The sequence below is a fragment of the Actinoplanes sp. NPDC049548 genome (assembly GCF_040676695.1).
Classification (GTDB): Bacteria; Actinomycetota; Actinomycetes; order Mycobacteriales; family Micromonosporaceae; genus Actinoplanes.
Genome location: NZ_JBFAPM010000022.1, coordinates 1 through 57671, shown reverse-complemented (window position 1 = coordinate 57671; position 57671 = coordinate 1). Strand labels below are relative to the sequence as shown.

Below are 57671 nucleotides of genomic sequence, written 5' to 3'. Positions count from 1 at the left end.
GGCCGGTGACGTCGGAGCGCCTGGACGTGCCGCCGGTCACCCACGCGACCTTCGAGGCCGACGGGGTCTGGATCGTCACGATGTGCCCGCGGCCGATGCAGAGCGGTGATGCGGCCCCGATCCAGCCGTACCACCGCAACGTCGACTACGACGAGATCATGCTGATGCTCGGCGGCGGCGACCCGATGCCCGGCGCGCCCGGGAGCGGCTTCACGTCGATCGTTCCCGGCGGTATGAGTCACGGGCCGAACGCGATGATGCTGAAGGTCTCCGCGACCGGCAAGCTCACCCATTTCCCGTTCTACATGCTGAACGTCGACACGCGCCGACCGGTCCGCTACACGGAAGCGTTCGGCAAGTACGAGATCCCGGACTACTACCAGAACGAGAAGTTCGACGCCGTCCCGCCGACAGGTCACTGAGACAGGACATCCTGCGCGACGATCCCCGAACGAGCCTCGAGATACGGCTGCAGAGGCACTGCGGACGGTGTGGTCACGGCGTACGGGAAGGCGTCGCCGAGACAGACGCCGAGCACCGTGCGGGCGTGGCCGACCACTCCCGCAAGGTCTGGGCGGTGGCCATGTTCTGTCGCCGGCATGCCGGTGGGCGGGCGTGACGGGCAGCAGCGTGGACTCCCGGGAAGGAACACCGAACGTGCGACGTCTCCGAGTATCGATCTCCGCAGGCGATGAGCTCAACCGTGCCGGGCTCATCGCGCTGCTGAGCAGATCCACGCACCTCGCGGTGAGACCCGATCAGGATGACGTCGCTCCGGACGTGATGGTGGTGGCCCCTGTTCGCCGTCCTCAGGAACCCCGCGGGTCACTTTCCGCCAGGACGCCCCGGTCTCCCGTGCCCATCATCCTCGTCGCTGACGAGGTGTCCACCTCCGATCTGATCGACGCCGTCTGTCACGGCGTGAGAGCGGTTCTGCCCCGGGCGATGGTCAACCCCGAGGTGCTCGATCGGTGTGTGACCGCGGTCGCCTCCGGCGCGGCGATCATGTCACCCGACCTCATCGGGGATCTCCTGCGGTACATCGTCCGGCTGCACGGCGCCGGGGGCCGGATCGCGGCCGTCGATGCCGCACGTCTGACGAAGCGCGACATCGAGGTTCTCCAGCTCCTCGCGGAGGGTCTGAACACCGCTGACATCGCCGCCGCACTGCGCTACTCCAGCCGGACGGTGAAGAACGTCATTCACCAGATCATGCAACGACTGGATGTGCGCAACCGGCCGCATGCGGTTGCCTACGCCGTCCGCACAGGTCTCATTTGATCCGGCATGGAGGGGTAGACGCTATGACCTTACGGACAGCCCCCGGGAAATGGCCCCTCATCGGCCACGCCGTTCCCTTCGCCCGCAGACCGCTGGAGTTCCTCGAAGCCCAACGCTCCTGCGGCAAGGTCGTCCGGGTCCACTTGGGCAGACGTCCCACCTACATCGTCAACGACCCGGAGTTTCTCCGCCGGCTGCTGACCACCGATGCGGGCAAGGTGTCGAAGGGACTTCTGTTCGACAAACTGCGTCCACTACTGGGCAATGGCCTCCTCAACTCGGAGGGCGAGTTCCATCGCCGGCAGCGAAAGCTCATCCAGCCGGCGTTCCATCGGGAGCAGATCGCCCGCTACGTCGCGGCGATCGCCGCCGAGAGCCGAGCTGTCTCAGCGCGGTGGACTGACCGCGAAGTCGTGAGACTGGAACGGGAGACGAGTTCGCTGGTGATCGGGTCGATCACCGCCTCCCTGTTCTCCGCGGCCATCAGCGCGCACGGCGTCAGAACGATTCAAGAGTGCCTCCCCCAGGTGCTGGACGGCACATTCCGCCGCTTGATCGCATCGTCGCTGTCGCTCGACCTGCTCCCGAACCGGAGGGCGCGGCAGTTCGACACCGCCGTGGCTCGTATCCAGGAAGTGATCCGGGAGATCCTGCGATCGCGCTCGGCCGACGGCCTGCCGGCCGTCCTGCTGGCCGCGCGAGGCGAGGACGGGGAGCAGGCAATGACCGAGGACCAGCTCGTCGACGAGGTGATGACGCTGCTCATGGCGGGAACCGACACCACCGCGGGAGCCCTGAACTTCGCGTTCGACGGACTGGGCCGGAACCCGGTCGTCGAAGGGCGACTGCACGCCGAGCTCGACCGGGTACTGGCCGGGCGTACCGATGTCACCGCCGAGGATCTGCCCAAGCTGGACTACACCCGCCGCGTCGCCATGGAGGCGGTCCGGCTCGCCGCCCCGTGGCTGCTCACCCGGCGTGCCGAGGTCCCTCTCGAGTTCGGGGACGTCTCTGTTCCCGCCGGGGCCGACATTCTTTTCAGTCCGCACTCGGTGAACCGGAATCCTGACTTCCATCCCCACCCGGACCGCTTCGATCCGGACCGGTGGTTGCCCGAGCGGGTCAGGCTGCTCCCCCGCGGAGCCATGATCAGCTTCGGCATGGGGCGGCGGCAATGCATCGGCGAGTCGTTCGCACTCACCGCGATGACGGTCCACCTGGCCGGCCTGTGCGCGCGCTGGCAGCTTCGCCCCGTCGCCGGTCGACCGACCCGGCGCACTGTCACCGCCGGCATGGAACGAACCGTCGAGCTCTCGTTGATGGCCGTCGCCCGGTCCGGCCCGGCGTCCCCTTCCAGCTCCGGAGGTAGCCGGTGACCACGTACGACGAGATGATCGAGGTTCCGCCCGCGTGGTGCCCGATCCCCGGCGGCATCCATCCGCGCTGGCAGGCCCTCCACACCGATGCGGTCGGCTGGATGACCCGCCAGAAGATCTATCGCGACGAGGATCACCGCTCAAGGAATGCCGCCAGCGGCGCGGGTGAGCTGGCAGCCAGGGTCGCCTCCGATGGCACAGAGGACGCCCTGCGCGTCTACACACGTTTCCTGATGTGGCTGTTCTCCTTCGATGACGCGTACTGCAGCGAGGGCGCGTTCGGCCGGCGGCCCGAGGACCTCGTGATGGTCACCGGGCAGATGCTGCGCGTGGCCGAGACGCCGTTTCCGGACCGGATGTTCGGGGGTGACCCCTGGATCGCCGCACTCCGCGACATCCGGCTCAGCCTGGAAAGGGTGGCGAGTCCGGCTCAGGTGTCCCGGTGGGTGATGGCGTTGCGCATGTACCTCTTCGCCCAGTCCTGGGAGGCGTCCCACCGCTCGCGCGGGACCATCCCGGACCTCAACGACTACCTGGCGATGCGCATCTTCAGCGGCAGCCTCGGGGTGTGCGCGTCGCTCCTCGATGTCCTCCACGGCTGCGAGCTCCAAGCCGCCGATCTGCACCGGCCGGAGGTGCTCGCCCTGACCGAGATGATGTCGATCCTCGTCTGCGTCGACAACGACATCATGTCCTACCACAAGGAGATGAGCCGCAGCGGCGATCCCCAGCGCATCCTCGACGTCCTGATGCGCCGCGAAGGCCTCACGTTGACCGGGGCACTCGAGGCGACGGTGAGCCTGCGGGACCGCATACTCCTTCGCTACCTGGCCCTCCGGGACGACGTGACGGCCACCGCCGGTCCGGCGCTCTCGCTGTATCTCAAGGGACTGGACGGATGGATCCGCGGAAATCTCGACTGGGGTCGCGCCTCGGCGCGCTACCTCCACCCTGAAGACCCCGTCGCGCTGCCTACCGACTTCGCCGACGAACCGCGGGAGAGCAGTCGGGACCCTCTGCCCATCGCGTCCGTCGCCTGGTGGTGGGCAGTGGGCACCCGGTGACGACACTCGCCGGAGCATCCCGGCAACGGGAGGCAGCAGGCGTGGCCGCGAAGGCCGACCGCCGTTTGGTGTCCGCGCACCTGCGGGCAGCCGTCGACGCGCTGCCGGCCCCGCAGCGCGCTATCGCGGGATACCACTACGGATGGCTCGACAGCGAGGGACGACCTGCCCGGAGCGACGGCGGCAAGATGCTGCGCCCGGCCTTGGCACTGATGTCCGGCAGGGCGGTGGGCGCCCGGGCCGAAGACGTGGTTCCCGCCGCGGTCGCGGTGGAGCTCGTGCACGGATTCTCCCTGCTGCACGATGACGTGATGGACGGCGACAGGGTGCGGCATCACCGGACAGCAGCCAACCGCTGTGGATCGGCGTGCGCCGCGGCATGACGGTGTACGACGACGGCCGGAAGGACCGCGTCGGCTACAGCTGGGTGCTCGACCCGGGCAGCACCGAGTCGGTCCCGCAGTGCGTGAGCGGGGCGCCGTACGAGTGGGTGGAGACCGGCGACTTCCGGACGGTGGAATGGTTCCCCTTCCCCGGCCCACCCAGCCACTGAGGCTAACGGTCGAACCGTTCGCGACGTACGGTCGGCCGCCGTCCACGGATGGTGCTCCGCTGCAGCGACCGGATCACCTGGTCCGCGGCTGCCTCGGGCACCTCCACGAGCGCGAAGCGGTCGGTGATCTGGATCGCGCCCACGTCGCGGGCGGGCAGGCCTGCCTCACCGGTGATGGCGCCCACCAGGTCCTGCGGTCGCAGCCCGGACCGGCGGCCGAGCCCGACGAAGACCCGGGTCGTGTCGTCGCCGGACGACCGGTTGCGCGGTGTGCGAGCACGCCGGTCACCGTCGTACCGGTTGCCGGCCGCCCCGTTCTGCGAGCCCCGGCGCCGGTCCTCGCGTTCCCTCGGTAAAGCCGCCGAGGGAATCTCAGGTTCGTCGACGTCACCGCCGTTGGCGTCGTGCAGCAACTTCAGCCCGGCCAACGCCACCAGTTCGACGTCGGCATCGTCGGTGAGCAGCTCCAGGATCGGCCGGAACCGCTCCAGGTTGTCATCGTCCAGGGCCTCGCGTACGGATGTCCGCAGGAACTCCAGGCGCCGCGTCCGCAGATCCGTGACCGTGGGCAGCTTCTCCGCCTGGATCCGCTGTCCGGTGAGTCGTTCGATGGCCTTGAGCAACCGCTGCTCGCGCGGCTCCGCCAGGGTGATCGCGGCACCCTCCCGCCCCGCCCGGCCGACCCGGCCGATGCGATGCACGTACGCCTCGGGCGCCGACGGCACGTTGTAGTTGATGACGTGGGTCAGCTGCTCCACATCCAGGCCGCGGGCCGCCACATCCGTGGCGACGAGTAGTTCGGTACTACCGCCGCGCAGCCGGCCCATCACCCGGTCGCGCTGATCCTGGCTCATGCCGCCGTGCAGTGCCTCCGCACGGTATCCACGGCCGTTCAGACTCTGAGTGACCTCGTCGACCTCCTCGCGGGTACGGCAGAACACGATCGCCGCCTGAGGCGCTTCGACGTCCAGCACTCGTCCGAGAGCGGCCGTCTTGTGGGCCCGCGCGATGATGTACGCGCTCTGGCGTACCCGGGGAAGGCTGTCCGCGGGCGCCGTCTCGCGACCCATCCGGATATACAGCGGTTCACGCAGGTGCCGGCGGGCGATGGCGTCGATCCGTGGCGGCATGGTGGCCGAGAACAACACCGTCTGCCGGGCGTCGGGCGTCTCGGCGAGGATGGCCTCGATGTCTTCGGCGAAGCCCATGTCGAGCATCTCGTCGGCCTCGTCCAGCACGACGGCGCGGACCTGGCCCAGCTGCAGACTCTCCCGCTCGATGTGGTCCAGGACCCGGCCCGGCGTGCCGACGACGATGTCCACACCGCGCCGGAGGACCTGCAGCTGGCGGTTGATCGGCTGACCGCCGTACAGGGGAAGGACCCGGACGCCCAGGTCACGACCATAGCGGTGGACCGCTTGCGACACCTGCTCGGCCAGTTCCCGGGTCGGCACCAGAACCAGCGACCCGGGGCCGCCCGGCGCACCGGCCGTGAGTCCTTGAAGCAGCGGCAACGCGAAGGCCGCGGTCTTGCCGGTACCGGTCGCGGCCTGCCCGACCAGGTCCTTGCCCTCGATCAACGGAGGAATCGCCTCCCGCTGGATCGGGGTGGGCTCCTCGTACCCGAGCCCGCTCAGCGCGCGAAGCAGTTCCGGGCGCAGCCCCAACGCGCCGAAGTCCAGCGACTCTTCATCCATGACGCCAAGGATACGAAGGTGGCCCCGAGCGACATCCCCCGGCGTGAGCGCTCAGGGCCGTCCAATTCTTCGATCTTGACGGCTCAAGCTAATCCGACTAGCTTAAAGCTATAGCGATTAGCTTTGGCGTCAGGAACGGAGAGACCATGACCGAGTACTTGAGCCTCGACGGCGGCACCATCGCGTACGAGGTGACGGGTGCGGGACCTCTGGTCGTCCTGGCCCCCGGGCTGGGCAACAGCCGCGACGCCTACCGCTTCGTCGCGCCGCAGCTCGTGGCCGCCGGCTACCGGGTCGCCACGGCCGACCTGCGCGGCGCCGGTGAGTCCAGTGCGCAGTGGCCGTCGTACTCCCGTACCGATATCGCGGGTGACCTGGTCGCCCTGATCCGCCACCTCGGCGGCCCGGCCGTGCTGATCGGCCACTCGATCGCCGGCGGCGCCGCCACCATCGCGGCCGCCAGGGCGCCCGAGCTGATCACCGCAATCGTGGAGCTGGCACCGTTCACCCGCAAGCAGGCGGCGAAGCTGGGCGACCTGCGGCACGCCGGCTACCGCAAGGGCGCCTTGCGGCTGGCCGGCGCGATGATGGGCAGCCTGTCGTCCTGGCTGAGGTACCTCGACCTTGCCTACCCGGGGACCAAGCCCGCCGACTGGGCCACCGACCAGGCCCGCACCGAGGAGATGCTGCGCCGGCCGGGGCGCAGGAAGGCACTGCAAGCCATGATCAGATCCTCGCCGGCCGACGCCGGTGCCGAACTCGGCAACGTGCGGTGCCCCGTCCTGGTCATCGTAGGCTCACTGGACTACGACTGGGCCGATCCGAAGGCCGAAGGGCAGGCGATCGTGGCGGAGATGCCGGCGGGACTGAGCCGACTCGAGATGATCGACGGGGCGGGTCACTACCCGCACGCGCAGTACCCCGACCAGGTCTGCTCCCTGGTGCTGAGCTTCCTGCAGGCGAACGCCCGTGCCTAGGGCCGGCCTCGCCCAGGCGACCGTCGTGGCGGCCGGCGCGGCACTCGCCGACGAGATCGGCTTCGCCGGCCTGACCATGGGACTGCTGGCCGAGCGGGTCGGTGTCAAAACGCCGTCGCTCTACAAACACGTCGCCTCCCTCGAAGCCCTGCAGCGCAGCATCGCCCTGCAAGCCAAGCGCGAGCTCGGCGACGTCCTCGCGCGTGCCGCCGCCGGCAAGTCCGGCCCCACCGCGGTCCGCGCGTACGCCGACGCATGGCGCCGCTGGGCCCTCGACCACCCGGGCCGCTACGCCGCCACCGTCCGGGCACCCACCACCGACGCCGACGACGAAGAGGACCGCCGCGTAGCGAACGAAAGCCTGCAAGTCATGTACGACGTCGTCGCCGGATTCGGCCTGCGCGGCACCCGCGCACTCGACGCCGCCCGGGTACTGCGGTCGGCGTTGCACGGCTTCGCCACTCTCGAGAGCGCCGGCGGCTTCGGACTCCCCCGAGACGTCGACCGCAGCTTCAGCTTCCTCGTCGACACCCTCATCGCCGGCCTGCAGACCGATCAGCCGGCGATCCCGGGCGACACCGATGACGACCACCCGATCGCCCACGAAGTCTGACCCCGCTGTTTCTTCGAGAAAGCGCATTCGTACGTCACACCCGCTTTTACCCGGCCGGCGAGCGTCGCGACGACATTTGTGAACACCACTAGCCCGCCATCGCCCCGATTCCCCAGCTCCGAGCGGTCGGACGGACCCGCGAAATTGTCATAAGCCGATCTCGACGTAGGATCCGGAACCGGCTCGCAAGTCATTGCGCGGACGGAGGAACCCATGTCTCTGCTTACCAAAGCGCGTTGCCGCGCCAGCATCACGGCGGCCGTCATCGCATCAGCCGGAACATTGACCATTGCGGCGCCGGCCAACGCTGATGCGACAACGGTCCGATTCCGCAACATCGCGTCGGGCAAATGCCTGGAAAGCTTCCTGCAGTCGGACCCGCAGCGCCCGGGGTACGTCTACACCGAGCCCTGCCCGCCCCAAGGCGTCACCTGGCGCCCCATCCCGGCCACGGTGCAGGACCCGACCGTGCAGGACGCCGTGCAACTGCTCGACATCGAGGCCCACTGGTGTCTGGAGAGCAACGGCGTGGACGTCTACACCCGCCCTTGCCAGGAGGGCAACGAGATGCAGGCATGGCGGTTCGGACCGACCGGCACCATCGAGCACATCGCGCCGACCGGCTGCGTGACCGGGGATGACGACACATCATTGTTCGTCCGGTCCACCGCCTGCGCAGACAGCCCATCCCAGCAGTGGACCCGCTTCTGAGGCCGCTATCCATGCCCACGCCGAGCGGGTGCCCCGGCGCGGTTGCTACTCGTAGCAGCCGGCCCGGTCGGCGCACCGCGGCCAGCGTGCTGCCGGGCTTGATGCCCTCGGGCGTCTTCTGGTCGCCGAACGAGTCGACGCCGCCCGAGGCGTCCGTGTGGCTTCCGCAGCACCACCGGCCGAGGACGAAGCGGCACCGCCCGGTACGGCGGCGGCGTCCTCATGCCAACGGTGCCAACCCGGGCAACAGCCCGTCGGCGGCCCCCGTGATGGTAACGCCGAGGGGGTCGCCAAGATGAGCTGGTCATTTGGCTCAACCGGGGCCGGCGCCAGCCGATACCCCATCCACAGAAGGTCAGCGTCGACACACCGTGGGGGCCGGCATGCGGGGCATCCGAAGCGGTCGTCCGGCGAACGGAGACGCCTTCGCGACGTGGATCGCCACCCTTCCCCGGGTCGGCACCGGCGCCGTCGTCGGCCGTGAAAGCATCGTGCAGTCCCCGTCGCATGTACGCCCCGGCGACCTGATCATCTCCGGCGCGGAACGTTACCGAGTCGCCAGCGTCGACGCGCCCGTCCGGGACGTCGTCCAGGTGCATCTGGCTCACAGCGAACGACGCCGGTGCCTCTACCTGGAATCCTCCACCCCGGTTCGGGTCGTACGCGCCAGGCGGCGCAAACAGAAGAAGGCACCGAACCCGCCACCATGACGGCGAGCAGGTGGCCTCCAGTGCCTCGGTGAACGTCCGCAGCCGCTTGCGGAACTCCGCGTTGTGCGCCCGCGCCTTCTGCATACCGTTGAAATAGCGTCCGTTCTCGAGGGCGCGACGACGAACGTCCTACTCCTGTCCTCCGACGCCGCTACCTGGAAGCCGGGCAACCGTCCGCCGTCTCGCACGTCTCGGTGGCCGGTCGGATTGCGGTCCGGACGCGGTCGCCCGGCGCGAGCAGCATGCCCTGCGCCGCCGCGTCGGCGGGGGCGGACGTACCGGCCGCTGTCTTCACGCCGGGGTGTCCTCCCAGTAGGCAGGCGTGTCCGGTGATGTTCTCGAAGATCAGCGAACCGGCATCGCCGGTGATGCGGAGTTCGCCGATGCGGCACCACGAGGGCGGCTCACCCGTTGCAGGATCTACGTAGTCCACGCCCGCGTCGGGCAGTACCAGCGTGTACGCCGTGGCCGGAGCCTCCCGGAAGTCCGGCACCGGGGCGGTGGCCGCCGCAAAGGTGCCGACTGTGGCTCCGGCGGGCGGCGCTGCGAGCGTGATCCCCAGCGCGCCGACCGCCAGCAGCGCTCCCCGACCGATGTTGCGCATCCGCCTGCTCCCCCGAAGTCGTGCTTCCGTATGCCGAAGACGCTATGCGGATCGACGATGACCTTGCTCACCCTTCCGTGCCACTTGGAGCTCCCTTGTCCTTCTCGACCAGGATCCACGCTTGTCGGGTGTAGCGAATGCCTATCGGCATCCCGCTCGTGTTCATGATCGCTCGCACAGAGAACGAGCGAGGTCCATCAGGCATGGAGTAGTGACGGGGACCCTGGCCAAGGACTGGCCGGCCACGAATACGTCAGGAGTGTTCCCTCCGTCGCCCTTTAGGGCGTACGTTTCCCGTTCTTCCAATTGAGGATTCTCCACGACTTTATCGTCGCCTCCATGGTATTAGCTTCGATCGCCCGTCATCTCCGGCCGCGCAGGCGCCGTCTCGGACTGCTGCTCGCCGGCGTGCTCATCGCGACGGGAACACCCACGGCCGCCGTCGCGGCCACTCCGCTGGTGGCTGCGAAACCGGCCCCCTCGGTCGGCTTCGACGGCCTGGTGTACGCCACCGTGTACGCCGGCTCCACGGTGTACGTGGGCGGCAGTTTCCGAAACGCCATCGTCGACGGGCGCTCGGTGCCCCGCAAGCGGCTGGCCGCCCTCAACGCCCGTACCGGTGAACTGCTGCCCTGGGCGCCGACGACCAACGGCACCGTGTGGGGGCTGACCGCATTCGGGCAGTCGCTGTACATCACCGGCAAGTTCACCACGGTCGGTGATCAGGCACGCGGCGGCCTGGCCAGCATCAATCTGCGGACCGGCGCCGTCGGCACGCTCAAGCACACGATCAAGGGTGAGGGGCACGCGCTCGCCGCGGGCGGCGGACGGTTGTTCCTGGGCGGAGCGATCAGTGCCGTCGACGGGCGCACGCAACGCAACTTCGCGGCGTTCGACCTCGCGTCCGGTGCCCTCGACACCACGTTCGGCAGCGGCGCCGACGGCGAGGTCAAGGCACTGACGGTGGCCGGTTCCCGGCTGTACGTCGGCGGCAAGTTCAAGCGCCTCAACAACGCCGACGGCACCGTCCGGCTCGCCGCCCTCCGGCTCGCCGACGGCCGGGTCGACACGGCGTTCCGTCCCGCCACGCCGTACTTCGTCGGGGCCCTCACCGTCGCCCCTGACAAGGTGTACGCAGCGCTGGCCGGCCCGGGCGGCAGGGTGGCCGCGTACCGGCCTGACGGACAGCTGATCTGGAGCACGGTCACGGACGGCGACGTGCAAGCGATCACGCAGCTGGGCGGAGCCGTGTACGCGGGCGGGCACTTCACCGTCGCCTGCCCCGGACCGTCGCGCACAGCGACCTCATGGTGCCCGTCCAAGCTGCGCAGCCAGCCGAAGCTGGCGGCGCTGAACGCCGAGAACGGCTCGCTGCTCGCCTGGAACCCGAAGAGCAACGGCAAGTGGGGCGTGCTCAGCATGGACGTCCACCCCACCCTCGGCAGGATCGCGGTGGGCGGCGAGTTCACGGCCTTCGGCGGCCTCAGCCGTCCGCACTTCGCCCAGTTCACTTCGCCGTGTGCGTACGGATGCAACGGCCGGTCCCGGTAGCACTCGATCGATGATCACGGGGCGGTGCCGGACCTCCGGCACCGCCCCGTTTCTCTGCCAGCGCGGAAGGCGGCGAGCGGCGGCAACCCCCACTCACTGAGGCCCGGCGGCGCCAACCGGCCTTGCGGCCGTCGTGCCCAGAGCACCGTCCAGGGTGTGCCTGGACCAGCCGACGGCCGACAAGTACGTAGTGACCATGTTCTCGATGCCGACCATCTTGAGGGCGGCCGCCGGCTCTCCCTGCTCGTACGCGCGCACGACCGACAGGACCTGCCCCAGGTCGCCGATGCCGTCGGTCAAGGCTTCGGCGACCGCGCCGGACAGCGGAAGTTGCGCGATGAGGTCGTTGGTCGGCTCGGCCAGCAGATCGGCGATACCGGAGAGCAGACCGACGGTGAAGGCCGCGCCACCGTCGATTCCTGCATCCTGGGCCACGAGCTGGCACAGCCGTGCCCTGATCATGGTCGCCATCAACTGTTCCTCGGTCGCTTCGGTGAGGTCGCTGAACAGCATCAGCGTCACCCATTGCCGCACGGTCGCCATACCGAGCAGGACGGCCGCCTCCCGCACGGAGGACACCCGAGCGCTGAGCCCGGATGCGGCCGCGTTCGTCGCCTGCAGCAACCTGAAGGTGATGGCGGGGTCACGGCTGATCATGTCCACGATCTCGTCGAGATCCTGCTCGGTGGCGTTCAGGGCGGCGATCAACTGGAGGCGACCGATCCGGGTCGGCGACAGCGAGGCCTTCGACAGGATGTGCGGGCGGCCGAGGACGTGACCCTGGAAGTATTCGAAGCCCAGGTCCATCGCGCACTGAAGCTGGTCTTCTGTCTCGAGTCGCTCCGCGATCAACTGTAGATGGGGAAACATGCGGCAGTGCCGCACCGTTTCGGCGATCTCGGCGGCTTGCGCGTCCAACATGTCGATCTTGACGAAGGTGACCATCTCGAGCAGTCGTTCGCTCTCCGTACCCCAGACGAAGTCGTCGAACGCGACTGTGAAACCTCTGTCGACCAGCGATCGGACCCCGTCAACGACCGCGTCGTCCACGTGAACCGTTTCGATGATCTCGAGGACGGCCTGGTTGGCGTCGAACGGTACCGGCAGGTCGCCGACGAGGAACTCCCGGGTGACGTTCACGAAGCAGGCCTTCGAGCCCGCGAGCTCGGCCAGGCCGAACTCGGTGAACGCGGCGATGATCACCCGGCTCGTCGCCCGCGCGGTTCGTTGCGACGCGTCCTCCGCGTCCGAGGCGTCACGAAACAGCAGTTCGTAGGCGATCACGTCGCCGGAGCGGTCATAGATCGGTTGACGGCCCACATGGACGAACCGAGTCTCGTCACCGTTGGCGGCAGCCGCATATGTCATATACCGACCGTATGCCTGCGAACCCCCTGCGGGTCAGGCTCCCGAAATCTCGACACCTCGGTGTGAGGTAGAACAGGTCACCGCTCCCCGCGACAACGCCCGTTCGCCAAGCAGGAGCCGGGCAGCCGAGATGATCGCGGCGAGTTCGCGGATTTCCCGGCGCGCTGTGGTGTCGCAACAGCGCCGCGCCAGGTGGCCTCGCCATGGCGTCCGGAGACCAGAGACTCCTGACAAAAGTTGCCGACCGGCACGGTTTCGCCGACTCCCGAAGCATGGGCCTGATGAGGCCCCGGGTCTCGGCCGTCGGCGGCGCTCAGTGCCGCAGCTTCCGTAGCCGCACGAGCAGCTCGGCGGGATCGTCGGCGGCCCTGCACGGCGAGCACGTGCTCGATGAGGTCGGCGGCGGACAACTACCGGTCGACAACGGCAGGGGTGAGGGCGATGACGATGCCGGCGGCGACGCCGGGTCGACGCCCGAGCCTGTCGCGGACCGTGCGCCGGGAACCAAGGGACGCGCTGTTGCAGTTGATTCTGAAAAATCGACTTAAGTACGCTGCGCGCATGTCATATGTGGTCCCGCCGACCCGCGTGGCGGCCGTGGTCCGTCAGCTGCGCCACGAGATCGTCACCGGCGAGCTCGCGCCCGGCACGCTCATCAAGGATGCGGAGGTCGCGGCCCGTCTCGGCGTCAGCATCACACCGGTGCGCGAGGCGATCGCCCAGTTGTCCGTCGAGGGCCTGATCGACATAGCCCCGAACCGCGCCCGGCGTGTGACCCGCATGACGCGCAAGAGAACGCTCGAGCTGATCGACGTGATGGCCGTGCTGGCTTGCGCCGGTTTCGAGCGGGGAATCGACAATCTCGTCCCTTCGGACCTCGAACTCATGCGCCGGAGGCACCGTGAGTACCTTGTGGCGCTGGAAGCGGGGAACACGGTGACCGCCACGGCCGCCGCCGCGGACTTCGGCAACATCGTCATCACGGCCAGCGGCAACCGGGAGCTGCAGTCCTTACGCGACTTCGCAGTGGCTCGCACCAGGCGCATCGCGCCGTGGGGCGTCGACAGCCCTCTGTGGTCCATCGTTGCCCAGAGCCACGAGGCAATCCTGCAACTCCTCGAGGACGGTGAGAAGCAGGCAGCGTTGCAGCGATACCAGGGGATCTACGCCGACTACCGCGCGCTGGCCGAGCAGGCCCCGTTCGACGCCGAGGACGCCGTCCATCCGTGAAAGTCCATCGGAACCCACACAAGACTCCATGGCGGCGATGCCGCCTGGCAGCCCGGCGTCCGACGGCCGTCGTGGCTCAGCCACCGCCCTGAGCTGTCGCGGTGAGTCAGCCCGGTTGGCGCTCGCGGAGCGATGCTGAGGGTGCCGTCAGGAACGCGCGGAACCCGCTTCGGTGAAGGTGTCCAGGCCATCCGCACAGCTCTGCCGGACGAGCTCACGGTGCCCGGCGACGGCGCCCGGCTACGTCAGGTCCTCGACCACCTGCTCGACAACGCCATCAAGTACAGCCCCGACCAGGCAACCGTCACCGTCACCCTGAACAACCGCGACAACGCAGCGGAGCTCACCATCACCAACCCCGGCGCACCCGCCGAGGAACAGGACCGCTTGCTCCGCAGGCTGTACCGCGGTAGCAACGCCCGCCACCAAGGCATCCCCGGCAACGGCCTCGGACTCACCCTCAGCCGCGCCGTCATCGACCGCCACCACGGCACCCTCAGCATCAAGCCGAACCCACCCACCGGCACGAGCGTCACCGTGCGCCTGCCCCCCCATCCCGCATGCTGACCGCGCAGTGCCTTGACGAACGACCGACCACGCAGCCGGCGGGTGTCACCGCCCTGGCAAGGTGAAGTCCATGAGCAGAATGGGCACCGTGCGGATCGCCGGCATCGTGCTGCTCGTCGCCCTCTCGCTACTGGCAGCCGCCTGGTGGGGGCAACGGCGTCTCATCTACTTCCCCGACCGCAGCACACCGGCGGCTCCCAAGCCCTTCCAGGCCGTTTCATTGCGCACCGAGGACGGCCTGACGCTCACCGCTTGGCTGTGGCGTCCGTCCCGTGTCGACCGTGAGACGGCGGTGCTGGTCACGCCCGGCAATGCGGGCCACCGCGGCTACCGGGTGCCGCTGGCCACCGCGCTCGGCGATGCCGGGTTCACCGTGCTCCTGCTGGATTACCGCGGGTACGGCGGGAACCCGGGTACGCCCAGCCAGAACGGCCTGGCCGACGATGCTCGCGCGGCCCGGGCATACCTCGATGACGCCGGCTTCGGCGACGACCGGACCGTGTACTTCGGCGAGAGTCTCGGGGCGGCCGTCGCGGTCGCACTGGCCGTCGAACGACCGCCGGCGGCGCTGGTGCTGCGCTCGCCGTTCACCGACCTGGCGGCGGCCGGGCGGGCGCACTACCCCTGGCTGCCGGTGGGCCTGCTGCTGCGTGACCGCTTCCCGGTCGCGGACCTGCTGCCGACGGTACGGGTGCCGACCACGGTGATCTACGGCAGCGCAGACACAGTCGTCCCGCCGGAACAGAGCCGTGCCGTCGCCGAACGCGCCGGCGGACCGGTGCGAGTGGTGCGCCTCGACGGGGCCGACCACAACGACCCGCTGCTCACGCACGGCCCGCAGGTGATCAACGCCGTCACGGAAGGCGCAGCCGACCGTTAATGCGCCCGTGCCGCCGCGGCCGGTGCCGCGTGGCGGCGTCGTCCCAGCACGGCCAACGTCGGGGGCAGGAGCAGAGCCAGCGCGACGATCGACCACAGGACGATGTTGATCGGTCCGCTGAGCAGGATCGACGGGTCGCCCTCGGAGATGGCCAGGGCACGCCGCAGTTGCTGTTCGGCCAGCGGCCCGAGGATCATCGCGATGACGGCGGGCGCCACCGGGACGTCGGCGAGCCGCATGAGCAGGCCCAGCAGCCCCAGGAGGTAGAGCAGGATCAGGTCGGTCGTGGTGCCGCCGGCGGCGAAGGTGCCGAGGGTGGCGAAGACCAGCACGCCGGCGTAGATCCCGTACGCGGGGATGGTCAGCATCCGGGCCCATATCTTGACCAGCGGCAGGTTGAGCACCAGCAGCATGAGGTTGCCGATGTACAGGCTGGCCAGCAGTGCCCAGACCAGCGGTCCCGACTCGGAGAACAGCTGCGGTCCCGGTTGCAGGCCGTACGACTGGAACGCGGTGAGGATCACGGCGGCGGTGGCCGACGTGGGCAGCCCGATCGTGAGCAGGGGCACCAGCACGCCCGCCGCCGCGGCGTTGTTCGCCGCCTCCGGCCCGGCCAGTCCCTCGATCGCCCCCTGGCCGAACTCGTTCTTGTGCTTGGACAGGCGCCGTTCAAGGCTGTAGCTGAGGAAGGTGGGGACGTCGGCGCCGCCGGCCGGCAGGCTGCCGATCGGGAAACCGAGCGCCGTGCCGCGCAGCCACGCCGGCCAGGAACGACGCAGGTCGGCGCGGGACAGCACCGCCCGGCCGCGGACCGGTTCGACCGTAGCGCTGCCGGTGCCGGCCAGCAGGTGGCCGAACGTCTCGCCGAGCGCGAACAGCGCCACGACCAGGATGACGACGTCGATGCCGTCGAGCATGGCGGGTACGCCGAACGACAGCCGGGGCTGCCCGGTCTGCGCGTCGATGCCGACCAGCCCGACGGCGAGCCCGATGGCGAGGCTGGCGAAGCCCTTGACCAGGTTCGGTCCGAGCAGGGCCGCGACGGTGACGAACGCGACCGCCATCAGGGCCACGTACTCGGGTGGGCCGAAGGTGAGGGCCAAGTCGGCGACGACCGGGGCGAGGAAGGTGAGGCCCAGGGTGCCGATCGTGCCGGCGACGAAGCTGCCGATGGCGGCCGTCGCGAGCGCGGCCGCCGCCCGGCCGGCCCTCGCCATCTTGTTGCCCTCCAGCGCCGACATCATCGATGCCGTCTCGCCCGGTGTGTTGAGCAGGATGGAGGTGGTGGAGCCGCCGTACATGCCGCCGTAGTAGATGCCCGCGAACATGATCAGCGCGCTGGCCGGATCGAGCCGGAACGTGATGGGCAGCAGCATCGCCACGGTCAGAGCGGGACCGATGCCGGGCAGGACCCCGACCGCGGTGCCGATGGTGACCCCGATGAACGCCCACAGCAGGTTCGCCGGGGTCAGCGCGTCGCCGAAGCCCTGCACCAGGGACTGCACCTGATCCATGTCAGAACCCCCACGGACCGGCCGGCAGGGCGAGCCCGATGAGGCGGTCGAAGACCAGGAACACCACCCCGGCGAGCGTCCAGCCGTAGGCGGCGGTGCGGGCCGGGTGCGGCGCGCCGAGCAGCAGTGCGGCGCCGGTGAACAGCAGCGCGGACGCGACGACGTAGCCGACGAACGGCAGCACGACGGCGAAGGCGACGAGCAGGGCCACCATCGCCGCCAGGCGCAGCAGCCGCCGGTGCGGCAGCTCCTGCGGTGCGGTTGCGGTGCGCAGGTGGCGGCCGGCCTGCAACACCAGCAGCGCTCCGAGCACGCCCAGCAGGATGCCGACCGCGGTCGGCGCCACAGCGGGACCGACGACCTCGTCACTGGGCCGCAGTCCGGCGGCGTCGACCAGGACGACGACCGCCCCGATCATCATCACGACGCCCAGCGCCGCCGACGCCAGCAGCGTGCCGCGGTCGTGCTCGCCGTGCGCCGGGAGGGCATCCTCGGCCTCCTCGGACAGGGTGGCGTGGGCGACCATCGGCATGGACGGGGCGAGCGGATCGGGCTCGACGAGGTCCGACCCGGCCAGGTCGGAGCGGAGCGGACGCGGCTCGGCAGGCGGATCACTCACGGCGCTCACCCGATTCCCATCTCCGTCAGTACCTGTGCGATGCGGCGCTCTTCGGCTTGCAGGAACGCGGCGAACGGTGGACCGGCCAGCGTGGCGTCGAGCCAGCCGCGGCGCTGCAGCGTCTCCGCCCAGGCCTCGGTCCGGGTCATCTGCACGATGAGGTCCTCCAGCGTGCGCTTCTCAGCCTCGGTGATGCCCGCCGGAGCCACCACCGCGCGCCAGTTCTCCAGCTCGACGTCCACGCCCGACTCGCGCAGGGTGGGCACGTCGGGCAGAGCGGGCAGCCGCTGCGGACTCGACACGGCCAGCGCCCGGATGTTGCCCGCCCTGATCTGCGGCGCCAGCTCGGACACCCCCGACACCGCCGCGGTCGCCCGCCCGGACAACACCGTGGTCAGTGCCTCGCCGCCACCAGAGTGGGCGATGTAGTTCGTCTTCGCCGGGTCGCCACCCACCGCGCGGGCCACCAGGCCGGCCAGGATGGTCTCCACTCCCCCGGCCGAGCCGCCGGCGATCGAGACCGACCGCAGATCGCGGCGCATCCGCGCGGCGAGGTCCTGCATCGTTGCCACCGGCGAGTCCTTGGCCACGACGATCACCTCGTAGTCGGTGGTCAACCGTGCCAGCGGCGTGGTCTGGGCCAGCGTCACCGGCGAGTCGTTGCTCTCGATCGCGCCGACCATGACCAGTCCCATGACCATCAGCTCGGTGGGCTGACCCTTCAGCCGTGCGTACTGGCTCAGGCCGACGGTGCCACCGGCGCCGCCGACGTTGTAGACCTCGGTACGCCCGACGAGGTCGCGCAGGGCGGTCTGCATCTCCCGCGCGGTCTGGTCCCAGCCGCCGCCGGGCGACGCGGGCGCCATGATGCGCAGCTGCCGTCCGTTGAGCAGGTCCCGAGCGCCCGCGGCGCCCGGCGCCCGGGCGGACGCCAGAGTGGTGACGATCAGGACTGCGGTGACCAAGGCGGCGGCGACGAACGGCCCGATGCTGCCGAGGCGGCGCCGCACGCGTCGATCGTTGGACGACTCCTGCATGGACGATCACCCCTGAACAGCGTTGTCGTCTCGCACCGGTCCGGATCACGCTCGGGTGGGTCTGTGGTCTGTTCAGTTTTGCGGTCATCGCGCGGGCCGGCAACATGGCGCCGCCACGCCGCGGGTCACCTTTGTCTCCGACCGCCCCGCTGGGCCGTCCCACTGGGCGTTCGCGCTGCTCGAGCACGGTTGCCGCGGCTCGGCGACCCACCCGATACATCCGAATGGGTGCTCGTTCACCGGTCGGGAACGATCTAGTCTTGCGATTACTTTTCGAAGATCCGGGGGAAGCCTGGTGGATCGGCAAGCGCCCGAGCGTCGCGTCACGCTGGCCGCAGTGGCGCGGGACGCGGGCGTCTCGGTGGCGACCGTGTCCAAGGTCGTGAACGGGCGAACGGACGTCGCGTCGGACACCCGAGCTCGCGTCGGTGAGCTGCTGACCCGGCACGGCTACGTCGCTCGCGGCGCCGGTGGCGTTCAGCCGATCACGCGTACGGTCGAGTTGCTGTTCGACGCCCTGCAGACACCGAACAACCTCGAGATCGCCCGGGGCGCCATCGAGGCCGCCGCCGTCGGGGATGTCGACGTGGTGGTCGGGATCGTCCCGGACGATCCTCTCGGCGCCGCCTGGACGCGACGCGTCTCGGCTGCCCGGCATGAAGGCGTCATCCTGGTCACCTCGGCGATGAGCGCACAGCAGTGGCAGCACTTCGTGGAGCGGGGCATCCCGGTCGTCGCGATCGACCCGGTCAACGTGCCGAGCCAGGATGTGCCCAGCGTCGGCGCCACCAACTTCACGGGCGGCATGGAAGCCGCTGCGCACCTGATCGACCTCGGTCATCGGCGGATCGGCCTGATCGAGGGGCCGCCCGAGGCGATGGTGAGCATCGCGCGTTCGCACGGATTCCGCGCCGCACTGGCGCGGGCAGGCCTGACCCCCGAGCCCGAGCTGATCCGCACCGCGGCGTTCACGTTCGATGCGGGTGTCGCCGCCGCCATGGAGATCTTGAGCCGGCGGAAGCCGCCGACCGCCGTGCTGACCTCGAGTGATCTGCAAGCCCTCGGGGTCGTCGAGGCGGCCCGCACCAGGGGCCTGCGCGTGCCGGAGGACCTCAGTGTTGTGGGGTTCGATGACATGCCGACGGCGTGCTGGTCCGCGCCGCCGTTGACAACAGTGCGGCAGCCTTTCGCCGAGATGGGGCGGGTCGCGATGCGCCGCCTGCTGCGCCGCATCGCCGGTGAGCAGCTCACGTCGCCGCGTATCGAGCTGGCGACCGAGATCGTGGTGCGTCGGTCGACTGCTCCGTACCGGTGAGTTCGAGATCTTTTCGAAATTTCTTCTGAACTTTTTCGAGAACTCGCGTTATTGCCATCCCTTCGGTGGTATGCGCCTGCGGAAGCCGACGCTGCCGACGCCCGGGGGTGCGCACGCAGCGGTGATTTCGGCGTGCGCGTTGACGACGAGGGAGCACCTCCATGAACGCCAAAAACCTGTCCCGGCGTGAATTTCTCGGAATGACGGCCGGAGTGGCCGGGACCGCGGCCCTGGCCGCCTGCGGCAGCTCGGGGCCGAGCAGGCAGACGAGCGGCGGCCCGGGCGTCGCCTCCTACTGGTCGCTGTCCGGGCCGCCCGGCGAACCGATCCGTCAGGCTGCGATCGACCGTTTCAACAGTACGAACCCGACCACCAAGATCAGTGCCACGTTCTTCCAGAACGACGCGTACAAGCAGAAGATCAAGACCGCGATCGGCGCGGGCCAGGGCCCGACGATGATCTGGGGCTGGGGCGGCGGAGGCCTCAAGACGTACGTGAGCGCCGATCAGGTGGAGGACCTGACCGGCTGGTTCGCCGACAACCCGGCGGTGAAGAACAAGATCTTCCCGGGGTCCTTCGGCGCGGCCACGGTCAACGACAAGATCTATGCGATGCCCGTCGAGACGGTGCAGCCGATCCTCCTCTTCTACAACAAGCGGGTCTTCGACAAGGTCGGTGCCCAGCCCCCGCGCTCATGGGGCGAGCTCATGGCGCTGGTGCCCAGGTTCAACGCCGCGAACATCGCGCCGATCTCGCTGGGTGGCCAGTCGCGCTGGACGAACATGATGTGGCTGGAGCTCCTGCTCGACCGCATCGGCGGCTCCCAGGTCTTCGACCGGGTCTTCGCCGGCGAGAAGAACGCCTGGTCCGACCCGGCCGTGCTGGACATGCTCACCAAGGTTCAGCAGCTCATCCAGGCCAACGGCTTCGTCAAGGGCTTCTCGTCGATCACCGCCGACTCGAACGCCGATCAGGCCCTGCTCTACACCGGCAAGGCCGCGATGATGCTGCACGGCTCGTGGTCGTACGGCATCCAGCAGGCGCAGGGCGGCGACTTCGTCAAGAGCGGCGGCCTGGCCTGGATGAGCTTCCCGCCGGTCGAGGGCGGCAAGGGCGACCCTTCCGACCAGGTCGGCAACCCGGGCCAGTACCTGTCGATCTCGTCCAAGGCGACCGACGCGGCGAAAGACGTCGCGAAGAAGTTCATGTCGACCACCCTGCTCGACAACCAGGAGGTCGCGGGCTGGATCAAGTCGGGTGGAGTGCCGATCATCAAGGGCAGCGACGCACAGCTGGGCACTTCGCCCGACGCGCAGTACCTGAAGTTCATCTATGACGTGTCGAGCAAGGCGAAAGTGTTCGCCCAATCCTGGGACCAGGCGTTGAGCCCGACCGCCGCGGAGACGCTGCTGGACAACATCGCCAAGCTGTTCCAGCTGCAGATCACCCCGCAGCAGTGGGTGGACAGCATGAACGGGGTCATCGGGAAATGACCACGCTCGCTCCCCCCGCCGTCTCCGTGAGGCAGCCGACCACCTCGCAGAGCGGACACCGCCGCTCCATCCTGTGGATGGCGCTGCCGGCGCTGCTGATGTTCCTGGCGTTCGGGGTCCTCCCGCTGTTCGGCGTGCTCGCCCTGAGCTTCACGACCTGGGACGGCATCGGCGCGATCGTGCCGTCCGGTCTGACCAGCTGGCGCGCCACACTGACCGATCCCGGGCTCCCCCACGCGTTGTGGGTCACCTTCGTGATCATGGTGTTGTCCTGGGTGGTGCAGACGCCACTGTCCATCCTCATCGGCGTGTTCACTGCCGCACACAAGCGCTACCGTGCCGTACTGGCGGTGCTCTACTTCATTCCACTCCTGCTGTCCTCGGCCGCCATCTCGATCACCTACAAGGCGCTGCTCGACCCGAACTTCGGGCTCGGCACCGGCCTGCACGTCCCGTGGCTCAACAAGGACTGGCTCGGCGACCCGACGCTCGCCATGGGTGTGCTGATCTTCGTGATCTCCTGGCAGTACATCCCGTTCCACTCCCTGATCTACCAGGGCGCCGTCCGGCAGATCCCGGTCAGCATGTACGAGGCCGCGCAGATCGACGGCGCCGGCCGGGCCCGGCAGTTCTGGAGCATCACGCTGCCGCAGCTCAAGTACACGATCATCACGTCCTCGACGCTCATGGTGGTCGGCTCGCTGACCTTCTTCGACCTGATCTACGTGCTGACCGCCGGCGGCCCCGGCGACGCCACCCGCGCCCTCGCGCTCGAGATGTACCAGGTCGGCTTCCAAGCCAACCTGATGGGCCCGGCCAGCGCCATCGCCGTCATCCTCGTCCTGGTCGGCCTGCTGCTGGCCCAGGTGCTGCGCCGCCTCGGGGGCAAGGGCGACGAGAGCCAGCTGGAAGGAGCCTGACATGGCGACCGTCTCGCACGCCGCGCCGGCCCGGCGCGGTGGCACGGCGGGCCGGATCCTGCGGCTCAACTGGATCGGCGGCTCCTTCGGCTGGATCTGGCTGCTGGTCGTGATGCTTCCGATCTACTGGATCGTCATCACCAGCCTCAAGACCCAGGCGAACTACTTCACCAGCAACCCCTTCGCCCCGCCGAGCGACCCGACGCTGGCCAGCTACCGTACGGTGCTCGAGAACCAGTTCGTCCAGTACTTCGTCAACAGCGTCATCGTCACGGTCGGCGCGATCGTCCCCGCCGTGGCGATCTCGTTCATGGCGGCGTACGCGATCGTCCGCGGCACCGGGGTCCGCCTGCTGCGCATGACCAACTCGCTGTTCCTGCTCGGCCTCGCGATCCCGCTGCAGGCCGTGATCATCCCGGTCTACCTGATCATCATCCGGCTCCAGCTGTACGACACGCTCCTGGCGATCATCCTGCCGTCGATCGCCTTCGCCATCCCGCTCTCGGTCCTCGTGCTGTCCAACTTCATCCGCGACGTTCCCAACGAGCTCTTCGAGTCCATGCGGGTGGACGGGGCGACGGAATGGACCACGCTGTGGCGGCTGGCCCTTCCCCTCACGCGGCCCGCTCTGGTCACCGTCACGATCTACAACGCGCTGGGCATCTGGAACGGCTTCCTGTTACCGCTGATCCTCACCCAGAGCCCCGGCAGGCGCACCATGCCGCTGGCGCTCTGGACGTTCCAGGGGCAGTTCGGCGTGGACGTGCCGGCCATCGCGGCCTCGGTCACGCTCACCACCCTCCCCATCCTGATCATGTACGCGGTCGGCCGCCGCCAGCTGCTCAGCGGGCTCACCGCCGGCTTCGGCAAGTAATGACAGAAGGGTCCTGAGGACATGACTACGCAGCTGCACGTGGCGACCACCGGATCCGACGACGCCGACGGCTCGGCGCAGCGGCCCCTGCGGACGATCAACCGGGCCGCGGCGCTCGCCCGGCCCGGAGACACCGTGGTCGTACACGCCGGCGAGTACCGGGAATGGGTGAAACCACGACGCGGCGGCCTGAGCGACGCCCGGCGCATCGTCTACACGGCCGCCGAGGGCGAGCACGTGACGATCAAGGGCTCCGAACGGGTCACCGGCTGGGTCGCCGACGGCGGGACGGTGTGGCGGGTGAGCGTACCGAATGCGCTGTTCGGCGATTTCAACCCGTACGCCGAGGAGCTCGACGGCGACTGGATCGTCTACGCCGAGAAGGCGCCTCGCAAGCACCTGGGCGACGTCTACCTCAACGGCCTGAGCTTCTACGAGGCCGGTTCGCGCGCCGAGGTCTCCGACCCGGAGAAGCGGACCGAGATCGTCGACAACTGGACCGGCGTCACCGATCGCGTCCGCAACCCGGAGCAGACGCAGCTCGTCTGGTATGCGGAGGTGGGCGACGAGGAGACCACGATCTGGGCCAACTTCCAAGGCGCCGACCCCAACGCCGAGCTCGTCGAGATCAACGTACGCCGGTCGGTGTTCTACCCCGCCGTGCCGCACCTCGACTACATCACCGTGCGCGGCTTCGAGCTGGCCCAGGCCGCCACCCCCTGGACACCGCCGACCGCCGACCAGCCCGGCCTGATCGGCCCGAACTGGGCCAAGGGCTGGGTCATCGAGGACAACGTCATCCACGACGCCAAGACCTCGGCCATCTCGATCGGCAAGGAGGCGTCGACCGGGCACAACTACGCCACCGAGCGCGGCGACAAACCCGGCTACCAGTACCAGCTCGAGTCGGTCTTCCTGGCCCGGCAGATCGGCTGGGACTCCGAGCACATCGGCTCGCACATCATCCGCCGCAACACCATCTCCGACTGCGGGCAGAACGGCATCGTCGGCCACCTCGGCTGCGTGTTCTCCACCATCGAGGACAACCACATCTTCAACATCGCGCTCAAAAGAGAGTTCTACGGGTACGAGATCGGCGGCATCAAGCTGCACGCGGCGATCGACGTGGTGATCCGGCACAACCGCATCCACGACTGCTCGCTCGGCACCTGGCTCGACTGGCAGACGCAGGGCACGCGGGTCAGTCGTAACCTCTACCACGACAACCAGCGCGACCTGTTCATCGAGGTCAGCCACGGCCCGTACCTCGTGGACCACAACGTGCTGGCCTCGCCGGCGTCGGTGGAGCTGTGGAGCCAGGGCGGCGCCTTCGTCAACAACCTGATCCTCGGCACCGTGCGGGTCGAGCCGGTGATGGACCGGGCCACCCCGTACCACCGCCCGCACAGCACCCAGGTCGCCGGCTACGCGTTCATCGTCGGCGGTGACGACCGGTGGATCGGCAACCTCTTCGTCGGAGGAGATCCGGCGACGGCGTACGCCGCCAAGCCGGAAGGCGCCGCCGCGGCGCACGCGGGCACCGCCGGCTACGACGGCTACCCGGCCTCGTTCGACGAGTACCTGCGACGCATCGACGAGCAGCCGCCGGGTGACCATCAGCGCTTCCTCAACGTCAGGCAGGCCGTCTATGCCCGGCGCAACGTCTATGCCGGCGGCGCCCGGCCGTTCGCCGGCGAGCAGGACCCGGTCACCCTGGGCGGCGCCTCGGCCTCGCTCGTCGACGAGGGCGACGCGGTGTACCTGGTGACCGACCTGCCGGAGGGCTTCGACGGCGCCGGTACCCCGGCGGTCGGCGGTCGTGATCTCGAGCGGGTCCGCTTCGCCGACGCCGAGTTCGAGGAGCCCGACGGCAGCCCCGCCGTCATCGACACCGACCTGACCGGCGCCCGCAAGGACCCCGGGCAGGCGTACGCGGCGGGCCCGCTCGCCGGCCTCACCGCGGGAAGCACCCGCACCCCTATCTGGTGACACCGCCTACCTGGGAGGCACCCATGACGCCCCGGCCCACACGCGAGGACAAATTCAGCTTCGGACTCTGGACGGTCGGATGGCAGGCCCGTGACCTGTTCGGCGAGGCCACCCGCCCGGTCCTGGCCGCCGTGGAAGCGGTACACAAGCTGGCGGAGATCGGCGCCTACGGCATCACCTTCCACGACGACGACCTGATCCCGCCGGGCAGCGACAGCAGCGACCGTCAGCGGATCATCGACGAGTTCAAGGCCGCGCTGGCCCAAACCGGCCTCGAGGTCCCCATGGTCACCACGAACCTGTTCGGCGACCCCGTTTTCAAGGACGGCGGCTTCACGAGCAACGACCGGTCGGTCCGGCGGTACGCCCTCCGGAAGGTCATGCGGAACATGGACCTGGCCGCCGAACTCGGTGCGCACATCTACGTGTTCTGGGGAGGCCGGGAAGGCTCCGAGGTCGACTTCGCCAAGGACGTACGGGCGGCACTGGACCGTTACCGCGAGGCCATCGACCTGCTCGCGCAGTACTCCATCGACCGCGGCTACGGCCTGCGGTTCGCCATCGAGCCCAAGCCTAACGAGCCACGCGGCGACATCCTGCTGCCCTCGATCGGGCACGCCCTCGCGTTCATCAACCAGCTCGAGCACAAGGACATGGTCGGCATCAACCCGGAGACCGGGCATGAACAGATGGCGACACTGAACTACACCCACGGCATCGCCCAGGCGCTGTGGGAGGGAAAGCTGTTCCACATCGACCTCAACGGGCAGAAAGGGCCCCGGTACGACCAGGACCAGGTGTTCGGGTACGGCGACCTCATCCAGGCCTTCTCCACGGTCGACCTGCTGGAGAACGGCGCCCCCGGCGGCGGCCCTGTCTACGACGGTGACCGCCACTTCGACTACAAGCCGCTGCGTACCGAGGACATGGACGGCGTCTGGGCGTCCGCACGGGCCAACATGGAGCTGTACCTGACGCTGCGCGAGCGCGCGCGGGCGTTCCGGGCCGATCCCGAGGTGCAGGAGGCCATGACGGCCGCCGGCGTGGCCGAGCTGAGCCGGCCCACTCTGGACGAGGGAGAGACGCACGAGAAGCTCCTGTCGGACCGGGCGGCCTTCGAGGACTACGACCTGGAGGCCGCGCGCACAAAGGGCTACGGCTTCGCCGAACTGCAGCGGCTCGCGATGGAACACCTGCTCGCGGTGCGCTGACCACGCCTGACCCCGCAGAGATCGAGCAGGTGCATCAGGCATCACGACGGGTGAAGAGAACTGCGGCGACCCCGAGCAGCAGCGCGGTCCAGCCGGCGAAGACCGCCATCCCTTGCCACGGGCCGAGGACCGCGTCGGTTCCCGGGCTCGCCGCGAGAATGAGCTGCCCGGCGTTGGTCGGCATCCAGGCGTCGACCCGCCGTCCCCAAGACCCGGGCAGCAGCGCCGTCAGCTCGGACAGCACCAGCATCAGGCCGAGCACGGCGGTGATCGCCCCAGCCGTGTGCCGCACCACGGCACCCGCCGCGAGCGAGAAGAGGCCGAGTACGGCGAGATAGAGACCGGCGCCGACCAGCGCGCGGAGCACCCCGGGGTCGTCGAGCCGAACCGGGATGTGCTGGTCGATGACCGGTCGTCCGACCAGACAGGCGAGGAAGCTCAACGTCTCCCCGACGGTCAGCATGAACACGCCGAACACCAACGCCTTGGCGGTCAGTACCGTGAGGCGCCGAGGCTGTGCCTGCAATGTCGAGCGGATCATGCCGGTGGTGTACTCCGCCGACATCACCATGACCCCGAGAACCGCGACGACGATCTGAGCGATGGAGACCGGCCGCGCCAGGATGAGGTCGAGCGGCTGGCCGGCGAGTGCCGCCCGGTCCCGCGGTTCAAGGTCGTCCCAGTTGCGGACGACCGCCCAGGCGATCACGGACATCAGCCCGACCGAGATGGCACTCATCGCCGCCACCGACCAGCGTGTGGACCGTACGGATCGCAGTTTGGTCCACTCGGAGCGGATCGCACCGGCAAGCCCGGCTCGGCGGCCGCGCGTCGTGCCAGGGCCGGTCATCGCAAGCCTCCGGAGACCTCGGTGGGATCGGACGCGTGGTACTCGACGGTGTCCTTGGTGAGCTCCATGAAGGCCTGCTCCAACGACGCCCGGATCGTGGACAGCTCGTGCAGGGGGACGCGATGGCGGCAGGCCAGGTCGCCGATCCGCGCCATCGGAAGACCGGTGACCGACAGCGTGCCGTCCCCGTCTCGCGTAGCAGCACCCCCGGCCCCGGTAACCAGCGCGGCGAAGTCCGCGGGGAAAGGTGTACGGACCCGTACGACCGTGCGACAGTGCCGGTCGATGAACGCCGTCATGCTGCAGTCGGCGATGAGCCGACCCCGGCCTATCACCAGCAGATGGTCCGCGGTGTTCTGCATTTCCGCCATCACGTGACTGGACACGAACACTGTGCGGCCCTCGGTGGCCAGCCGGCGCATCAGATCGCGGATCCACCGGATGCCCTCCGGATCGAGGCCGTTGATCGGCTCATCGAACATCAGCACCCCGGGATCGCCGAGCAACGCAGCCGCTATGCCGAGGCGTTGGCCCATGCCCAGGGACAGTCCGTGAGCCCGCTTGCCGGCGACATCCCCGAGGCCGACCGAGTCGAGCACCTCGTGCACGCGCCGGCGCGGGATGTCGTTGGTCTGTGCCAGGCACAGCAGGTGGTGGTAGACGGTGCGGCCACCGTGTACGGCTTTCGCATCGAGCAGCGCCCCGACCTCGCGCATCGGGTACGCCGAGCGAGCGAAGGGCCGCCCGTTGACGGCTACCGTGCCGCTGGTCGGTGCGTCAAGGCCGAGGACGAGGCGCATCGTGGTGGACTTGCCGGCACCGTTCGGGCCGAGGAAACCCGTCACCCGCCCCGGCTGAACCGTGAACGACAGCCGGTCCACGGCGACGCGGTCCCGATAGCGCTTGGTGAGCTCGGTTGCTTGGATCATCGTGGGCTCCGGCGGACGATGGCGGCGCCCTCACTCGGGGCAGGGCACGCTTTCAGTGGAGCGGTGGCGTGGTGTACGAACGCCGGTGGCAGGTTGCGCCAGACCGGGGCACTCGGCCGTACGACGGCGAACCGGCGCCGAAGGTCCCGGGTGAACCGGTGCGCCGGCGGGGTCCAAGCGGCGTGCAGGTAGGCGAACGTGGTGAACCGTCCGGTGGGCGACAGCACGTCGACCACGGCGTCCAGCACCGCGCGGCTGGTTCTGTGCGGCATCACGGTCCATGGCAGGCCGGACACGACCGCGTCGACCGGAGCGTCGACGAGGTCGGCAAGATCGGCGGCCGAGGCATGCACGATCTCCACCGGTCGCCCACGGAACCGTCGCTGCAGCTCCTTGACCAGGTGCGAGTTGATCTCGACGGCGACGAGCCGGCCGTGCGACGGCAACCGGTCCAGGACGGCTTCGGTGAAGGCGCCGGTGCCCGGGCCCAGTTCCACCACTGTGCGAGCTTCGCCGAGCCGCAACTCGCTCGTCATCGCGCGAGCCAGGACCGGCGAGCTGGCGGCGATCGCCCCCGTCAGAACGGGGTGCGCCAAGAACTGCTTGAAGATCGACATGCAGTGACGCTATGAGCGGCCGCTGTCGTCGGGCGTCGTCCCTCGAGACCGTGGTCCTCCTCCCACCGGAGGACAGGGCACTGACGGGTACGCCGACGCCGTTCCGACCGTGCGTCCGTACCGTGGGCGGGTGTATCGAATTCCCCGCGTGATTCGTGCTCACCACCGAGCCGTCGACGTTCTCGTGATCACGTTGCTCAGCGCGTCGATTCTCGTCGACCCGCCGGCGGGACGCGGCGCATGGGTGCAGGCCGTCGCCCTGGCCGGGCTGACGCTGCCGTTGCTGTGGCGTCGTCGTCATCCCGTGGTGATGACCGCGGTCGTGGTGACCGCCGCCTGGGTGGCGCTGCTCGGCCAGGTCTGGCAGCAGCGGTTGCCGTTGGCCCATCTTGCTCTCGAGATCATGCTGTACACGCTCGTGGTACGCGGCAGGCGTCGGCCGGCAGCGGTCGCCGCCGCGGCCACCGTCGGGTTCGGCGCCGTGTGGGCGTCGATGTGGTACGCAGGCGCGGAAGTCAGCTGGGGCATCGTGGGCTCCGTGCTCTCTGTGGCCACGGCGTGGCTGCTCGCCGAATACCTTCGGGCACGGCGCGCCTACCTCGACGAGGTGGAACGCCGGGCCCGGCTCGCCGACTCCGAGCGCGACGCTCTGGCACGCGCGGCGGTCGCCGAGGAACGCGCCCACATCGCCCGGGAGCTGCACGACACGCTCGCCCACACCATCGGTGTGATGGTGGTCAATGCCGAAGGCGCCCTGCTCATGCGGCATCAGGATCCGGCCGTCGTGCAACGCACGCTGGAGATCGTCAGCAGTACCGGCCGGACGGCGCTGGTCGAGCTGCGCCGGCTCCTGGCCGTTCTGGACGCCTCGGATCCGCTACCGGGTTCTGCGGTCTCCGAGGACGACCTGCGCCAGTTGGTGGACCGAGCCGGCTCCGCGGGCACGACGAGCGTTCTGCACCTCAGCGGCACCAGTGACGCCCTGCCCGCCAGTGCCATGGCGCAGGTGTACCGGATAACCCAGGAGGCGCTGACCAACGTGGTCAAGCACGCGGGCCCGGACGCTGCCGTCGACGTCACCATCGATCTCGGTCGCCCCGCGCGCCGGCGTACCGTCCGGGTTGACGTCTGCAATACCGGAGCAGACCGCGACGGGCCGGCTCCCCCGTTGCCATCCTCCGGGCGCGGGCTCAAGGGCGTCGGCGAACGGGTCGCCTTGTTCGGTGGCACACTGCACGCGGGTGCCACGCCCGGCGGCGGCTTCAGGCTGACGGCCACGCTGCCGATCGACGGTGAGCTCTCAGGCCTTTCTCAGTCCGATCCGGCCACCATGGGCTGATGCCGGAACCACCGCCTGCCCGGGTGCTCATCTGCGACGACCAGGAGCTGATGCGGGTGGGCTTGCGCATGGTGGTGGACAGCCAGCCCGACCTGACGGTCGTCGGGGAGGCCGCCGACGGTGTGGCCGCGATCGAGAAAGCCACCGCGCTGCGGCCGGACGTCATGCTGCTCGACGTACGCATGCCACGGCTCCACGGCGTCGCGGTCGCGGAACATGTCTGCACCACCCTGCCCGGCATCCACGTCCTGATGATCACCACGTTCGACCTCGACGAGTACGCGTTCGCCGCCCTGCGCGCGGGTGCGGCCGGCTTCCTGGTGAAGGACGCCCCGGCCGCGGAGATGCTGGTGGCGATCCGCGGTGTGCTGCGCGGTGATGCGATGGTCTCACCATCGTTCACTCGCAGACTCCTCGACCGGTTCGTCACCGGTACGGCCCCCGCCCCGCCGGACCCGCGTCTCGACGTCCTGACCGAGCGGGAACGGGAAGTGCTCGGCCTGCTCGCCGAGGGCCTGACCAACGCCGAGATCGCCGGTCGCCTCTTCCTCGGGGAGACGACCGTCAAGACCCACGTCGGCCGGATCCTGGCCAAGCTGGACCTGCGCGACCGGGTCGGCGCCGTCGTCTTCGCCTACCGCACCGGACTCGCGCGCGCGAGCTGATCACTCGGGATGCCACACACGGCGACCATCCTTGCGGGATGAAGTCGCGCCGCCCCGGATGCCGCACCATCTGAAGCCGGGCCGCCGGCCGGACGGCGGCCCCCGGAAGGCGGGCGCGGTGCCGGCACGGCGGGTTCTCGTTCTGCTCCCGGCGCTCGTCGTGACCTGGCTCGCGACGGCGCCGGCATCCGCCGCCGCGTTCGGCACGATCGACGGCGGCGGCCAGCACCGCGAACACGAGCGCATCACGCGGGCCGCCCTCGCCTGCACCGGCGACGCCGGCGACCGGTCCGCCTGCTTCGAACCACGGTCCGCCGACTACCTCGCCGGCCACGACCACGCGTTCGGTGCCGTCGGCGCGCCGGACAGCGACGAGATGACCGACCCCGCCGCCCACTGCGACGGCGCCGACTTCATCGCCGGCGACTACCCGCGTACACGCGAGGCAGCGACCGAGGCGCTGCGGGACTGCGTGACTCAGATGCGTACTCGGTTGCGCGAAGCCGTGGACCGCGCGGCGCGCCTTCTCGACGACGAGGGCGTCGTGATCGCCGACGAGGTCGACCTGGGCACCGAGTGCAGCGCGCAGGAGCGGACGGATGAGCGTGCCAAGTGCGCCTCCCTCGGCGCGTTCGGCCGGGTCCTGCACGGCGTCCAGGACTTCTACTCGCACAGCAACTGGTCCGACGAGGCCGACCCGTCGCGTCCGGTCGGGGAGCAGAACCCGCCGGGCCTGAACCACCAGGGCGTGAGCCCCGTGCTCGACCTACGCGCCCGAACCGAACCTGACGTGCCGGAAAACTTGACGACCGGCTGTTACGTAGTGCAGGACCGCGTGCCCGGCGTGGGCCCGTGCCAGTCCCGCGTCACGCACGCCGCACTCAACAAGGACCGAGGCCTGATCGACCCGGCGACCGGGAAGACGGCCGGCCCGACGACACCGCGCGGAGCCGTCGGCGGCAACTTCGCGAAGGCGGTGGCCGGCGCCGTCGCGGACAGCCGCAGGCAGTGGCGCGACCTCCGCCAGGAGCTGACCGCCCGATACGGCCGCGACCGCGGCGCCCGCATGGCGTGCGCACTGTCCCACGACGACCCGGTGACCGACTGCCGCCCGGCACGGGCCGGCCGGGTCGCGGTCATCATCCTGACCGGCGCGGCGATCCTGGCGGTGGCGATGGTCGTCCGCCGCCGAACAGATTGAGGAGGGCGACATGCAGGACGGTACGAACGCGGCGCGGCGCTTCCAGATGCGCCAGAAGCTGGTGTCCATCGGCGACGACTACTGGATCGAGGACGAGGACGGCCGCAAGGTCTACAAGATCGACGGCAAGGCGATGCGCATCCGCGACACCCTGGTGCTCGAGGACGCCGACGGCCACGCCGTCCTGAAGATCCAGCAGAGAATGGCGCGCCTCCACAAGACCATGACCATCGACGACTCCGACGGCCGGACGGTCGCCACGGTGAAGAAGGCGCACCTGACCCCGCTGCGCGACCGCTGGGTGGTGCACATGGAGCACGGTCCCGGGATGGACGTGACCGGCGACATCATCGATCACGAGTACACGATCGCCCGGGCAGGCCGTGAGGTGGCGGTGGTGACGAAACGCTGGTTACGGATGCGGGACACGTACACGGTCGACGTCGCGGGCGGCGAGGATCCGGCGCTGGTGCTGGCGGTGGTCGCGGTGGTCGACCACATGGCCCACGACTGACAGGGCGCCGCTACATCTGATGCTCTTGTGATCAGAGTGGCTCCAGGTGACATCCCGAACCTCACGACGCCGGGCGGTCGCGACAAAGCGCCCGTGCGGTACACCATGTTCGCGTAATGATGTGACGATGACTGCGCTGCCGTTGCCGCCCGACGTCGTCTATCACTACACGAACACGGCCGGGCTCTTCGGAATCCTCACCAGCGGGCAACTCCATCTCGACGACGTCGCAGAGGCCGGCACCGTCTATGCCGCTCATTTCTGCGAAGAGGGCGACCTCCTGAGTCGGTGGCTGGAGTACGACGACGAGGGAGGGTACGCGCTCGGATTTCGCAGTGGCGCCTTCCAGCAGCTGCAGGCGTGTGAAGGGACGATCCTGAAGCCCTCCTCCGTCCGTGAGGAGCGAGAGTGGAGGCTGGCGATCGACACCTCGGTGTGCGATGACGATCACGCGCCCTATCGCACAGTGCGGTTCAGGATAGACGGGGTCGCGTCGGTCACCGTCGGCCCGGGCCGGTACCCGAAGATGCGCCTGGCGGCCGTCAGGCGGCTCCTGGACAAGCTTGGTATGTCTTACGTCGAAGTCCGGAGGTCGGCAGTGCCCTTTCGCGCCCGCTTCCGCGAGACCACCGCCACCGACCGCGATCACCTCCCGGCGATGGATCCCCTCCTGGCGACGGATCACTTCGGGCGGCTGCGTGCACACCCGAGTGCTGCGCGTCAGCCCGCAGCAGTGAGGTAGGCGACGGCGAGGCGTTGTCCGCCGAGCCACTGACCGTGTCCCGGGTCGCCGCGGACGCCGGGACGCCCGGGCGGCGAGCCACCCGGGCGTCTCCTCAGAGCAGTGTGTATACGCTGTCGCTGACCTTGTCCTGCCGCGGCGGGCGGGTGCCTTTGAACCAGCTGACCCACGCCTCCGGCAGGGCCTCCCGATCGATGACGAAGTCGTCGAGCACGAGGCAGTCGATGTCGGAGCGCAGGAAGCACAGCAGCGCGTCGACCGGCGTGTGCACGATGGGTTCACCGCGCAGGTTGAACGACGTGTTCAGCAGCAGCGGGCAGCCCGTGCGGTCGGCGAACGTGCTGATGAGCCGGTAGAAGCGGCCGTTCCGCTCGTCCACGGTCTGCACCCGGGCCGACCTGTCGACGTGCGTGATGGCCGGCAACGCCAGCGGCGAGATCACCTCACACGTCTCCAGCATGAAGGGTGACGCGTGGTCGAGCTTGAAGTGCTCGCTCGCGCGCTCGGCCAGCACCGCCGGGGCGAAGGGGCGGAATCCCTCGCGCATCTTCACCGAGGCGTTGATCCGGTCGCGAGTGCCTTCGCCGCGCGGGTCGGCCAGGATCGACCGGCTGCCGAGCGCGCGGGGCCCGAACTCCTCACGGCCGTGGTACCAGCCGATGACCTTGCCGGTCTGCAGCCGGTCCGTCACGGCCGCCAGCAGACCCGGCTCGTCGTCGCGGAAGTCGAGGAACGCCGTGCCGGGACGGGCGCCCAGTACCTTGGCGATCTCGTTCGGCGGCGTCACGGACCCGAGCAGCGCCGACCGCTGGCGGCCCTGCGCCGGGCGTTCGCCGGTGAGCCGCTGGTGCGCGACGGCGGCACAGCCGAGGCTGCCGCCGGCGTCGCCCGCGGCCGGTTGGACGAACACCTGCGCGAAGGGTCCCTCCTCGACGACGCGCCGCACGGCGACGACGTTCAGAGCCACGCCGCCGGCCATGCAGAGGTTGCTGCTGCCGGTGTCGCGATGCGCGCGGTCCACCATGCGCAGCATCACTTCCTCGGTGACGAGCTGGATGCTGCGGGCGAGGTCGCAGTGCACCTCGTCGATGGTGGACTCGGGAACCCGTGGTGGGACGCCGATCAGGTCCCGGAAGCGCTCGCCCAGCATGCCGGCCGGATTCTGGAAGTCGAAGTATTCCAGGGCGAGGGTGAACGTACCGTTGTCCGCGACGGTGACGAGCTGCCGCAACCGGTCCGCGAAGCGCGGCTTGCCGTACGGCGCCAGACCCATCACCTTGTACTCGCCCTCGTTGACCTCGAAGCCGAGATAGCCGGTGACCGCGCTGTAGAGAAGGCCGAGCGAGTGCGGGAACTCCACCTGGTCGTAGAGCTCCAGCGACGCCCCGCGCCCGGCGCCCCAGGTCGTCGTGGCCCACTCCCCCACCGCGTCGACGGTCAGCACGGCACTGTCGTCGAATCCTGAGTAGTAGTACGCGCTGGCCGCGTGCGACAGGTGGTGGTCGACGACCTCGATCCGGCCCTCCCAGCCCAGCAGGTCGCGCAGCTCGCGGCGGGGTCGGTCGGCGTCCAACCGGAACAGCGCCGGGGCGCTGGAGTCCGGGAAGTCGGGCAGCCCCGCCCACAGCTGCCGGTGCAGCTTTTTCACCGGGTCCTCGTAGTAGGCGACGCAGTCCACGTCGGTGATGCGCAGGCCGGCCTGGCGCAGGCAGTCTAGGACCGCGTGCCGGGGCAGGGCCGGGTCCTGCTTGCGCCGGGTGTAGCGCTCCTCGTGGGAGGCCGCCACGAGGCGTCCGCCGACCAGAAGCGCGGCAGCCGAGTCGTGGAAGTGTGCGGAGACACCGAGGACGACCGGGCCGTCCCGGTGGGTGCCGGCGGCGCTCATCGGGGCGTGTGGGGTTCGGCCATGGCGACGGCGATCTTGCGGTCACCCGTGTACGGCTCCCGGGCGTGGCTCGCCAGCATGTTGTCCACCACCAGGACGTCGTCACGCTGCCAGTCGAACCGGAGCTTCGCGTCCTCGTAACACTTGCGGAGGTGGTCCACGACGTCGTCCGGGATGCGGCCGCCGTCGCCGTAGTAGGTGTTCGTGGGCAGGTTCTCCTCGCCGAAGAGCGCGAGCAGGCCTTCCCGGACGTCCTCCGGCAGCGTCGAGGCATGGAAGAAGGTGATGTGGTTGAACCACACCGTCTGCCCGGTACGCGGATGCCGGTGCACCGCATCCCGCACCGCACGGGTACGCAGCCCTTCCGTGCCCTGCCATTCGGCGCTCAGCCCGTGCGCGCGGCAGTACGCCTCGACATCGTCACGGCCGGCGGCCTGGAACACGGTGCGCCACGGCACGCCGAAGTTCGGGTGGTAGTTGCGCACCAGGCTCCAGCGCCGGCGCTCGAACTCCTCCCGCACCGACGGGTCGATCGCCTGCCAGATCCGCCGCGTGTCGGCGAGCGGGGTCGAGCCCAGCGTCGCCGGGGGCCGCACGCAGTAGAAGTACAGCGTCATCGGCCAGGAGTCCTGGTAGGAGCACTCGTTGTGGAGGAAGATCTCCTCCTCGGCCGGGTGGTCGGTGGAGGTGTAGACGTTGCCCTCGATGGCCGTACGGGGCGAGGACGCTTCTGTGTAGGTGAGGGTCGCGCCGGACAGGGCTTCGACGGTGGACTGCAGGCCCGTCACGCCGCCCACGTCGAAGCCACGGAAGAGCAGGGCGCCGTGGGTGTCGAGCGCGGCCCGCAGGCGGTCGCGCTCCCGCCCGAGACGTCCGACGAGGTCGGTGTCCGGGCCCGCGGGGACCACCAGGGGAAGGGACGTGGGCTCCGTCATGCTGGTATCTCTTTCTTGGGTACGGAGATCGGATCGAGGAAGAACGCATCCGCGTCGGAGAAGGGCCGCAGATCCGTGGCCCACACGGCGCCGGCGTCGTACTCGGCGAAGAAGGGCCGTCCGACGAGACCGGGATCGCGGGCCTGGAGGTAGCGCAACGCCAGGGCCCGCTGCTGACCGAGCCGGGCGACGCCGTCGACCACGATCTTGCCGGGGCCGGTTGACATGGAAGGGCCGCGTACCGTGCGGGCGAGCCCGCTGACCGAGGACACGGCCTCGCGGTAGATCTCCCAGGCCCGGACCAACGGCACCTCGAAGTAGTGCCGCGGGCCGGTGTCACGCTCGACGAACATGTAGTAGGGAACGGCCTCGAGCGCCACGCTGCGGGTCCACAGCTCCCGCCACACCGGCGCGCTGTCGTTGATGCTCCTGACGATCGGTGCCTGGGTCCGGATGACCGCGCCGGCGGACCGTGCACGCTCCACCGCCCGGCGCACCTTGCCGGGCCGAAGCTCCGCCGGGTGCGTGACGTGGGCCATGACCGCCAGGTGCTTGCCGGCGGCCCGGATCTGCTCGAACAGGCGCAGCAGGTCGTCCGCGTCACGGTCGTCGGTGAACCGGGCCGGCCAGTAGGTCAGCGCCTTGGTGCCGATCCGGATCGTCCGTATGTGCTCGAGCTCAGGGTGCAGGAACGGCTCCACCGCGCGGCGCAGCGCCGCGGTGGACATGATGAGGGGGTCGCCGCCGGTGACGAGGATGTCCGTGACGGCGGTGTGGTGACGCAGGTACGCGTGCAGGTCTGCGGCGTCCTCGCTGTCGGCCGCGATCTTCAGGTCCGGGATGCCGACGAACTGCGCCCATCGGAAGCAGTAGGTGCAGTACGCGTGGCACGTCTGTCCCTGCCGCGGGAAGTAGAGCAGGGTCTCCCGGTACTTGTGCTGCACACCGGTGAGTGCCCGGCCGTTCCAGCGTGCGAGGTTCTCGTCGGTCTGCCCGGCCGGGTGGGCGTTCATGCTCGCCTGGATCTGCCGTACGGCCGCGGTCAGGGTGGCCCGGTCCGCACCGCGGCGCAGCAGCTCGGAGATCGTCTTGAGCTCGTCGGGGGCGAGCATGTCGGGCTGCGGGAAGGTGAGCCGGAAGATCGGGTCGTCGGGGATCCGCGACCAGTCGATCAGCTCGTCGACGACGTACTCGTTGGTCTTGAACGGCAGCACCTCGGCGACCGCCCGGGTGAGCAGCTTGGTCTCGTCGTCCGCACCGTACCGGTCCAGCAGGGTGCCGAGGTGCCGCGCGGTGAGGGCGCGGAACCGACGGGGTGAATCGTCGATCACGCGTCCGCCCCTCCCGATCCCGGTCCGTCGGCGGTCGGCTCCCGGACGGCCGCGGCGATGGCGGCGGCACCCGCCTCGTGCAGCAGGGTGAAGTGGTCGGTGGCGGCGACCGTTCGCAGCTCGATCTCGGCGCCGAGCGCCTCGGCCCAGCCCAGCGTGGCCGACGTGCCCTCGGGCCGCTCCTGGTCGGCGGCCCGGACGAGGACGACCCGGGTGTCGCCCAGCGAGGTCCGGCGGAGCCGGTAACCGGTCAGGGCGGTGGCGTTCGCGTCGAAGACCTCGAACCGGCGGCGCATCTGGTCGGCCTCGTCGTTCGCCGGTCGTTCGCCGAGCAGCACTGCGGTGTCCACGTTCTCCCCCGTCATCCGCTGCAGGTCCCGGGCGAACGACGCCGCCCGCGCCGGACCGGGCTGCGCGAAGTGCTCGAACGCCCTCGAGCCGGGCGCGTAACTGTCCAGGAGCAGCAGCAGCGCGGTCGGTGCTCCCTCGAAGGAGAGCTGCCGGGCCATCTCGTACGCGACGACGCCGCCCATCGACCACCCGCCGAGGTGGTACGGCCCCTGCGGCTGCAGCCGCAGGACCTCGTGCAGGTAGGCCGCCGCCATCTCCTGCACCGAGGTGTAGCGGGGACCACCTTGCAGCCCGGGGGCGCGTACGCCGACGACGGTGAACTCGGGCGGGACCGCCGCAGCGAGGGCGCGGTAGCACAGGGCCTCGCCCCCGATGGGGTGCACGAGAAACAGCAGCGGCCCGCCAGGGCGACCGGGCCGCAGGGTCAGCAGCACGTCGCTGGCGTGGTCGGTGGTCACGGCCGTCAATTCCCTGACCCGGCCGGCGAGCCCGTCGACCGTGGGGGTCTCGAGCAGCTGGCGCAGGGAGAGCGTGATGCCGTGCTGCTTGCGGAGCCGCGTGATGAGGATGGTGGCCAGCAGGGAGTGGCCGCCCACCGCGAAGAAGTCGTCGTTCACCCCGAACTTCTCGTGTCCGAGCAGCTGCGCCCAGGTCTGCCAGACGGCGGTCTCGATCTCGTCGCGCGGTCCGACATGCTGTGCCGGCGCCGGGGCCTCGGCCCCGGCGGTGAGCGACGCGCGGTCGAGCTTGCCGTTGGGCAGCAGAGTGAACCGGTCGAGGAAGAGGAACAGGGCCGGTACGAGCGCGAGCGGCAGGCGCTCGCGCGCGTACTGCCGCAGGGTTTCCGTGGTGACGGTGGAACCGGCTGACCGGACGACATAGGCGATGAGCTGCACGCCGTCGGCGCTCTTCTCGGCGTCCACGTAGGCCTGCCGGACGTCGGGATGGGCGGCCAGCAGCCGGGAGATCTCGGCCGGGTGCACGCGCACGCCCCGCACCTTGAGCAGATCGTCCTTGCGTCCCTCGACCAGGATCCCGCCGCCCGCCTCGACCGTCGCCAGGTCGCCGGTGCGGTAGACGAGGTCGTCGTCGTCCCCGGTGAGCGGATTGGGGCGGAACACCGAGGTGGCGGGCGTGTCACCCAGGTAGCCGAGAGTCCGGTACGGGGTCCGGATGACGATCTCGCCGCGCTCCCCCGGCTGGCACGGGTCGCCGGACTCGCCGATCACCACGACCTGTGCCCCGGGCTGGGCCGCGCCCACCGGCACCGGACCGGCGGGCGCCGGCGCGGGCACCCGGTAGCTGGTCTTGATCATGGTGGTCTCGGTCGGGCCGTAGAAGTTCACGACCTCCGCCGCGGGATCGAGCAACCGGCTGCGCAGCTCGTTCACCAGCTCGCCGGAAAGCGGCTCGCCGGCGAGGCAGAGCAGCCGCAGGGCGGTCGGCCGGGGCCCGTCGGCGTCGGCCTCCCGCAGCCAGGAGGCGGCCACGCTGGGCGTCGTGTGCACGATCGTGACCCGCTCGCGTACCAGCCACTGCAGGGTGAGCCGGGTGTCGTCGAGGATGTCCGCCGGCGGCAGGCACAGGGTCGCCCCCACGGTGAGCGGGACGAAGACGTCGCGCAGGACCGCGTCGAAGGACAGCGTCGTGAACTGGGCGACCCGGTCGTGCGGGCCGACCCCGAACTCGCGGGTCTCCCACGCGATGAAGTGGTCGAGCCCGCGGTGGGCGCCCACCACCGCCTTCGCCTCGCCGGTGGTGCCGGAGGTGAAGAAGATGTACGCCGGGTCCTGCGGCCGGATCGCCGGCAGATCCACGACCGGCTGCGGTACGGAGGCCAGCGCCCCGAACGACACATCGTCCGGTCCGTCGCCCGGCCCCGCCCGCAGCACCCGTTCCACCCCGGCGCGCTCGATCATGAACTGCCGGCGGGGTCCGGGCAACGCCTCGTCGAGCAGCAGCGGCACGGTTCCGCTGCTCAGGGCGGCGATGAGGCAGGCCACGGTGTCGGGCGTCTTGCCGCCGACGATGCCGACGCGGGTACCGGACGTCATCCGGGCCATCGCGCCGGAAACCGCCGCCGCGAGGTCCCGGTAGGTCACCTCCCCACCGGTCCAGGAGACGGCGACGGCCTCGGGCGTGGCGGCCGCCTGGCGGCGGAACGACTCGCCGACGCCGGGGAACTGCTCGGCGGCCAGCTTGCGCGCGAACGGGTGGTCACCGTGACGAAGGCGGCTCAGGGGTACGCCCGGGTCGGCCACAGCGAAACGCAGCAGCGCGACCAGCCGGGCGCCGAGGGCGTCGACGAGCTCCGGCTGCAGCGCGTCGGCGTCGTACTCGAGGTCCAGGAGGGCACCCTGGTCGCCGGGCCGCACCACGACGGTCAGGTCGAACTTGGCCGTGGGTGCGGCACCGGCCCCGTCGCCGAGCGTGGCGACCACGTCGACCGGGATCAGCACGCCGTGCTCCCGGGGTGTCTCCTCCTGCGGAGGGGTGCGCAGCATGACGGAGAACAGCGGGCGCCGGTTGCCGCCGCGAGCCGCGGACACCGCCTCCACCACCTGGGCGTACGAGGCTTCCTGGTGGGCCGCGGCACCGACCAGCGTATTCCGCACCCGGTCCAGCAGCTGCTCGAACGTCGGATCGCCGGACAGGTCGAAGCGGTAGGCGTGGGTGCGGACGAAGAACCCGACGACGTCCTCCAGCTCCTGGCGGTCGCGGCCGGCGTTGTCGCTGCCGAGAACCACGGTGTCCTGCGCCGCGGTGCGGGACAGGACGGCAGCCAGCGCGGCCATCATCGCCATGTACGGGGTGGCCCCGGTGCGCCGGCAGAGGCCGGCGAGCAGTCCCCAGAGTTCGGCGTCCACCTGCCGGCGCAGGACACGCAGGACGTGTGGCCGGTCCCCGGGTACCGGACGGCCCCGGGGCAGATCGAGCTCGGGCGCGCCGGCCAGCATGTCGCGCCAGAACGCCAGGTCGGCCTCGGCACGGTCGGCGGCCGTACGGGCTACTCGCCAGGACACGTAGTCGCCGAACTGCAGGGGCCGCCCGCCGGGCTGCGGCGTGCCGGTGAGCAGAGCGTCGGCCTCCGCGGTGAGCCGGCTCCAGGAGATGCCGTCGCAGCACAGGTGGTGGATGGTCAGCCCGACGAACTGCTCCCGGTCGCCGGCCCGCACGACGCGTACCCGCACCGGCGGCCCGGCGACGAGGTCGAACGGCTCGGCCGAGGACGCCTGCAGCGCCGCGATCGCGGCGGCGCGGTCCGCGGCCGGAGGCAGTTCGGCGAAGTCGACGCCGGCCGGCGCCACCGACTGCACCGGCCGGCCCTCCTCTTCGGCGAACCGCAGCCGAAGGGCCTCATGCCGCTCACACACCGTCTGGAACGCGGCGTGGACCGATGCCGCGGCGACCTCGCCGGCGAGGCGGAAGATTCCGGCCATGTTGTAGGCCGAGCTGTCCGGCTCCAGCTGCTGCAGGAACCACAGTCCTTCCTGCTCCGGAGAGAGCGGCTGCCGTTCCTCCCGGGCCACCGGGACGATCTCCGGCTCCGCGGTGCCGGCGGCATCGCGGATCGCCGCATCGACGGCCGCCGCCAGGGTGGCGACCGTGGGCGACTGGAAGAGGGCCTGGAGGTTCAGGTCGGCCTCGAAGGTCCGGCGCACCCGGGCCAGGATTCTGGCCAGCATCAGCGAGTGGCCGCCGAGCTCGAAGAAGTTGGCGTGCCGGGAGGTGATGTCCTTCTTGAAGACCTCCGACCACACCTGCGCGACCCGTCGCTCCGTCTCGCTCCACTGTGCGACGTCGTCGTGCGCCTCCGTCTGAGGCGCCTCGGCCTCCGGACGGGGTAGCGCCGTCCGGTCGAGCTTGCCGTGGCTCGTGAGCGGAAGCCGGTCGAGGAAGACCACGGCAGCCGGCACCATGGCGCTCGATCCGTGCTGGGTCACGTACTGGCGGATCGTCATCGCGTCCGGGCCTCCGCCCGCTGCGGTCACCACGTAGGCGATCAGCGCCGGCTCGTCGCCGTCGCCGACCACCACGGCGGCGTCGCGGACCCCGGGCAGGCGGCTGATCAGGGCGGCCACCTCGGCGGGATGCACGCGTACGCCCAGGACCTTGATCTGGTCGTCGACCCGGCCGTGGATCTCGAGGTCTCCGTGCGGACCGAAGCGGCCCAGATCGCCGGTGCGCTGCACCAGATCCGTGGGGTCGTCCGGGTTCAGGGGATTCACCTCGAACAGGGGCGCGGCGTCCGGGGCCGGCCGCCATTCGCCACGGGTGAGGAAGGGTGTACGGATGAGCACCTCGCCGGGCTCGCCGGGGCCGCAGCGCCGGCCGCGTTTGTTCACCACGAGCAGCTCGGCGCCGTCGATCGCCGTGCCGACCGGCAGGACACCGGGCGCGACGTCCTCCGCGGGCACCGGGTACCAGGACTTGAGGATGGTCGCCTCGGTGGTGCCGTACAGGTTCACGAACCGGGTGTCCGCGCCGCGGACCGCCTGCCGCCAGCGCGACACGAGGCTGCCGCGCAGCGGTTCACCGGAGAGGCAGATCAGGCGCAACGCCGGGAGCTCGGTGCCCGCCGGCATCTCCGCGAGCAGCGCGGCGAGCACGCTGGGCACCGTCTGCACGACGGTCACCGCATCGGTGCCCAGCCAGCGGGCCACCTCGGCGACGTCCACGAAGGGGCGGTCGGTGGGCGGCAGGCAGACCGTCGCGCCGCCGATCAGCGCCGGGAAGATGTCCTTGAAGACGGCGTCGAAGGTCAGGGCCGCCATCTGGGCGACCCGGTCGCCGTCGCCGATGTGCAGGGCGCGCTGTTCCCAGGCGCAGAAATTCGCGAGAGCGCCGTGCCACCCGAGCACGCCGCGCGGCTCACCGGTGGTGCCGGAGGTGAAGCACAGGTACGCCGGTGCGCCGGCATCGAGCTCCGCGAGGAGCCGCGGCTGATCGCCGCCGGACCGCTCGAGGTCCGCCGGCCGGACCTGGGCGTCACCCGGGGAACCAGTCGTGTCGATCACAAGGCGGGGCTCAGCGCGGTCCAGCACCGCCCGCGCGCGTCCCTCGCTCTGCGCGGCGTCGAGCATGGTGAGGACCGCTCCGGAGCGCAGGACACCGAGCATCGTCACGACGGTGTCGAGGGAGCGGCCACCGCGGACGGCCACCACGTCGCCGGCGGAGACACCGGCGGCGAGGACGCCCCGGGCGACGGCGTCGGCGCGCTCCATCATCCGGGCGTACGTGCACGACTCGGTGCCACGGCGCAGCGCGATCGCGTCGGGCAGCCGGGCGGCGGTGGCCGCGATCATCGCCGGGACGGTGGCCGTACCGGATCGGCCGAACTCGGTCATCTCTTCGATTCCAATCACAGGCGGAACGGTGTGCCGGACGACCGGCGGCGTTACAGCGGGATCTCGTCGACGTACGCGGTGGCGTCGCCGACGGCTGAGGACAGGAAGGAAGCCAGTTGCCGGGCCATGAGGGCGGCTCTTTCCGCCGAGATGCGGCCCTGCGCGTACACCAGCCGCGCCTCGTACGCGGCGCCCCGCGGGAAGACCTCGAACTTCAGGTCGTAGTGCGTGTGCCGGGGCGGGAACTGCTGCACGCCGAGCGTCCGGCCCTCCTCCGTCACCTGCCACGACGGCAGGTCCTGGAAGACGAACAGGTTCTGGAACAGCGGCAGCCGGCCGGCGCCCCGGTCACCGGTGACCTCAGCGACGATCCGCTCGATGGGCACCACGCTGTGCCGCTGTCCGTCGAGCACGCAGGTGCGGGCCTGCTCGAGCAGCTCGGCGAAGGTCGCGTCCTCGGCGACCTCGAGCCGCTGCGGCACCGTCGTCACGAAGTAGCCGGCCATCGCGGCGGTCCACGCGGGGACCCGGTTCGCCATCGGCGTTCCCACGACGACGACCTCCTGGCCGGCGATCCGGGACAGCCACGAGACGTACCCGGCGAGCAGCGCCATGAACTCCGTCACCTTGTGGCGGCGGCACAGCTGCTGGAGCCGGGGCACGAAGCCGGCGGCGAAGGCGACGTCGACCGCGGCGGCGGCCGCGCTCAGCGAGTCGGCACGGGGGCGGTCGACCGGCAGCGACAGCGAGTCCGGGGTGGCGGCGAGCGCGTCGCGCCAGTGCCGCAGCGCCGCCTCCACGGCCCGCGCGTGGCGGGCCGTGCCCTCCTCGGAGCGCTGCCAGGCCGCGTGGTCGACGATCTGCGGGGCGTCCTGCGGGCCGGCGTCGCCCCGCAGGCCGGCCGCCAGGTCTTCGAGCACGACCGACCACGACCAGCCGTCCGCGACGATCTGGTGCACCACCATCACCAGCAGGTGGTCGTCCGGCGCGAAGCTCAGGGCGCGGGCTCGCAGCGGGGGCCCAGCCGCCAGGTCGAACGGCGCGTACGCCGTTGCCTCGATCGCCTCCCGGGCCGCGGCGGCGCGCGCCTTCTCGTCGAGTCCGCTGTGCAGCGACCACATCAGCTCGGGAATGTCCGAGCCGACCACGGCCTGGGGCATCCCGTCGTCAGCGGTGTACGTGGTACGCAGCACCTCGTGCCGCCGTACCAGAGCTCTGAACGCCCGGGCGACGGCTTCACGGTCCACACCGGTGAACCGGATGCCGGTGGGGGCGCTCATGGCCGTACTGTCCGGCTCCAGTTGTTGCAGGAACCAGAGTCGTTCCTGGTAGCGGTTCAACGGCAGCTTGCCGCCCCGGGCGAGCCCGACCGGGGCCGCCTCCGCAGAGGCCGCGCCCGCGATCAGCTCCCGCAGCCCGTTCAGGGTGGGTGCGGCGAAGAAGTCGGCCGCGGACACCTCGGCGCCCAGGCGGTCGGCGACCTCGCCGACGAGCCGCAGCGCGGTCAGGGAGGTGCCCCCGGCGTCGAAGAAGTCGGGGTGCGGGGAGCCGAGAACCTCCTGCCACAGCCGCTCCACCGGCTCCAGGTCGTCCCGGCCACCGCCTTCCAGGGCGTCCGCGTGCCGCTGCTCCACCAGCCGGCGCAGGTGGGCGATGTCGGCCTTGCCGTGCGCCGTCGTAGGGATCTCGGCCACGGTGGTCAGGCTCGCGGGTATCGCCGTCGGCGGCAGCAGGGCCCGCAGCTCGTCTCGCCACCGCTCGAGCGGCGCGGTACCCGCCGGCACGACGACAGCATCCATCCGCGACAGTCCCGCGGCGTCCGTACGGGTGATCACCACGGCGTCATCGACGGCGGGTAAGGCGGTGAGCGCGGCCTCGACCTCGCCCAGCTCGATGCGTACGCCGGAAATCTTCACCTGGCGGTCGTTGCGCCCGTGGTACAGGTAGGCCCCGTCGGCCCGGCGGCTGGCGAGGTCGCCCGTACGGTACATGCGACGGCCGGGATCGTCCGGGCAGGCCACGAAGCGGTCGGCGGTGAGGTCCGGGCGGTTCAGGTAGCCGCGCGCCACCCCCTTGCCGGCGATACACAGCTCGCCGGTCTTCCCCGGCGGCGGCTCCGAGCCGCTCTCGTCGAGCAGGTACAGGTCGATGCCGGTGATGGGATGCCCGATGGGAACCGGCAGGGACGCGGGTGCGCCGGGCCGGCACTGCCAGTGCGTGACGTCGACGGCGGCTTCCGTGGGCCCGTAGAGGTTGTGCAGCTCCGCCTCGGGCAGCTTGGCGAAGAAGCGCTGCGCGAGGTCCCCGCTCAACGCCTCGCCGCTTGCCATGACGTATCGCAACCGCGGGCAGTCGCCGGGCTGCACGTAGCGGAGGAACTCGGCGAGCATGCTGGGCACGAAGTGGGTGACCGTCACCTGACGGTCCCGCAGGAAACGGGCGAGACCGGCCGGGTCGCGATGTGCTCCTGGAGCCGCGAAGGTCAGCTCGGCTCCGGTCATCAAGGGCCAGAGCAGCTCCCAGACCGAGACGTCGAACGTGTACGGCGTCTTCTGGGCCACGACGTCGCCGGGCCCGATGCCGAACCGCTCCTGCATCCAGGTCAGCCGGTTGACGATCGCCGCGTGCTCGATCATCACGCCCTTGGGCCGGCCGGTCGATCCCGAGGTGTAGATCACATAGGCGAGGTTCTGCGCGGACGCAGCGTCCGGGGCCTTCCCGTCCGGCCGTGCCGCGCCCGTCGCCGGCGAGGCGCACGTCACACCCGGGCAGAGGCCCGCGACGGTGTCGGGGTGGTCCGCGAGCACGACGGCGGGCCGGGCGTCCTCGATCACCTGCCGCAGCCGGTTCGGCGGATCGGTGGTCGCCAGCGGCAGGTAGGCGCCGCCGGCGCGGAGCACTGCGACCACCGCTACCGCCATGTCGACGGAACGTTCCAGGTGCAGGGCGACGACGGTATCGGGGCCGACTCCGGCGGCGGCGAGCCTCAGCGCCAGCTCGGCCGACCGTTCGTCCAGCTCCCGGTACGTCAGGGCGGTGCGGTCGTCGGACACAGCCCGCAGCCCGGGTGTCCGGGCGCACTGCTCGAGGACCAGTCCGCCCACCGTCACCGGGGCCGCTTCCCGGATCGTGTCCAGCCCAGCGCTGACTCCGTGCACGCCTTCAACCCCCGTCACTCGGCGCCAACGGGGTGCCACAGTACCCGAGACATCGTCGACCCTGATCAATCAGCCGTCACGACGTTCGTGAATGCGGTCGCGTTGCCGCCAGTGATCAGCGGCTGTTAACCTCCGAAACCGCCATTGGTCGAGCTCGGGGGGAAGACCATGTGTGGGCTGACCGGCTACATCGGATCGCGGCGTGATCCGCAGACCGATCGCGCCCTGCTCAGGCAGATGAACGGCGCGATCCAGCACCGCGGTCCGGACTCGCTGGGCCTCCACGTCGAGCACGGCACGGCGTTCGGGTTCTCCCGGTTGGCGATCAACGATCTGGCCGCCGGTGACCAGCCGATGTACGGTGAACGCGGGCAGATCGTCGCCATGACCACCGGCGAGATCTACAACCATCGCGAGCTGCGCAGCATGCTCATCGCCCGCGGGCATCGGCTGCGCACCCAGTGCGACGCCGAGGTCGTTCCGCACCTCTACGAGGAGTTCGGCCGGGACTTCGTGACGCACCTGGACGGACAGTTCGCCCTGGTGCTCTACGACCACGACGAGCGGCTGTTCATCGGCGCCCGCGACCATTTCGGGGTCACGCCGCTGTTCTACGCGTACGAGAACGGCGAGCTCATCTTCGGCTCCGAGATCAAGTCGATACTGGAGCACCCGGCGGTGCGCCGCGAGGTCGACCTCGTCGGGCTGGACCAGGTGCTCACCCTGCCCGGCCTGGTCAGCCCGCGCACGATGTTCCGGGGCATCCGCAGCGTGCCGCCCGGGACCGCGGTCGAGTTCCGCGCGGGTGAGCCCCCGAAGGAGTGGACCTACTGGGACCTCGTCTATCCCCGGGCGGACGCCACGGTGGAGCCCCACGACGAGTCCTACTACACCGACCGCCTCGAAGAGCTGCTGATCCGCGCCGTGGAGAAGCGGCTGATGTCCGACGTCCCGGTCGGCCTCTACCTCAGCGGCGGGCTCGACTCCGCGCTGGTCGGTGCGATCATGCGGCACCTGCGCCCGGACGCGGAGATCGCCTCGTTCGCCGCCGCCTTCTCCGAGCGCGAGATCTCGGAGGTCGAGCACCAGCGGACGATGAGCCGCGCCCTGCGGACCCGCCACCACGAGCGGTTCGTCCACGGTGAGGAGATCGCCGCCCGGCTCCCCCAGGTCATCCGGCACACCGAATGCCCGCTCAAGGAGTCCTTCGACTCGGCGGCTCACGCTCTCTCGGAGACGGTACGCGACCAGGGCGTCAAGGTCGTCCTCACCGGTCAGGGCGCCGACGAGCTGTTCGGCGGCTACATCGGCTACCGGTTCGACCAGGTCCGGCGTACCGGGCAGGCCGGCGGCAACCCCGTGGACCTGGAGGAGGCACGCCTACGGGCCCGCCTCTGGGGCGACGAGAACTTCTTCTACGAGCGCAACGACGCGAGCTTCGGGGCCACGAAGGCGGCACTCTACTCGGCCCAGGTACGCCGGCGGCAACGGGAGATCGACTGCCTGAACCATCCGCTCGTCGACCGCGAGCGCCTCGTCGGCCTGCACGACCTGCACCGGCGCTCGTATCTGGATCTGAAGCTGCGGCTCGGCGACCACCTGCTCGGTGACCACGGCGACCGGATGGCCTTCGCGCACTCGGTGGAATCCCGGCACCCGTTCCTGGACCGCGAGCTGGTGGAGTTCGTCGCCACCATCCCGCCCGAGCTGAAGCTCCGGGGCCTGCAGGAGAAGTACCTGCTCAAGCAGGTGGCCCGCAACTGGATCCCGCGCAGCATCGTGGAGCGGGAGAAGTTCGGCTTCACCGCTCCGGGAAGCCCGCACCTGCTGCGTCAGCGTGATCCCGCCGTGGATGCCCTGCTCGACCGCGACCGCATCGAGGCCGACGGTTACTTCGATCCCGATCGCGTCGAGCAACTGGTGCGTCAGTACGCGGAGCCGGGGTTCCGCATCAACGTGCCGTTCGAGACGGACCTGCTGATGACCGTGATCACCTTCAACCTGCTGGTCGATCGTTACGAGCTGCCGCCGTACCGCGGCTGACCCGTCCGCTTGTGCCGCCCCGCCGGACCGGCGGAGTTGATCGATCCTGTTCTCCGGGGGGAAAGACATTGCAGAACGACCCATCAGCTCGGCGATCCGTCGAGGGTCTCAGCCGGTTCCTCTCCGGTCCCGAGGGAACACTGGCGCTGGCCCGGATGCAGGTCCTGCACCTGCCGGCGGCGCAGTCCGCCGATGTCCCGGTGCCCCGGCCCCGCGACGACCGGGTCGGTGTGTGGCGCCGCTCGGGTGACACGCTGGTCCGGGATGCGGATCTGCGGCAGGAATGGCGCTACTGGGCCGATCTCGACCAGATCTTCCTGGATGGTTCGCGGCGGCGCGTGGCGGTCGTCGGCGAGTCGGCGACCCGCGGCTACTTCTTCGACCCGGCCCACTCGGTCGCCGGCCTGATCGGCACGGTTCTCGGCGACGGCATCGATGTGCTCGACCTGGCCCGCACCAACTGCTCCCTCGAGCAGCTGCTGCAGGCGGTCGCCGACGCCACGAAGCTGGGCATCGACGCGCTGGTGGTGCACGCCGGCAACAACTGGAACAACGTGGTGCCGTATCCGCGCGAGGCTCAGCACCTCGCGGAGCTGCTCAGGCAGGAAGGTTTCCCGGCGGCGATGCGGGCCTTCCGCCGGCTGGTCGCCGACGTCGGTGCCTCCGCCCTCGAGGTGGTCCGCAAACTGACCGGTGACATTCCGGTCGTGCTGGTGGTGCCCGAGTTCAACCTGGCCGGTTGGGTCGAGGAGGAGAGCCTCGCCTGTCCCGCTCTCCCCGGCACCCAGCGCCCGCAGTGGCTGGCGCTGCGCCGCCGGGCCGAGGCCGCGATCGCCGTGGCGGACCGGTCCGCCACGGCGGACCTGGTCGCGCGGATGATCGAGCTGGACGGCGGTGCCAGCCCCGTCTCCCAGCGCCTGCTCGCCGAGGCGGCACCCGACGAGGCGACCCGGATCGCGGCGCTCGAGGCTTCCCGCGACGCGGTTGTCAGCCCGTTCACCCTGCACTCGCCGCGGACGCTCACCTCGGTGCAGCAGGCGATGCGTACGCTCGGAGCCGAGCTGGGATTCCACGTCGTGGATCAGACCGAGCTGTTCCGCACCGACGGCACCGCGCCCGGCCCGCGGTTCTTCCTCGACTACTGCCACCTCACCTTCGAGGGCCTCCGGCTGACCGCAGCCGCCGTCGCGGACGCCCTGGCCGGAGTTCTCGCTCTGCCCGCGAGCGGCGGGGACCCTGCGGCGGAGCCCGAGCCGCACACCATCGCGCTGGCGCACTTCCTCGCGGCCATCCACAACGCACACTACGGTCAGCCGGCGGACGTCCTGCGGCATCACGTACGCGCGGCACTCGACGCCGACAGCTCCGTGGCCGAGCGGGTCAAGGACTACCTCGACTACCAGACCCGGCTGGCCCCCAACTGGATGTGCGCCAGCTACGAACGGTCCGCGCAGGTGCCGGCCTTCCGCCGCTACATGGTCGTCGGGGACGGCCGGCTCAACGGCAAGCTGGCGGACCATCTGCTGCGCGACATCATGCTCGAGGAGCTGAGCCGGGTCGGGCACGATGTGCGCGACAGCTACGAGCAGCTCCTGATCGCCGAGCACGCCGGGAGCACGGATCTGCTCGCCGACGCATACCTCGCCGCGACCTTCGCCGAGCGGGCCGAGGCGGGCGTCGGACCCCGTACGGCGTACCTGCGTGCAGGCTCGGAGCGGACATCGTCCACCTTCGTGCTGGCGGAACCGGTCGCCGTGCTCGTACGCGTGACCTGGCGGCTGCCTGCGAGCGTACCGTCCTCCTCGGCGGAGGTGACGGTGACCGTCAACGGTCAGCAGGTGCGCACCGCGGAGCTCGGCGCCGTTTGGCGTACGGACGACATCGTGGTCGATGCCGGCCTGATGCGCCGGGGGCTCAACACGATCGCGATCCACTGGCCGGTCGACGCGGAGGACGCCGGTGTGCCGGCGGCTGCGGCCGCTGCCCGGCTGGAGTGCGGCGAGATGCCGGAAAGCCGTCCGGTCCACGGACATGTCCACGCCTGGACCGTGGAGCCGGTGTCCGCCTGAGTCCGCCCGTACCGCCGTTCTTCGAGATAGGAGTCACCGTGCGTTTCGGCGTCATGTTCTTCGCCACGACCGGCGTCGATCCCCAGCAGGCGTGCCGGACGGTCCTGGAGGTGAGCCGCCTCGCCGACCGTCACGGCCTCGATGCCGTCTGGACGCCCGAACGCCACTTCGACGAGTTCGGGGGCATCTTCCCCAACCCCGCGCTCACCAGCGCCGCCCTCGCGACCGCGACCGAGCGGGTCCAGCTACGGGCCGGCAGCCTCATCTCGCCGTTGCATGACACGGTCCGCCTGGCCGAGGAATGGTCCGTGGTCGACAACTGGTCCGGCGGCCGGGCCGCGGTGTCGTTCGGGTCGGGGTGGAACGCCAACGACTTCGTGCTGGCCCCGGACAGCTACGAGAACCGCCACCAGGTGATGCTGGAGCAGATCGCCCTCGTCCGCAGACTGTGGGCGGGCGAGGAGGTGGAGTTGCCGAACGGCGCGGGCAAGCCCTTCGCCGTACGGCTCTACCCGGCACCGGTGCAGAAGGAGCTGCCCGTCTGGCTCACGTCCTCCGGCAACCCGCGGACGTTCCGGGCGGCCGGTGAGCTGGGCGCCAACGTGCTGACCCACCTCATCGGGCAGACGCCGGAGGAGCTCGCCGACAAGATCCGCGTCTATCGCGAGGCGCGGCGGGAGCACGGCTTCGATCCCGGTAGCGGCACTGTGTCGCTCATGCTGCACACCCACCTGCACGAGTCGGCCGAGCAGGCGGAAGCCACGAGCCGGGGGCCGTTCCGCGAGTACCTGCGCTCGGCCGTCAAGCTCGAGCTCAAGGCCGCCCAGGGCGGCGGCGCCATCAGCGGCGGCCACGCACTACCCGAGGACGAGATCCCCGCCGACCTGATGGAGGAACTGCTCGATGCGACGTACGAGCGTTACCTGCACAACGGGTCTCTCATCGGGTCCCCGGACTCCTGCCGGCCGATGGTCGAGCGCGTCGCCCGCGCCGGCGTCGACGACATCGCCTGCCTGGTCGACTTCGGCGTACCGGCGGATCTCATCCCCGCGACCGTCCCGCTGATCGGCGAGCTTGCCGGCAGCCGCGGAGCGACCCGTGGCCGTTGAGCCGGGCACCTCCGTCTGGTCGCGGTTGCGGGGGGTCATGCTGCTGGAGCGGCGCGAGACGCGGCTGCTGCTGGCGAGCGTCACCGCCGACTCGTTCGGCACCGGCATCTTCACCGCTACCTCGGTGCTCTACTTCACGCAGGTTCGCGGCTTCGGCGTCGCCTCCGTCGGGCTCGCGATCTCGCTCGGCAGCCTCTGCGCGTTCGTCCTCGGCCCCCGCATCGGCGCCCTCGCCGACCGGTGGAGCCCGAAGAAGTGCCTCATCGCGCTCTTCATCGTCCGCGCCGCGGGCTACGCCCTGTATCTGCAGGCCGAGAAGTACTGGATCTTCGCCGTGCTGACCTGTTTGGTCACCACGGCCGACCGGGCGAGCCCGGCGATCAACCAGACGTTGATCGGGCTGGTCTTCGGCACCAAGGACCGCGCGACGGTCCTGGGCACGGTCTTCTCCGCCCGCAACGGCGCCATCGTCCTCGGCTCCCTCGCGGCCACCGCCCCGGTCGTCACCGGCTCCGACGCGCTGTACATGGTCGGCATCGGCATCAACGCGGTCTCGTTCCTCGTGAGCGCGCTGCTCGTGGCCCGGCTGGACGTACCGGCCCTGCCGCCGGAGCCGGCGGGCGCGGCGAAGCCCGCCATCGGCTCGGGCAAGCCCCTGCGTGACGGCAAGTACCTGGTCATCACCCTGGTCAACGGCGTGGCACTGACGCACAACACGATCCTGTCGCTGGTGCTGCCGCTGTGGATCACTCAGGCCACCCGGTCACCCGCCTGGGGACTGACCGCCCTGCTCGCCCTCAACGGCGCGCTCGCCATGGCGAGCCAGATCCCGGTCAACCGCAGGTTCGCCGAGTTCTCCTCGGCGCTGCACGCTTCGGCGCTGGGCGGCGCGGCGATCGCCGTGGCGTGCCTCGCGTACGCGGTGTCGGGGCTGGTGGCGCAGGTGTGGGTAGCGCTGGGCGTCCTCGTCGTCGCCATGCTGGCGCACACCGCCGGCGAGTGCCTCTTCATCGCGAGCACACCGCTCTCCTTCGAGCTGGCGCCCAAGCGGTCCCTCGCCCGGTACCTGTCCTTCTACAACCTGGGCCGGGTGGGTCAGGACCTGATCGGTCCGCTCCTGGTGGTCGCGCCGCTGTTGAAGTACCGTACGCCGCTCTGGATCGTCATCGCGGCCGTCGTGCTGGTCGCCGGGTGCGTACCGTGGCTGATGCTGCGGCACCACCGGCTCGCCCGAGCCGAAGCGGTGCCGCGGTGACCGGACGCTGTCTGGTGGGCGTCCTCGGCGGCATGGGACCGGCGGCCACGGCCGACTTCTTCGCCAAGCTCGTCCGTGCCACTCCGGCGGCCACGGACCAGGAGCACCTCGCGACGCTGGTCTGGTCCGACCCGAGCATCCCGGACCGAACGGACGCACTGCTGGGTACAGGCCCCAGCCCCGTGCCGCGGCTGGTGGAGGGCGTCCACCTGCTGGACCGCGCGGGAGCCACCCTGATCGCCATACCGTGCAGTACGGCCCATGCCTTCCTGCCGGAGCTGCGCCGAGCCACCGCACGGCCCGTGGTCAGCATGGTGGAGGCCACCGTCCAGCGGCTCCGGGCGGCGCACCCGCAGGTAACGACGGTGGGATTGCTGGCCACCACGGGCACCGTGACCACCGGCCTCTACCAGCGCTCGTTCCGGTGGAGCGGCATCGACTGCCTGGTTCCCGCCCCGCCGCAGCAAGAGCGGGTCATGCAGGCGGTGCGCCAGGTGAAGGCCGGTAACATGCAGACGGCAAGCCGTACGCTCGGGCCGCCCGTCGCGGCACTGACCGGTTCCGGAGCCCAGATCCTCGTGGCCGCCTGCACCGAGCTGCCGCTGGTGCTCGGTTCACGGGCGGCGGGCTGCGACGTCTTCGACCCCACGAAGGCACTCGCGGAGGATGTCGTCGTCCTGGCCCGGCGCCAGCAACAGAACAATCTCGACAAGGAGTCCACATGGACAAGCGCGTCTGCCTGATCTCGCCGAAGCCGCCGATGCTGGAACGCACCCGGCGGCTCGGGCTCGATGCGGTCTGTGTCTTCACCCCCGAGGAGATCCGGAAGCTACCCGCCGACGCCTGTCCCGACATGGTCAGCGTGGTCCTCGCCTACCACGAGCACCGAGATCTGCTCGTGAACACCGTACGGGCGCTGCACGAGCAGGCACCCTTCAGCGCCGTCTTCACGGTGCAGGAGGAAGGGGTGATCGCGGCGGCACTGCTCAACGACGCCCTCGGCCTGGGAGGAACCGGCCTCGACACCGTCACCCTGCTCACCGACAAGTGGCGGATGCGCCGGCACCTCGCCGAGCACAGCGCCGACGCAGTCCCGGCGAAGCTCGGCGGCACCCTCGACGACATCACCGCCTTCGGCGCGGCCGTCGGATACCCGATCATCGCCAAGCCGGTGGCCGGCTCGGCGAGCATCGGCATCCAGCGCATCGCGAGCCGTGACGAGGCCGAGGCGGCGTACGCCACCCTCACCGACCTCGGCGTCCGGCGTTTCCTGCTCGAGGAGTACCTCGAGGGTCCCGAGATCAGCGTCGACGCTCTGTCCTTCGACGGCCATCACGTACCGATCGCGATCGCCGAGAAGATCACCGGGACCAACCACGTCGAGTTCGGTCACGTGATCCCGGCACCGCTGGACGGCGACATCGAGGACGCGGTCTGCCGGACGCTCGCCGACTTCCTCGACGCCGTCGGCCTGCGCAACGGCCTGTCGCACACCGAGCTGAAGCTGACCCCCAAGGGTCCGCGCGTCATCGAGGGCCACAACCGCCGCGGCGGCGACCGGATCAACACGATGACCGCCCTCGTCCACGGCATCGACCTGGAGGAGAGCGGGCTCGCCTACGCCGCCGGCGAGCTTCGCCCCCTGACCGCACGCCCCCCGGCCGCCGGCGCCGCGGCGGTCATCTTCTTCGAGGCGGAGCCGGGCCGGCTGATCCGCGTCGACAACGTCGACGAGGTGAAGAACCACCCCGCCGTCAAGGAGTTCCACATCAACTTCGCCGAGGGCGAGCTGATCCCCCGAGTGCGCTGGTCCCTGGACCGCGCGGGCTACCTCGTGGTGGCGGCGTCCAGCGCGGCCGAGGCACGGGCGCTGGCCGAGTCGCTCGCCGCCAGGCTGGTCTTCGTCACCGAGCCGGTGCCGACCGAGGACGACCACACGCGGCAGCACCGGGAGCTGATCGCCGAACTCGATCAGGCGGGCCGGGTGGAGGCCGCCGCCCGATGACTCGCGACCGGCGCCTCCGGTCCTGCCACGGGACCCATCGGCAACCCTCAGCCGGTATGGCGCGCCTTGCCGGGCAGGTCAGGGCAATGTGACGACCTGAGCCGCGTACGAGAGGCCGGCGCCGAAGCCCACGAGCAGTGCGGGACCCGTCGTGCCGGACAGGGCGGCCATTGCCTGGGGGATGGAGGCCGCGCCGGTGTTGCCGTTGGTGGTGATGTCGGTGGCCACCCGGACGTGCGGGCCGAGTCCCAGGGCCTTGGCGGCGACCGAGGTGATGCGCAGGTTGGCCTGGTGGGGGATGAACGCCGCAAGGTCGGCCGCGGAGATGTCCGCCGCGTCCAGCGCACGCCTGGCAACGTCGGGAATGACGGCGGTCGCCCAGCGGAAAACCTCAGGACCGGCCATGCGCAGCATCCCCGCCTCGTCGTAGCGCAGCAGTTCACTCCGAGAGCCGTCGGCGCCCCACACCACCGGCCCGATGCCGCACGTCTGCGCCGGACCGACGACCACCGCGCCCGCGCCGTCGCCGAAAAGGAACGCCGTGCCGCGGTCGCGCTCGTCGATGATGTCGGTCATGCGCTCGGCCCCGACCAGCACGACGTAGCCGGCCGCCCCGCTGCGGATGAGCGCGTCGGCGGTCGCGAGTGCGTACGGGAATCCGGCGCACGCCGCTCCAAGGTCCATCGCTGCGGCCGCGGAGGCGCCCAGCGCGTCGGCCACCAGAGGCGCTGCAGTGGTCGCGCGGCCGCGGTGGGACATCGTCGCCACCAACACGGCCGAGACGTCGTGCGGGTCGACGCCGGCGCCGGCCAGGGCCTTGGAGGAAGCCGCTGCGGCCATCGTGACCAGGTCCTCGTCGGGTGCGGCACGCCGGCGCGACTCGATGCCGCAGCGGCGGCGGATCCATTCGTCGCTCGAGTCGATCAGGGCGGCGATCGACTCGTTGCCCACCTCGGTCCGTGGGCGGTACGTGGCGACGCTCAGGATGCGCGACCCGGGGTGACCGGCGCGGCGTTGCAAAGGGTTGGCCATGGCCAGCAATCCAAGCATGCCCGACTGGGTGCGATCCGATTGCTTTGTTCCTCGCCGGTAACCACCCGGCTCAGCCACTGCTGCCCACGTCCTTCAGTCAGCGGCACAACCCCTGGGAATGCGGGACTCCTGGCATAGTCGAGGCATGCCGTCGATCCTCGTCCGCCGTCCTTCCCCCCGCCTCGCCGAGGGCGAGCTGACTCATCTCGACCGGCGTCCGGTCGACGCAGATCTGGCTTTGCGGCAATGGCAGGGGTACGTGGCCGCGTTCAGCGATCGTGGCTGGCAGGTTGTCGAGGTACAGCCGGCCGACGAGTACCCGGACGGCGTGTTCGTGGAGGACACCGTGGTGGTATTCGGCGATCTTGCGGTGCTCACCTCGCCGGGTGCGCTGTCGCGACGGGGGGAGATCACCAGCACGGCCACGGCCGTACAGGCCTTGGGGCTACGCGTCGCCCGTATCAGTGAGCCGGGCCACCTCGACGGCGGCGACGTACTGGAAGTCGGCGACACGGTGTACGTCGGCCGTAGCACGCGTACCGACGAGGAGGGCGTCCGACAGTTGCAAGAGCTGATCGAACCGCTGGGCCGCCGTCTGGTGCGGGTCCCGGTGAACCGGGCGCTACACCTGAAGTCGGCGGTCACGGCACTGCCTGACGGCACGATCGTCGGGTACGAGCCGCTGCTGGACGATCCCGGCATTTTCGATCGCTTCTTACCCGTACCGGAGGAACTCGGCTCAGCGGTGGTCGTACTGGACGACAAGACTGTGCTCATGTCGGCCGAGGCACCGCGGACGAGCGAGGTGTTCGCGGCACACGGCCTTGACGTCGCGGCGGTGCCGATCAGCGAGTTCGAGAAGCTCGAGGGCTGTGTCACCTGCTTGTCGGTGCGGGTTCGCGCAACCTGAGGGCCAAGGCACCCGCACGAGCCGCACATCGATCCCTGATCTTCGATGTTGACATCAATGTCGGCCGCTGGCAGGGTCGGCTGTGGATCAAGGCCGATCCATCGTCCATCCACGGGGGAGAGCGATGAGCAAGTCTCGTATGCGTATGGTGGCAGCCCTGGCGGCCACGGCCGTCGCCGGTGGCGTCTTCGGCGCCGCAGCGCCCGCCCAGGCCGCGTCCGGCAAGTGGGAGTACTGGTCCTGGTACGAGTACAAGTCGACATGCGACGAGGTGGGCCGGCAGGTGGTCAACCGGAGCTCTACGGACCACGACACCGCCTGGCGGTGCGACCGGGACGCGCCGGGCTACAAGTTGTTCGTCTACCACACGTCCTGACCGGTAGTACGGCGTCGGCACCGCGGCGGCAGGGCCATCCAGCTCGGACGGCCCTGCCGGCCGGCCGGATGATGTGAGCGTGATCCGTCGCTACGAGTGGGACGCACTGTCGAAATTGCTGCCGTCGACAACATCACCCCTGAGCTTCGCCAACGCACCGCCCGTTACCGGACGCGATGCCGTGCTGGAACAGATGGCGGCCCTGTTCGGCAGGCCGCCTTACCCAACCCATAGTCGATGTAGGTATAGAACGCGCTCACGTTGACGATTGGCGCGACATCGCGACGAAGGCGACAGAGAACACCGCCAGGATAAGGCCGACCACGACGTAGGCTAGGGACACCGGTGACCGCGGACCGGCGCCGAAACGGCGACGCGCGGGTCACTTCTCATCGAAGAACCGAAGATCCGACGGTTCACGCAGGAGATCTTCGAGGATCACGTTGCCCCGCACGTTGTACGGCTGCCGCATGTGCTCGTCCCACGCTGCGCGGGACCGGAACATTTCGAGCATCACCCAGGTGCTGGGGTCGTCCTGCGGCTGCACCAGGTGCATGAACACACATCCAGGCTCAGTAAGGCTGTTCCGGCGCATGGACTGCAGCTGTTCTTCGGCTTCCCGCAGCCGATCCAGCCGCGGCTTGATGGTTACCACCAGGAAAAAGGCTCGGTCCCGGTCGCTCACAGGTGCCCCACCCCCTGCCGATGACCCTCGAACCTTCAGCCTAAGCCCGGCCCGGCCCGTAGGCCACTAACAGGGCGGATTCAACTGGTCGTCGCAACACCTCGTGATGGTGGAGGTGTTCGATGGCACGTCGTCAGCAGCAGGCGGATCGGGCGTTGCGGCCGGCGA

At 70.1% G+C, this 57671-nt stretch carries 49 protein-coding genes (1 of these 49 running past the window's edge); 33 read left to right on the top strand and 16 right to left on the bottom strand.

The window, feature by feature from the left end; all coding sequences use genetic code 11:
- From AB0J80_RS32040 to AB0J80_RS32015, 6 genes are all read left to right on the top strand, one after another.
- Positions 1 to 422: the 3' end of a homogentisate 1,2-dioxygenase gene (locus tag AB0J80_RS32040; RefSeq protein WP_364712496.1), read on the top strand. The gene continues 712 nt to the left of window position 1, outside the view; 422 of the gene's 1134 nt are visible here — the last part of the coding sequence; its start codon lies off the left edge, out of view; it ends in the stop codon at positions 420 to 422.
- A 193-nt stretch (positions 423 to 615) separates the two neighbouring features.
- Positions 616 to 1281, top strand: coding sequence for a response regulator transcription factor (locus AB0J80_RS32035; RefSeq protein ID WP_364712493.1), 666 nt, complete (start codon positions 616 to 618; stop codon positions 1279 to 1281).
- Between the two features lie 23 nt (positions 1282 to 1304).
- A complete protein-coding gene (locus AB0J80_RS32030; RefSeq protein WP_364712490.1) occupies positions 1305 to 2657 on the top strand; it encodes a cytochrome P450 in 1353 nt (450 codons plus the stop codon).
- Positions 2654 to 3721 carry a hypothetical protein gene (locus AB0J80_RS32025; protein WP_364712487.1) on the top strand — a complete coding sequence of 356 codons (1068 nt, stop codon included), beginning with the start codon at positions 2654 to 2656 and terminating at the stop codon, positions 3719 to 3721. Before AB0J80_RS32030 ends, AB0J80_RS32025 begins: the two co-directional genes overlap by 4 nt.
- A gap of 41 nt (positions 3722 to 3762) precedes the next feature.
- Positions 3763 to 4104, top strand: coding sequence for a polyprenyl synthetase family protein (locus tag AB0J80_RS32020; protein ID WP_364712485.1), 342 nt, complete (start codon positions 3763 to 3765; stop codon positions 4102 to 4104).
- Positions 4101 to 4274 (top strand): hypothetical protein, encoded by a 174-nt coding sequence (locus tag AB0J80_RS32015; protein ID WP_364712482.1) that lies wholly within the window; start codon positions 4101 to 4103, stop codon positions 4272 to 4274. The genes AB0J80_RS32020 and AB0J80_RS32015 overlap by 4 nt, the downstream gene beginning before the upstream one ends.
- Positions 4275 to 4276: 2 nt before the next feature.
- On the opposite strand, the gene AB0J80_RS32010 is transcribed toward AB0J80_RS32015, so the two are convergent.
- The gene (locus tag AB0J80_RS32010) at positions 4277 to 5971 is read right to left on the bottom strand and encodes a DEAD/DEAH box helicase (RefSeq protein ID WP_364712479.1); all 1695 of its coding nucleotides are present in this window, start codon (positions 5969 to 5971) and stop codon (positions 4277 to 4279) included.
- Between the two features lie 146 nt (positions 5972 to 6117).
- Here AB0J80_RS32010 and AB0J80_RS32005 point away from each other — a divergent pair, with 146 nt between their 5' ends.
- The 4 genes from AB0J80_RS32005 to AB0J80_RS31990 all read left to right on the top strand — a co-directional run bounded on the left by AB0J80_RS32005 (position 6118) and on the right by AB0J80_RS31990 (position 8982).
- The gene (locus AB0J80_RS32005) at positions 6118 to 6948 is read left to right on the top strand and encodes an alpha/beta hydrolase (protein WP_364712475.1); all 831 of its coding nucleotides are present in this window, start codon (positions 6118 to 6120) and stop codon (positions 6946 to 6948) included.
- Positions 6941 to 7561 (top strand): WHG domain-containing protein, encoded by a 621-nt coding sequence (locus AB0J80_RS32000; protein ID WP_364712472.1) that lies wholly within the window; start codon positions 6941 to 6943, stop codon positions 7559 to 7561. The genes AB0J80_RS32005 and AB0J80_RS32000 overlap by 8 nt, the downstream gene beginning before the upstream one ends.
- 213 nt (positions 7562 to 7774) lie before the next feature.
- On the top strand, positions 7775 to 8272 hold the full coding sequence (locus tag AB0J80_RS31995; protein WP_364712470.1) for a ricin-type beta-trefoil lectin domain protein: 498 nt from the start codon (positions 7775 to 7777) through the stop codon (positions 8270 to 8272).
- A 383-nt stretch (positions 8273 to 8655) separates the two neighbouring features.
- Positions 8656 to 8982 (top strand): hypothetical protein, encoded by a 327-nt coding sequence (locus tag AB0J80_RS31990; protein WP_364712467.1) that lies wholly within the window; start codon positions 8656 to 8658, stop codon positions 8980 to 8982.
- Between the two features lie 151 nt (positions 8983 to 9133).
- On the opposite strand, the gene AB0J80_RS31985 is transcribed toward AB0J80_RS31990, so the two are convergent.
- Positions 9134 to 9586 (bottom strand): hypothetical protein, encoded by a 453-nt coding sequence (locus tag AB0J80_RS31985; protein ID WP_364712464.1) that lies wholly within the window; start codon positions 9584 to 9586, stop codon positions 9134 to 9136.
- Between the two features lie 339 nt (positions 9587 to 9925).
- Here AB0J80_RS31985 and AB0J80_RS31980 point away from each other — a divergent pair, with 339 nt between their 5' ends.
- Positions 9926 to 11137, top strand: coding sequence for a hypothetical protein (locus AB0J80_RS31980; protein ID WP_364712461.1), 1212 nt, complete (start codon positions 9926 to 9928; stop codon positions 11135 to 11137).
- 93 nt (positions 11138 to 11230) lie between these two features.
- Here the strand turns inward: AB0J80_RS31980 and AB0J80_RS31975 are convergent, their stop codons facing one another.
- Entirely contained in the window at positions 11231 to 12277 is a 1047-nt protein-coding gene (locus AB0J80_RS31975; RefSeq protein ID WP_364712458.1) for an HDOD domain-containing protein, read from the bottom strand.
- Between the two features lie 669 nt (positions 12278 to 12946).
- On the opposite strand from AB0J80_RS31975, the gene AB0J80_RS31970 reads away from it, so the two are divergent.
- From AB0J80_RS31970 to AB0J80_RS31960, 3 genes are all read left to right on the top strand, one after another.
- Complete coding sequence (locus tag AB0J80_RS31970; protein ID WP_364712455.1) at positions 12947 to 13735, top strand: GntR family transcriptional regulator; 789 nt, start codon at positions 12947 to 12949, stop codon at positions 13733 to 13735.
- 141 nt (positions 13736 to 13876) lie between these two features.
- Complete coding sequence (locus tag AB0J80_RS31965; RefSeq protein WP_364712452.1) at positions 13877 to 14302, top strand: ATP-binding protein; 426 nt, start codon at positions 13877 to 13879, stop codon at positions 14300 to 14302.
- Positions 14303 to 14372: 70 nt separating this feature from the next.
- Positions 14373 to 15182: an alpha/beta hydrolase gene (locus tag AB0J80_RS31960; RefSeq protein ID WP_364712449.1), complete on the top strand. Its 810-nt coding sequence runs from the start codon at positions 14373 to 14375 to the stop codon at positions 15180 to 15182.
- Here AB0J80_RS31960 and AB0J80_RS31955 read toward each other — a convergent pair.
- Genes AB0J80_RS31955 through AB0J80_RS31945 form a run of 3 tightly spaced genes read right to left on the bottom strand, consistent with a single transcriptional unit; the run spans position 15179 to position 18352 of the window.
- Positions 15179 to 16696, bottom strand: coding sequence for a tripartite tricarboxylate transporter permease (locus AB0J80_RS31955; RefSeq protein WP_364712447.1), 1518 nt, complete (start codon positions 16694 to 16696; stop codon positions 15179 to 15181). The two genes, AB0J80_RS31960 and AB0J80_RS31955, sit on opposite strands and share 4 nt — an antisense overlap.
- 1 nt (position 16697) lies before the next feature.
- Positions 16698 to 17315, bottom strand: coding sequence for a tripartite tricarboxylate transporter TctB family protein (locus AB0J80_RS31950; protein WP_364712444.1), 618 nt, complete (start codon positions 17313 to 17315; stop codon positions 16698 to 16700).
- Positions 17316 to 17320: 5 nt separating this feature from the next.
- Positions 17321 to 18352 (bottom strand): tripartite tricarboxylate transporter substrate-binding protein, encoded by a 1032-nt coding sequence (locus tag AB0J80_RS31945; protein WP_364712441.1) that lies wholly within the window; start codon positions 18350 to 18352, stop codon positions 17321 to 17323.
- 55 nt (positions 18353 to 18407) lie between these two features.
- Here AB0J80_RS31945 and AB0J80_RS31940 point away from each other — a divergent pair, with 55 nt between their 5' ends.
- The 6 genes from AB0J80_RS31940 to xylA all read left to right on the top strand — a co-directional run bounded on the left by AB0J80_RS31940 (position 18408) and on the right by xylA (position 26154).
- On the top strand, positions 18408 to 19667 hold the full coding sequence (locus AB0J80_RS31940) for a substrate-binding domain-containing protein (protein ID WP_364712438.1): 1260 nt from the start codon (positions 18408 to 18410) through the stop codon (positions 19665 to 19667).
- Between the two features lie 161 nt (positions 19668 to 19828).
- Positions 19829 to 21160 carry a substrate-binding domain-containing protein gene (locus tag AB0J80_RS31935; RefSeq protein ID WP_364712435.1) on the top strand — a complete coding sequence of 444 codons (1332 nt, stop codon included), beginning with the start codon at positions 19829 to 19831 and terminating at the stop codon, positions 21158 to 21160.
- On the top strand, positions 21157 to 22080 hold the full coding sequence (locus AB0J80_RS31930) for a sugar ABC transporter permease (protein WP_364712432.1): 924 nt from the start codon (positions 21157 to 21159) through the stop codon (positions 22078 to 22080). The genes AB0J80_RS31935 and AB0J80_RS31930 overlap by 4 nt, the downstream gene beginning before the upstream one ends.
- A gap of 1 nt (position 22081) precedes the next feature.
- Positions 22082 to 22954: a carbohydrate ABC transporter permease gene (locus tag AB0J80_RS31925; RefSeq protein WP_364712429.1), complete on the top strand. Its 873-nt coding sequence runs from the start codon at positions 22082 to 22084 to the stop codon at positions 22952 to 22954.
- Between the two features lie 21 nt (positions 22955 to 22975).
- On the top strand, positions 22976 to 24943 hold the full coding sequence (locus AB0J80_RS31920; protein ID WP_364712426.1) for a right-handed parallel beta-helix repeat-containing protein: 1968 nt from the start codon (positions 22976 to 22978) through the stop codon (positions 24941 to 24943).
- Positions 24944 to 24966: 23 nt separating this feature from the next.
- On the top strand, positions 24967 to 26154 hold the full coding sequence (gene xylA / locus AB0J80_RS31915; protein ID WP_364712424.1) for a xylose isomerase: 1188 nt from the start codon (positions 24967 to 24969) through the stop codon (positions 26152 to 26154).
- 34 nt (positions 26155 to 26188) lie between these two features.
- Here the strand turns inward: xylA and AB0J80_RS31910 are convergent, their stop codons facing one another.
- From AB0J80_RS31910 to AB0J80_RS31900, 3 genes are all read right to left on the bottom strand, one after another.
- Positions 26189 to 26893 (bottom strand): ABC transporter permease, encoded by a 705-nt coding sequence (locus AB0J80_RS31910; protein WP_364712421.1) that lies wholly within the window; start codon positions 26891 to 26893, stop codon positions 26189 to 26191.
- A 107-nt stretch (positions 26894 to 27000) separates the two neighbouring features.
- Positions 27001 to 27933: an ATP-binding cassette domain-containing protein gene (locus AB0J80_RS31905; protein ID WP_364712418.1), complete on the bottom strand. Its 933-nt coding sequence runs from the start codon at positions 27931 to 27933 to the stop codon at positions 27001 to 27003.
- Positions 27930 to 28550: a methyltransferase domain-containing protein gene (locus tag AB0J80_RS31900; protein WP_364712415.1), complete on the bottom strand. Its 621-nt coding sequence runs from the start codon at positions 28548 to 28550 to the stop codon at positions 27930 to 27932. Before AB0J80_RS31900 ends, AB0J80_RS31905 begins: the two co-directional genes overlap by 4 nt.
- A gap of 148 nt (positions 28551 to 28698) precedes the next feature.
- On the opposite strand from AB0J80_RS31900, the gene AB0J80_RS31895 reads away from it, so the two are divergent.
- The 5 genes from AB0J80_RS31895 (at position 28699) to AB0J80_RS31875 (ending at position 33011) form a co-directional block, all read left to right on the top strand.
- The gene (locus AB0J80_RS31895) at positions 28699 to 29889 is read left to right on the top strand and encodes a histidine kinase (protein ID WP_364712412.1); all 1191 of its coding nucleotides are present in this window, start codon (positions 28699 to 28701) and stop codon (positions 29887 to 29889) included.
- Entirely contained in the window at positions 29889 to 30554 is a 666-nt protein-coding gene (locus AB0J80_RS31890) for a response regulator transcription factor (protein WP_364712409.1), read from the top strand. Before AB0J80_RS31895 ends, AB0J80_RS31890 begins: the two co-directional genes overlap by 1 nt.
- A gap of 58 nt (positions 30555 to 30612) precedes the next feature.
- Positions 30613 to 31755 (top strand): CinY protein, encoded by a 1143-nt coding sequence (locus AB0J80_RS31885; protein ID WP_364712407.1) that lies wholly within the window; start codon positions 30613 to 30615, stop codon positions 31753 to 31755.
- Between the two features lie 10 nt (positions 31756 to 31765).
- On the top strand, positions 31766 to 32269 hold the full coding sequence (locus AB0J80_RS31880; RefSeq protein WP_364712404.1) for an LURP-one-related family protein: 504 nt from the start codon (positions 31766 to 31768) through the stop codon (positions 32267 to 32269).
- A 127-nt stretch (positions 32270 to 32396) separates the two neighbouring features.
- Positions 32397 to 33011, top strand: a complete 615-nt coding sequence (locus tag AB0J80_RS31875) for a hypothetical protein (RefSeq protein WP_364712402.1) — start codon at positions 32397 to 32399, stop codon at positions 33009 to 33011.
- 94 nt (positions 33012 to 33105) lie between these two features.
- Here AB0J80_RS31875 and AB0J80_RS31870 read toward each other — a convergent pair whose 3' ends face one another.
- From AB0J80_RS31870 to AB0J80_RS31850, 5 genes are read right to left on the bottom strand one after another with little or no spacing between them, the layout of a single operon-like run.
- On the bottom strand, positions 33106 to 34896 hold the full coding sequence (locus AB0J80_RS31870) for a carbamoyltransferase N-terminal domain-containing protein (protein ID WP_364712399.1): 1791 nt from the start codon (positions 34894 to 34896) through the stop codon (positions 33106 to 33108).
- A complete protein-coding gene (locus AB0J80_RS31865; RefSeq protein WP_364712397.1) occupies positions 34893 to 35831 on the bottom strand; it encodes a TauD/TfdA family dioxygenase in 939 nt (312 codons plus the stop codon). The genes AB0J80_RS31870 and AB0J80_RS31865 overlap by 4 nt, the downstream gene beginning before the upstream one ends.
- The gene (locus AB0J80_RS31860; protein WP_364712394.1) at positions 35828 to 37162 is read right to left on the bottom strand and encodes a lysine 2,3-aminomutase; all 1335 of its coding nucleotides are present in this window, start codon (positions 37160 to 37162) and stop codon (positions 35828 to 35830) included. The genes AB0J80_RS31865 and AB0J80_RS31860 overlap by 4 nt, the downstream gene beginning before the upstream one ends.
- Positions 37159 to 42879 carry an AMP-binding protein gene (locus AB0J80_RS31855; protein WP_364712391.1) on the bottom strand — a complete coding sequence of 1907 codons (5721 nt, stop codon included), beginning with the start codon at positions 42877 to 42879 and terminating at the stop codon, positions 37159 to 37161. Before AB0J80_RS31855 ends, AB0J80_RS31860 begins: the two co-directional genes overlap by 4 nt.
- Before the next feature lie 32 nt (positions 42880 to 42911).
- Positions 42912 to 46019 carry an amino acid adenylation domain-containing protein gene (locus AB0J80_RS31850; protein WP_364712388.1) on the bottom strand — a complete coding sequence of 1036 codons (3108 nt, stop codon included), beginning with the start codon at positions 46017 to 46019 and terminating at the stop codon, positions 42912 to 42914.
- 168 nt (positions 46020 to 46187) lie between these two features.
- Between AB0J80_RS31850 and asnB the strand changes: the two genes are divergently transcribed.
- From asnB to AB0J80_RS31820, 6 genes are all read left to right on the top strand, one after another.
- The gene (gene asnB, locus AB0J80_RS31845; protein WP_364712385.1) at positions 46188 to 48062 is read left to right on the top strand and encodes an asparagine synthase (glutamine-hydrolyzing); all 1875 of its coding nucleotides are present in this window, start codon (positions 46188 to 46190) and stop codon (positions 48060 to 48062) included.
- Positions 48063 to 48130: 68 nt separating this feature from the next.
- The gene (locus tag AB0J80_RS31840) at positions 48131 to 50131 is read left to right on the top strand and encodes a hypothetical protein (RefSeq protein ID WP_364712383.1); all 2001 of its coding nucleotides are present in this window, start codon (positions 48131 to 48133) and stop codon (positions 50129 to 50131) included.
- Positions 50132 to 50169: 38 nt separating this feature from the next.
- The gene (locus AB0J80_RS31835) at positions 50170 to 51240 is read left to right on the top strand and encodes a MupA/Atu3671 family FMN-dependent luciferase-like monooxygenase (RefSeq protein WP_364712380.1); all 1071 of its coding nucleotides are present in this window, start codon (positions 50170 to 50172) and stop codon (positions 51238 to 51240) included.
- Positions 51230 to 52495 carry an MFS transporter gene (locus AB0J80_RS31830; RefSeq protein ID WP_364712377.1) on the top strand — a complete coding sequence of 422 codons (1266 nt, stop codon included), beginning with the start codon at positions 51230 to 51232 and terminating at the stop codon, positions 52493 to 52495. Before AB0J80_RS31835 ends, AB0J80_RS31830 begins: the two co-directional genes overlap by 11 nt.
- On the top strand, positions 52492 to 53238 hold the full coding sequence (locus AB0J80_RS31825) for an amino acid racemase (protein WP_364712374.1): 747 nt from the start codon (positions 52492 to 52494) through the stop codon (positions 53236 to 53238). Before AB0J80_RS31830 ends, AB0J80_RS31825 begins: the two co-directional genes overlap by 4 nt.
- Positions 53217 to 54500, top strand: coding sequence for an ATP-grasp domain-containing protein (locus AB0J80_RS31820; RefSeq protein ID WP_364712372.1), 1284 nt, complete (start codon positions 53217 to 53219; stop codon positions 54498 to 54500). The genes AB0J80_RS31825 and AB0J80_RS31820 overlap by 22 nt, the downstream gene beginning before the upstream one ends.
- A gap of 78 nt (positions 54501 to 54578) precedes the next feature.
- On the opposite strand, the gene AB0J80_RS31815 is transcribed toward AB0J80_RS31820, so the two are convergent.
- A complete protein-coding gene (locus AB0J80_RS31815) occupies positions 54579 to 55550 on the bottom strand; it encodes a beta-ketoacyl-ACP synthase 3 (protein ID WP_364712369.1) in 972 nt (323 codons plus the stop codon).
- Positions 55551 to 55677: 127 nt separating this feature from the next.
- Here AB0J80_RS31815 and ddaH point away from each other — a divergent pair, with 127 nt between their 5' ends.
- Positions 55678 to 56442 carry a dimethylargininase gene (gene ddaH / locus AB0J80_RS31810; RefSeq protein WP_364712366.1) on the top strand — a complete coding sequence of 255 codons (765 nt, stop codon included), beginning with the start codon at positions 55678 to 55680 and terminating at the stop codon, positions 56440 to 56442.
- A gap of 124 nt (positions 56443 to 56566) precedes the next feature.
- Positions 56567 to 56818 carry a hypothetical protein gene (locus AB0J80_RS31805; RefSeq protein ID WP_364712363.1) on the top strand — a complete coding sequence of 84 codons (252 nt, stop codon included), beginning with the start codon at positions 56567 to 56569 and terminating at the stop codon, positions 56816 to 56818.
- A 382-nt stretch (positions 56819 to 57200) separates the two neighbouring features.
- On the opposite strand, the gene AB0J80_RS31800 is transcribed toward AB0J80_RS31805, so the two are convergent.
- The gene (locus AB0J80_RS31800) at positions 57201 to 57503 is read right to left on the bottom strand and encodes an antibiotic biosynthesis monooxygenase family protein (protein WP_364712360.1); all 303 of its coding nucleotides are present in this window, start codon (positions 57501 to 57503) and stop codon (positions 57201 to 57203) included.
- Positions 57504 to 57671: the final 168 nt, after the last annotated feature.

Excerpts from the sequence above, each read along its gene's own strand:
- AB0J80_RS31925 (WP_364712429.1), top strand. The coding sequence starts at position 22,082 with ATGGCGACCGTCTCGCACGCCGCGCCGGCCCGGCGCGGTGGCACGGCG.
- AB0J80_RS32005 (WP_364712475.1), top strand. The coding sequence starts at position 6,118 with ATGACCGAGTACTTGAGCCTCGACGGCGGCACCATCGCGTACGAGGTG.
- AB0J80_RS31955 (WP_364712447.1), bottom strand. The coding sequence starts at position 16,696 with ATGGATCAGGTGCAGTCCCTGGTGCAGGGCTTCGGCGACGCGCTGACC.
- AB0J80_RS31990 (WP_364712467.1), top strand. The coding sequence starts at position 8,656 with ATGCGGGGCATCCGAAGCGGTCGTCCGGCGAACGGAGACGCCTTCGCG.
- AB0J80_RS31980 (WP_364712461.1), top strand. The coding sequence starts at position 9,926 with ATGGTATTAGCTTCGATCGCCCGTCATCTCCGGCCGCGCAGGCGCCGT.
- xylA (WP_364712424.1), top strand. The coding sequence starts at position 24,967 with ATGACGCCCCGGCCCACACGCGAGGACAAATTCAGCTTCGGACTCTGG.
- AB0J80_RS32030 (WP_364712490.1), top strand. The coding sequence starts at position 1,305 with ATGACCTTACGGACAGCCCCCGGGAAATGGCCCCTCATCGGCCACGCC.
- AB0J80_RS32015 (WP_364712482.1), top strand. The coding sequence starts at position 4,101 with ATGACGGTGTACGACGACGGCCGGAAGGACCGCGTCGGCTACAGCTGG.
- AB0J80_RS31815 (WP_364712369.1), bottom strand. The coding sequence starts at position 55,550 with ATGCTTGGATTGCTGGCCATGGCCAACCCTTTGCAACGCCGCGCCGGT.
- AB0J80_RS31930 (WP_364712432.1), top strand. The coding sequence starts at position 21,157 with ATGACCACGCTCGCTCCCCCCGCCGTCTCCGTGAGGCAGCCGACCACC.
- AB0J80_RS31920 (WP_364712426.1), top strand. The coding sequence starts at position 22,976 with ATGACTACGCAGCTGCACGTGGCGACCACCGGATCCGACGACGCCGAC.
- AB0J80_RS31985 (WP_364712464.1), bottom strand. The coding sequence starts at position 9,586 with ATGCGCAACATCGGTCGGGGAGCGCTGCTGGCGGTCGGCGCGCTGGGG.
- AB0J80_RS31935 (WP_364712435.1), top strand. The coding sequence starts at position 19,829 with ATGAACGCCAAAAACCTGTCCCGGCGTGAATTTCTCGGAATGACGGCC.
- AB0J80_RS31875 (WP_364712402.1), top strand. The coding sequence starts at position 32,397 with ATGACTGCGCTGCCGTTGCCGCCCGACGTCGTCTATCACTACACGAAC.
- asnB (WP_364712385.1), top strand. The coding sequence starts at position 46,188 with ATGTGTGGGCTGACCGGCTACATCGGATCGCGGCGTGATCCGCAGACC.
- AB0J80_RS31905 (WP_364712418.1), bottom strand. The coding sequence starts at position 27,933 with ATGATCCAAGCAACCGAGCTCACCAAGCGCTATCGGGACCGCGTCGCC.
- AB0J80_RS31970 (WP_364712455.1), top strand. The coding sequence starts at position 12,947 with ATGACGATGCCGGCGGCGACGCCGGGTCGACGCCCGAGCCTGTCGCGG.
- AB0J80_RS31880 (WP_364712404.1), top strand. The coding sequence starts at position 31,766 with ATGCAGGACGGTACGAACGCGGCGCGGCGCTTCCAGATGCGCCAGAAG.
- AB0J80_RS32010 (WP_364712479.1), bottom strand. The coding sequence starts at position 5,971 with ATGGATGAAGAGTCGCTGGACTTCGGCGCGTTGGGGCTGCGCCCGGAA.
- AB0J80_RS31910 (WP_364712421.1), bottom strand. The coding sequence starts at position 26,893 with ATGAGTGCCATCTCGGTCGGGCTGATGTCCGTGATCGCCTGGGCGGTC.
- ddaH (WP_364712366.1), top strand. The coding sequence starts at position 55,678 with ATGCCGTCGATCCTCGTCCGCCGTCCTTCCCCCCGCCTCGCCGAGGGC.
- AB0J80_RS31820 (WP_364712372.1), top strand. The coding sequence starts at position 53,217 with ATGGACAAGCGCGTCTGCCTGATCTCGCCGAAGCCGCCGATGCTGGAA.
- AB0J80_RS31995 (WP_364712470.1), top strand. The coding sequence starts at position 7,775 with ATGTCTCTGCTTACCAAAGCGCGTTGCCGCGCCAGCATCACGGCGGCC.
- AB0J80_RS31890 (WP_364712409.1), top strand. The coding sequence starts at position 29,889 with ATGCCGGAACCACCGCCTGCCCGGGTGCTCATCTGCGACGACCAGGAG.
- AB0J80_RS31885 (WP_364712407.1), top strand. The coding sequence starts at position 30,613 with ATGCCGCACCATCTGAAGCCGGGCCGCCGGCCGGACGGCGGCCCCCGG.
- AB0J80_RS31960 (WP_364712449.1), top strand. The coding sequence starts at position 14,373 with ATGAGCAGAATGGGCACCGTGCGGATCGCCGGCATCGTGCTGCTCGTC.
- AB0J80_RS31865 (WP_364712397.1), bottom strand. The coding sequence starts at position 35,831 with ATGACGGAGCCCACGTCCCTTCCCCTGGTGGTCCCCGCGGGCCCGGAC.
- AB0J80_RS31900 (WP_364712415.1), bottom strand. The coding sequence starts at position 28,550 with ATGTCGATCTTCAAGCAGTTCTTGGCGCACCCCGTTCTGACGGGGGCG.
- AB0J80_RS31945 (WP_364712441.1), bottom strand. The coding sequence starts at position 18,352 with ATGCAGGAGTCGTCCAACGATCGACGCGTGCGGCGCCGCCTCGGCAGC.
- AB0J80_RS31870 (WP_364712399.1), bottom strand. The coding sequence starts at position 34,896 with ATGAGCGCCGCCGGCACCCACCGGGACGGCCCGGTCGTCCTCGGTGTC.
- AB0J80_RS31805 (WP_364712363.1), top strand. The coding sequence starts at position 56,567 with ATGAGCAAGTCTCGTATGCGTATGGTGGCAGCCCTGGCGGCCACGGCC.